This window comes from Aurantimonas aggregata, from assembly GCF_010500835.1.
GTDB classification, from domain to species: domain Bacteria; phylum Pseudomonadota; class Alphaproteobacteria; order Rhizobiales; family Rhizobiaceae; genus Aurantimonas; species Aurantimonas aggregata.
In genome coordinates this window covers 109,454-167,124 of the sequence record NZ_JAAAMJ010000004.1, presented here as the reverse complement: position 1 = coordinate 167,124, position 57,671 = coordinate 109,454, and the positions used below count along the sequence as shown (strand labels likewise).

Here is a 57,671-nt window from a genome sequence, read left to right as displayed (position 1 = left end):
GAGGTGCAGGACGCGCGGCTCGTAGACCACCGGCGTGCCGATCTCGATGCCGAGCTCTCTGGCGGCGGCAGCGGAATCGACGCCAATATCGATGAACAGGTCGGCATAGGGCGTGACCTTGTATTTCTCCTCGGGGGGCGTCGCGTGGTGGCTCTTGTTGGCGATGATGCCGCGCACGTCCCGCCCCTCCCCGACGCAGAACAGCACGCATTGCGCGGCCAGCGCCTTCTCCGGAACACCGCCCAGCCGCTCGATCCGGATTAGGCCATTCGGCTCGATCTTGCGGGTCACGAAGCCGAGCTGGTCGGTATGGGCGAACAGCATGACGCTGGGGGCGCCGACATCGCCAGGCAGCGTCGCGATCAGATTGCCGAGCCGGTCGGTGCGGGAGGCAAGGCCCATCTCGGTCAACTCACCGGCGATGCGCCGGCGCACCCGATCCTCATGGCCCGAGAGGCCGGGGATCATCATCAGATCGGCGACGAGGTCGCGCAGTCTGTCTTTCATCAACTGGATGCCTTTCGAAAACGTGGTCTCAGCCATCCCACCCCGCCCTCCATCAGGGCGCGCACCGACATGACGATGATCAGCAGGCCGCCAAAGAAGAGGTCGCGGGCGAAGGCCGAGAAGGCGAGGAAGTTCAGGCCCGAGGAGATCAGCTGCAGGGTGATCACCGCGAGGACGACGCCGATGGTCGAGCCGAAGCCGCCGAACGGGCTGACGCCGGCCAGGATGTTGATCAGGATGACCAGCAGGAGATAGGACCCGCCGTAATCGGCATTGGCTGAATTGACCCGGGCCAGGATGACCAGTCCGGCGATCGACGCGATCACCCCGGCGATCGCGTAAACGCGAATGATCAAAGACGTCTCGCCGATGCCGGCGAAGCGGGCCGCGGTCGCGTTGGCACCGTAGAGCCGGGCACGCATGCCCGATGCCGTGAAGCGCAATAGGATACCGAGCGCCAGGGCCACGACGGTGAAGATGACCAGAGGCATCGGGATCATGCCGCCGATCGACCAGTTGCCCCAGGCACCGTACCAGGCGGGAACACCGGTGATCGCCGGGCCTCTTGTGATGACGATGCCGATGCCGCTGAACAGCTGCATCGTCCCCAGCGTCGCCAGGATCGGCGGCAGCCTGAGATAGGCGATGAGGCAACCGTTGAGCACGCCGCAGGCAAGGCCAACCAGCAACGCCGCGGGGATCGCCAGCCAGGCATATTCCGGCCCGGCGCGCAGCAGCAGCGCTGCGATGATCGAGGCGAGGTTGGCGATGGCCACAACCGACAGGTCGATGCCGCCGCTGATCATCGTCGGCAGCACCGCGAGCGCGAGCAGGCCGAATTCCGGGAACTGCGATCCCATCGAATTCAGGTTCGCAACGGTGAGGAAGTTCGGCGTCGTGACGCTCAGCACGACGAGGATCGTCAGCGTCAGCACGCCGAGGCCGACAATATAGGAACCAGTGGAGTCGTGCCGTGTGCTCATCGCTTACCTCAATCGCCGCGCGCCGCCTTGGCGAGCCGCATGAATTCGGCGGCCCGCTCGGCGTCGACCGGTTTCCAGGTGTCCCCGTCGATCTTCAGCGACGAGCCGACGATACAACCGTCGGCGACCTTCAGCACGTCCGCCACGGTGGTGTGCTTGACCCCCGTATTGGCGAGGACCGGCGTGGTCGGCAGGACCTTCTTGACGGCGATCAGATCAGTCATCTCGGCCGCCTCGCCGGTGATCGCACCGGAGACGAGGATCGCGTCCGGGATCGAGGAGAACACCGCCGAACGCGCCCGGTCCGCTAGATCGCGCCGGTCGAGCGAATAGGCGAACTCGGCCGACACGTTGGCCAGCATCGCGACGTCCGGCCGGTGCAGCCGGTCGCGATAGCGCATCGCTGCGCCGGCATTCGGGGTCCAGGGACCCATGTCCGAGGCATAAGTGCCGGTCAGGATCTCGCGCAGGAACGAGGCGCCGGTCGCCGCCGCCAGCGCCACCGAGGCCATCGGGTCCCACAGGACGTTGACGCCAAAGGGCTTTTCGATCTCGGCCCGGAGCTGGCCGATGACATAGGCCATGGTGGCCGTCGAGGCCGTGTCGACCTTCAGCTCGTAGGGGCGATCGTTCTCGTTGCCGAACATCACCGCGTCGACGTCGGCGGCCTGCAGCGCCTTGAGATCGCGCCGCGCCGCCTCGACGATCGCCGCGACGCCGCCTTCGCTGTCGTAGAGCGGCGAGCCTGGCAGCGGCGCCAGATGGACCATCGCGATGACCGGCTTCTTGTCGCCGAAGATCGTCTTGAATTTCGTCATGGGTACGTCGGATCCCGTTGTCTGTTCGCCGCGGCCGCGGACAAAGTCAGTGAAGTTCGCAGCGCTTGAAAAGCGTACGATAAGGTTCAAGCCGGACGGCCGCGGTCCGGTCGGTGATGAAGAGGTCGATCGCCTCGAGGCCGCAGACGGGCACCGGGGCGCGTCGGCCGAGCTTGGAGTGATCGGCAAGGAGAAAGGTGGAGGCGGCGCAGACGATGCCGCCATGCTTGACCTCGGCCTCCTCGGCCGTGGAATTGGAGATGCCGTCATGGTCCACGGCATCGGCGGCCATCAGGAAGACGTCGCAGGACAGCTCCGACAGCGCCCGCAACGTCCAGTCGCCGACGAGGCTGTAATAGCCGTTGCGGACCTCGCCACCGAGAAGCGAGACGCGGGTCTCGCCGGCAGCCGCGGCTTCGGCGATCTTGAGGTCCATCGCGAACACATGGATCGGCCGGCCCGCAAGGGCTCGGGCCGCTGCCAGCGTCGTCGTGCCGGAATCGACGAGGACGCGCTGGCCGTCCTTCAGCTGCCGGGCCGCGGCCCTTCCGATGCGAGTCTTCGCCGCCTGGTGGACACGCAGCTTTTCCATGAACAGAGGTTCGGACGGCCCGCCTTTACCCGGCGCGAAGACGCCGCCGTGGGTCCGTGCCGCCAGCCCGGCGCGCGAGAGCACCTCCAGATCGCGCCGTGCCGTAGGACCGGAAATGCCGAAATGCTCGATCAGCTCGCCGACAGTCACCTGGCCACGCGCCGCAATGAGCTCGGCCATGCGGCGATGGCGCTCCTGGGGAAACCGAACCTGCTGCCGATCTGCGACTGCCATGACATGATCATTAATGATCATTCGAGGCGCGTCAACAGGGGGCCGACCACCTGTGCCGCCAGTCCCTGATTTTACGCGGCCGGCCTTCGGCGAAGAGACCGGCATGATGCAGGAGAGCGATCAGGCGATTGCATCGAGAAGATTGGCAAGCAGTGCCGTGCGGGGCGCGACGCTGTCGACGAGGATGTACTCCTCGCTCGTATGCGCCCCGGCGCCGTCAGCGCCGAGCCCGTCGAGCGTCGGGACCCCCAGCGCGGCGGTGAAATTCCCGTCCGAGCCGCCGCCCGTCGCCATGCCGACGAGGTCGATCCCGAGATCGGCGGCCAGCGCGTGCGCGGTCTCGAACAGGGCCTTCGCCGCGTCCGACTGGACATAGGCCGGCCGGTTGATCCCGCCCTCGACCGTGACCGAGATTTCCGGGTCGCCGGTCTCGATCGTGCGGATCTTTTCGAGGATATCGGCTTCGGAGGCCGCGTCGGGCAGGCGCGCGTCGACGCTCAGGCGACAAAGTGCCGGGATGACGTTGCGGCCGGTCCCGCCCTCGATCATGCCGACCGTCACGGTGACGCCGCGCTCGGGATCGTTCAGCGCCTCGAGCGCGAGGACGATCCGGGCGGCGGCTCGAATGGCGCTGCGGCCATCCTGCGGCCGGGTACCGGCGTGCGAGGCGCGGCCGCGGACGGTGATGTCGAACATCGCGACGCCCTTGCGCGCGACGACGATCTTGCCGCCCTCGCGCGCCGGCTCGACCACCAGCGCCGCATCGGCGCCGCGGGCCGCCGACTCGATCGCACCGCGCGACGTCGGGCTGCCCATCTCCTCGTCCGGCACGAACATCAGGGTGATGTCGGGCGGGCTGTCGCCGGCCCGCGACGTGACGAGTTCGAGCGCGTGCAGCGCCATCAGCGCGCCGGCCTTCATGTCGTAGATGCCCGGCCCGTAGATGCGCCCGTCTTCCTCGCGCCAGGGTAGCGGGCCGGCCAGCGTGCCGACCGGATGGACCGTATCGAGATGGGCGAGGACGAGGACGGAGCGGCGGTTGGAGGCCGGGGTCTTCGCCATCGAGCGTACGGTCAGGATGTCACCGAACCCGCCCTGCCCGGCCGTCCGCTCTACGTGCAGGCCCGAGGCAAGCGCCCGCGCCTCGACCAGCCGGGCGAGGTCGTTGACGCGCGCGCCGTCCGGCGTCGGGGTCTCGATCTCCACCCATTGGCGCAAGGTCGCGAGCAGGGCCGGAAGGTCGATGTCGGTGGCGCGTAATTTGCTCAAGGCTTATTTCCTCATGATGGTCATTGCCGGCAGCAGGTCGGCCACGTCGAAGCGCTCTGTCCGGTCGCCTCTCCCGACGACGCAACGCGATCACTCAGGGGTTCGGCTTTCGCCGCTCCACCCACCGGAAGATCGGCGCGGCTGCGGCCATGACGAGGACGACACGGACGATGTGATGGGTGGCGACGAAGGCGACCTCGATCTGCAGGGCGAGCGCGATGACGCTCGTCTCCACCAGTCCCCCCGGGGCGTAGGCGAGCGCCACGGAAACCACGTCGAGCGGCGTCACGGCAGCCAGGGCAAACGCGAAGCAGACCGCGCTGGCGATCAGGATGAGGAACGAGCCGAACGATAGGATCAGCGTCCGCAACATTTCGCTCGGTGCGGTCCCGACGAAGCGACAGCCCAGCGTGACGCCGAGCACCAGCTGGGCGATCCAGACGATCTCGCGTGGCGGCGCCGTGTGCGTCCAGCCGGCCAGGTGCACGACGCCGCTGGCGATCATCGGGCCGAGCAGATAGGGCGCGGGCAGCTTGAGCCTGCGGCCGAGGACGGCGCCGACGACGCCGGTGCCGATCAGCCAGAGGATCGATTCCAGGCTCGCCCCGCCGATCGGGGCGCCGGTGGCCGCACCCGTGCCGATGTCGCCGCCGCCTAGGGCGGGGATCAGGAATGGCAGGCACGACACCGTCAGCAGGATGCGGATCGAATGGACGAGGGCGATGCGGCGGGCATCCCCGCCGCGGGCCTGGCCGAGCAGCACCATCTCGATGAGCCCGCCCGGCATGCCGGCGAAATAGGCTGTCGGCAGATCGTAGCCGCCGATCTTGCGGAAATAGACGACGCAGGCCACGCCGGACACGAGGAGGAACAGCATCAATCCGGCGAGCGTCGGGATCCACGCCCCCATGCGGCTGACCATGTCGGCCGAGAAGCTGGCGCCGAGCAGGACCCCGAGCACCACCGACATCGGCGGGCGAACGATCATCGGCGCCCGCACGGGCAGCTTGATCAGGGCGGCCAGCGTGCAGGCGAGCATCGCACCCAGCATCCAGGGCAGCGGCCATCCCATATAGAGAAAGACCGCCGTGCCGAGCCCGCCGATCCCGAGCGCCAGCGCGAAGCGGGGATAGTCGAACCGGGCCGGATAGAACGCGCTGAGCATGGTCATGCCGACACTTCCGAGGTCTGCATGGCGCTAGCGGGCCGAGGCCGCGATCTGCGCGATGATCGCCGCGCCGGTGCGGATGCCCTTGTGGAAGAATTCGAGCCCGATGTTCTCGTCGGGCGCGTGGTTGCGCTCGTCGGCATTGGCGTAGGGCACGAAGAAGGCCGGTATGCCGAGAATGCGGGTGAAGGCGGAGTCGGGCCCGCTGGCGCCGATCATCGGATAGAGCAGCGGCGGTTGCTCGTGGCCGAGCGTCACCGCACGGATAAGCGCCTCGGCGAACGGGTGATCCATGTCCGTCTTGGACGGATGCTTGCCGCCGCCCTGCCGCACGACCGCAACGCCCGGCGCGTGCCGGCGCACGTGGTCCTCGACGAGCGACAGGACCTTCTCCGGCGCCATTCCGTCGACCAGGCGCATGTCGCATTTGGCCTGCGCCTCGCAGGGGATCACCGTCTTGATCCCCTTGCCGGTATAGCCGCCGACGATGCCGTTGATGGTGAGGGTCGGCTGGAACATGATCCGGTCGAAGAGCGGCCGGTCACGCGGCGCGTCGAGTTCGCGGATACCGATTTCCCGCTTCAGCGCGTCGAGGTCGACGGGCAGCGCGTCGGCGGCAGCGCGCTCGCGTTCGCCGGGCGGGATGATGTCGTCGTAGATCCCGTCGATGGTGATCGTCCCGTCCGGGCTCTTCATGGTCGCCAGCAGTTGCACCAGCGTCCAGGCCGCGTTCGGTGCGATGCCGCCGAAATTGCCGGAATGCAGGTCCCGGCTGGCTTCGCGCGCGACGAGGTCGAAGCGGACGGCGCCGCGGGTGCCGAACATGATCACCGGCTTGCCGGAGGCGTCGAGCGGCCCGTCGGCGGTCACGACGAGATCGGCTTTCAGCAGCTCCCGGTTGGCTTCGACGAACGCCTCGATATGCGGGCTGCCCACCTCCTCCTCGCCTTCGAGCAGGATCTTCACGTTGCAGGGCAGGTCGCCATGCACCTTCAGCCAGGATTCGATGGCCAGGATCTGCGCGAAGTGCTGGCCCTTGTTATCGCCGGCACCCCTGGCGTAGACGCGCCCGTCGCGGATCGTCGGCTCGAAGGGTGGGCTGGTCCAGGCCTCCAGCGGCTCGGGCGGCTGCACGTCGTAGTGGCCATAGAACAGCATCGTGGGCAGGCCCGGCTTGAACGGCAACGAGCCGACGACCATCGGATGGCCGTCGGTCTCGATGACCTGGACGTCCATCCCCATGTCGCCCAGCATCGTCTCGAGAAGCGCGGCGACCTCGCGGATGCCGATATCCTGCGCGCTGATCGAGGGCTGGCGCAGATACTCGATCAGCCGTTCAACGAAGACGTTCTCGTTGGCGGTGATATGCCGGAAGATCGGCGCCAGCATCGGCTCGTTCGCGTTGTCCAAGCTGTCCGTCCCTCCGCCTCGGGTGCCCTTGCCGTCAGGCACTGGCCGGCTCGATCTGCGGCACGTCCCAGTTCATGCCCGGCATCGAGGCGAGCAGCGACTTCGTGTAGTCGTTGGTCGAGTGCTCGAAGATGGCGCGGGCCGTGCCGATCTCGACGATCTCGCCGTTCTTCATCACCGCGATCCGGTCGGAGATTTGCGCCGCCACCCGCAGGTCGTGGGTGATGAACAGCATGGTGAGGCCCATGCGGTCGCGGACGTCCTTGAGCAGCTGGAGCACTTCCTTCTGCACCGAGACGTCGAGCGCCGAGACCGCCTCGTCGGCGATCAGGATCTTCGGCTCCATCATCAGCGCGCGGGCGATGCAGATGCGCTGGCGCTGTCCGCCGGAGAACTGCGAGGGGTAGCGGGCAAGAACCTCCGGATCGAGGCGCACGATGCGCATCAGCTCGTGTGCCCGCTTCCACGCTTCGTCCTTGGCCATGCCGAAATTGATCGGCGCGCTCACCAGCTGGTCGCCGATCGTGCGGCGCGGATTGAGCGAGCCGTAGGGATCCTGGAAGACGATCTGGATCTGGCTCCGGAAGCGCCGCAGCTTCTCCTTCGGCAAGGCGGCAAAGTCGGTGCCGCCGATCAGCGTCTCGCCGCCGCCGTCGGGTTCGATCAGCCGGATCAGCGTCCGCACCAGGGTGGTCTTGCCGGAGCCGGACTCGCCGACGATGCCGAGCGTCTCGCCGCGCTTCAGGCTGAAGGTCGCAGGCCGCACGGCGTGAACCGTGCGCTCCGGCGACAGGAAGGTGCGCGCGACGTGGAAGGTCTTGGCCAGACCCCTCACCTCTAGCACGGTCTCGGCGTCGGCGGGCAGCGGCACCGGCTCGGCCGAGCGACGCGGCGGCACCGCGGCGATCAACTGGCGGGTGTAGGGATGCTGCGGGTTCGACAGGACCTGCTCGGCGAGGCCTTCCTCGACGATCCGCCCCTTTTCCATCACCACGACCCGGTCGGCGATTTCGGCGACGACGTCGAAATCATGGGTGACGAAGAGGATGCCGGCGTCGTGCGTGTCCTTCAGCCGCTTCATCAGCAGCAGAATCTGCGCCTGCGTGGTCACGTCCAGCGCGGTCGTCGGCTCGTCGGCGATCAGCAGCGAGGGGTTCATCGCCAGCGCCAGCGCGATGACGATGCGCTGGCGCTGCCCGCCGGAAAGCTGGTGCGGATAGGAGCGGTAGATTCGATCGACGTCCGGGAGATGCACCTCTTCCATCAGCGCCAGCGTCTTCGCCTTGCGCTCGGCCTTGCCGATGCTGCTATGCGCCTTGAAGACTTCCTCGATCTGGTCGCCCACCGTGAAGCACGGGTTGAGCGAGGTCATCGGCTCCTGGAAGATCATCGCCATGCGGTTGCCGCGCAGCCGGGCATGCTCGCGCGGCCGCATGGTGAGGATGTCGCATCCCTCGAACACGACGCGGCCGGCCGAAGGCTTCAGTGCCTTCGGCAGCAGCCCCATCGTGGTGAAGGCCGTGACGGATTTGCCCGAGCCCGATTCCCCCACGATGCAGACGATCTCGCCGGCGTTCACGCGGAAGGAAAGTTCTTCCACCGCGTGAGGCCGATCGCCGCTCTTCGGCAGCTCGACGGTCAGTCCGTCGACCACCAGGACGGGTTCGCGCTCGGTCTGGCTCATGCCGTCCGCTCGCCGATGTCGTGGAAGATCCCGGCCATCATCATGGCGGCCTCTTCTGCGACCGAGAGGAGCATGTGCTCATCCGGCGCGTGCTGGCCGCAGGCGCGGTGCGAATGCGGCACCCAGACCGTCGGCATGCCGAGCGTCTCGACGAAGATCTCGTTCGGCAGCGAGCCGCCGAGATTGGGCAGGATGGCCGGCACCTTGCCGGTCGTCTGCTCGATCGAGGCGGCGACGAGGCGCACCCACTCATTGTCCGGGTCGGTGCGCGTCGCGGTGAAGAAGCCGCGCTTCATCGGCTCGATCGCGATGTCCTGGAACCCGTGCGCGTCGAGATGCTCGCGCAGTGCCGGCAGGATGCGATCGGTCTCGACACCGACGACATAGCGCAGCTGGCACGTCGCGCGGGCATTGCCGGGCACGGCGTTGACCGGCGCCTCGGGACGCCCGCAGGTGTAGGCGAGAATCTCGAAACTGGACCAGCCGAAGACCTGGTCGGGACCGACCAGGCCGGGCTCGCCCCACTCGGGGTCAGTCTCGGGGTCGCTGGCGTCCGGCTCGAGCGAGATGGTCGAGAGCGCCTTGCGGACGTTCTCGGGAATCTCGCCCGGCGTCCATTCGCGGATGGCGAGACGGCCCTTGGCGTCGGTGATGGTCGCCAGCGCGTGGGCGAGCCGAATCCCCGGGTTGACGAGCAGGCCGCCCCAGTTGCCGGAATGGTAGGCGCCCGGGCGCTCGTCGGCGATGAGGTGGAAGCCCATGCCGCCCCGCGCGCCGAGGAACATGGTCGGCGTGCCCGGCGCGGTGCGCGGCCCGTCCGAGGCGATGAGGACATCGGCCGCAAACAGGTCGCGATGGGCCGCCGCGATCTCGACGAGACCCGGCGAGCCACTCTCCTCGCCCATCTCGATCATCACCTTGACGTTGAAGCCGAGCTTGCCCTTGGCCTCGAGGACGCAGCGAAGCGCGGCGATGTTGATCGTATGCTGGCCCTTGTTGTCGACCGTGCCGCGACCGAACAGGCGGCCGTCCGCCTCGTCGAGCCGGAAGGGATCGCGCCCTTCCTTCCAGTCGCCGCCCATGCCCCAGAGCACGTCGCCGTGGCCATAGGTCAGGATCGTCGGCAGCGCGGCATCCTCGATCCGCTCCGCGAAGAGCACCGGCAGGCGCTCGGCGGCGGGGTTTTCCAGGATGCGGGTGGTGAAGCCCATGGCCTCGAGATCCGGCGCGATCTCCTGCGTCAGATAACGCCGGTGATCGGGGCCCGAATCCTCGCGCGGGCTTTCCGAAGGGACAGCGACGCGCCGGGCGAGTTCGGCCTTGAACGTGCCATTCGTCACATAGTCCCGGGCGGCGGAGACGCCGCTTTCGCGCGTGCCAATTCCATTGGACATGGCTGTCACTCCCGTATCGATTTGCATGTCAGTTGCGGTTTTCCGGCGCCATGGCGTCGCGCAGGCCATCCCCGGCCAGGTTGATCGCCATCACCAGCACGAAGATCGCGGCGCCGGGGATCATGATCAGCCAGGGATCGAAGAGCAGGAACTGCCGCCCTTCGGCGACCATCAGACCCCAGGAGGGCGTCGGCGGCTGGACGCCCAGCCCGAGGAAGGAGAGCGCTGCTTCCAGCAGGATCGCCTGCGCCATCTCGAAGGTCGCGATGACCGCCAGGCGATCGAAGATGTTCGGCAGGACGTCGCGGAAGATGATCTGGCGCGTGGTGAAGCCGAGCGAGCGGGACGCCTGGATGTATTCCTGGTTGCGCAGCTGCTGCGTCGCCGATCGCGTCACCACGGCGAAGCGGTCCCACAGCAGGAAGCCCAGCACCAGCACGACGACGGTCAGCGACCCGCCGAACAGGGCGACCACGGCGAGCGCCACCATCACCACCGGCAGCGTCAGCCGCGTCATGATGAAGAAGTTGATCAGAAGGTCGATCTTGCCGCCGAAATAGCCGGCGAGGACGCCGAGCGTCGTGCCGATCAGGCCGGAGGTGATCACCGTGAACACGGCGATCAGCAGCGAGATCCGCGCGCCGTAGATGATGCGGCTGAGATAGTCGCGGCCGAGCCCGTCGGTGCCGAGGACATGCTCCCAGGAGCCGCGATCCATCCAGACCGGCGGGACGACGCGGTTGCTCATGCTCTGCGAGTACGGGTCGTAGGGCGCGAGCAGCGGCGCGAAGATGGCGATCAGCAGGATCAGGATGAAGACGGCTGCGCCGAGGACGAATGTCGGGTTGCGGCGCAGGCGCCGCCACGCATCGCTCTTGGGCGCACCCTGCCCGGCCGGGGGTGCGACGATGACAGGATCGACGGCGCTCATTGGATACGAATCCTCGGGTCGAGCCAGGAATTGACCATGTCGGACAGGAGAACCAGGGCGATGTAGAAGACCGCGACGATCAGGAGGATCGCCTGGACGACCGGCAGGTCCATGCGGGAGATCGATTCCCAGGCGAGGTAACCCAGCCCCTGGATGCCGAAGACGGTCTCGATGACCACCGACCCGCCCAGCATGTTGCCGAACTGGACGGCGAGCAGCGAGATCACCGGGATGACGGCATTACGCAAGGCGTGCTTGAAGATCACCTTGCCGGTGCCGATGCCCTTGGCTCTGGCGGTCCGGATGTAGTCGGAGGACAGCGCCTCGATCATGCCGGCGCGGATCAGGCGCATCATCGGCGGCGTCGAGTAGTAGCCGAGCGCGATGGCCGGCAGGATGAAGTGCGCGAGGGTCGTCGAGCCAGAGGCCGGCGCCCAGCCGAGCATCAGCGAGAACACGACGATCAGGATGAGGCCGAACCAGAAGTTCGGCATGGCCTGGCCCATCACCGCGATGGCGAGTGCCGTCCGGTCGACGATGGAGCCGGGCCAGAGCGCCGCCAGCACGCCCAGCGGCACGGCCAGCGCGAGCATCACGAGCGCCGCGAGCGCCGCGAGCGTCAGCGTGTTGGGCAGGCGGTAGACGATCAGGTCGGCGACCGGCTGCTGGAAGAACAGCGAATTGCCGAAGTCGCCCCTCAGCGCATTGCCGAGCCATTCGACGTAACGGATCACCCAGGACCGGTCGAGGCCGAGCTCCGTGCGGATCGCCGCCATCTGCGCCGGCGTCGCCTCCTCCCCGGCGATGGCGGACGCAACGTCGCCGGACGCATTGAGGAGGAGGAAGGCCAGCAGCGAGACGGCCAGGCAGACGCAAACCGCCAGGCCGATCCTTTGTGCCATGTAGAGAAGCATGGGGTTTCCCGTCGTCGATTAACGACCTGCGAGGCGAGCTGGTTACTCGGTGATCCAGCGCGACTGGAAGAAGCGGGGCGTCTCGTCCGGAACCGGCGTGAACTCGAGCTTGGCGTTGTAAGCGTAGTTCAGCGCATAGGTGAACAACGGCACCTGGTAGGCCTGCTCGGTAATGATCTTGATCATTTCCTCGTAGGCCTTCAGCCGCTGCTCGTTGTCGCTGGTGTTGCCTTCCTCGAGCAACTCGATGACGCGCTCGTCCTTGGCGTAATCGACCGCGGATCCGGAGAACCAGTAGCCCGCCGAGCCGCTGATATCGCGGATCGAGTTCGAGCCCCAGGCCTGGAACCACATCGGCAGCTTGCCTTCGTCGCGGGCGGTCGCGATGGCGGATGCCTGGACGAAGTTCAGCCTGCCGTTGATGCCGACCTCGGCGAGGCTTCCAAGCACCGCCTCGATCAGCGGCCGGTCGCGATAGCCCCAGAACTCCAGCGAGAACCCGTCCGGATAGCCGGCTTCGGCGAGCAGCGCGCGGGCCTTTTCCGGATCGTAGTCGTAGGTGACTGCGGCATCGACGACGCAACCGAACTGAGCCGGCGAACAGGGCGTGTTGATGACCTGCGATCCCGGTCCCATCAGCGCTTCGCGGATCGCCTCACGGTCGATCGCGTGATTGATCGCCTGGCGGACCTTCAGGTCCTGCATCGGGCTGTCGCCGGAGCGGCCGAGCGCGTCCATGCCGAGAAAGGCGATGCGCAGCGTCTCACCGGCATCTACCTTGATCGCATCGCTGGTCGCCAGCCGGTCCACGGCATCCGGCGGCACCCGCCAAATCCAGTCCAGGCCGCCGCTCATCAGCTCGATGGCCTGCGTGTTGAACTCGCCGATGCGCCGGAAGACCAGGGTCTCGATCGACGGCTGGCCCTTCATGCCGCCGAAATAGTCGGGGAAGGCTTCCATCGTGATGCGCTCGCCGGCGACATGCTCGGTGACGCGGTAGGGGCCCGTGCCGATTGGGGCGCGCGACATGCCCTCAGGGCCGACCTCGGCGTAGTACTGCGCCGGATAGATCGGCAGGAGGTTGGCGATGTATTCGAGGATCGGCGGGAACACGCCGGCGGTCTTCAGCCGGACGGTGTAGTCGTCGACCTTCTCGGCGCCTTCCAGGAAGAAGATCGGCTGCGGCGTTGCGTTCGACGTGACGTATTCGACCGTCGCGACCACGTCATCTGCCGTCAGTTCCTCGCCATTGTGGAACTTGACGCCCTTGCGCAGGACGAACTCGATCGTCGTGTCGTCGACGAAGCGGAAGGATTCCGCGAGATGCGGCTCGAATTCACCCGTCTCGTCATTGCGATAGAGCAGGCCGTCCCAGATGTGGTTGGCCAGGACGATGCCTTCGCGGATCGTGTGCTGGTAGAAGTCGATGTTCGACGGCATCGAGTCCGACGCCCAGTTGAGCGAATTGTCCTCGGGTCCCGCCACGGCGGGCGTGGCCAGGAGGGCGGCGCCCAGAGCGAGCATTGAGATACGGTTCAGACGGATTTTCATCAGGACCCTCATTAAGAGCTGGCGGGACATTCGATCGGAAAGATCGGCGATACGCCCTGCATGGAGGCAGGCGGTCTGATCTGCTGCATTTTGTGCCCTGCAAACATGCTAGGCAGATGCCGTCGCAACAAGTACAATTTGTTGAGCGCTGCCATGCCGTTTTGGCAACGCAAGGCTTGGGAGGGCCGATGCAAACCACGAGCCTGCGTTATTTCCTCACCGTCGCCCGCTGTGGGTCGATCGCTGCCGCCTCCGCCCGGCTGAACGTTGCGGCATCGGCGATCAGCCGGCAGATCGCCAATCTCGAAAACGAGCTCGGATGCGTGCTGTTCGAACGGCGGCCACGCGGCATGGTCACCAGCCCTGCCGGCGATCTCCTGGTGGACCACGCCAACCGGATCCTGATGCGGGCCGATCTGGCGGTCTCGGAGATCTCGCAGCTCCAGGGAACCGCCCGGGGCCTCATTCGCATCGCCACCAGCGAGGGTTTCGCGCTGGACGTTCTGCCCGACGCCATCGCGGCCTTTCATGCAAGGTTCCCGGGCATCCGTTTCGAGCTCGCCGTCATGCCGCCCCTCAAGGTGACGCAAAGCGTCGCGTCCGGCGAAGCCGATATCGGGATGACCTTCACCATGGGACGCGATCCCGGCGTGACGGTCGTCCACGAAACCACCGTCGCGATGGTCGGCCTCTGCGCCAAGGCACATCCCCTCGCCGGCACCACGCCGGTGGCCCTGCGCACCTTGCAGGACTATCCGGTCGTCCTGATGCCCGAGGACACCACGTCCCGCCAGGTGTTCGATGCGGCCTGCCGGGACGAAGGACTGACGATCGAGCCGGTGATGACCACCAACGCGCTCTCGTCGATCCTGTCCTTCGTGAAGCTCACCAAGGCCATCGTGCCGCTGGCATCGCTGTCGATCCTCGGCCCCGTCCTTCGCGGCGAGTTCTCGGCATTTCCGCTCGAAGGCCTGGCGCGGACGTCGAGAGGCGTCCAGGTCAATGTCATGCGCGATCGCCGGCTGCCGCACGCGGTGCAGATCTTCCTGGACGAGTTCATCGCGACCCTTCCGGCAAGCCCGCTGTCCGCGGCAGATCTTCACGCGGCGTGTGGATGAGCAGCTCCACCATCAGCGTCGCCGCGCCTTCCTCGCGGTCGAGGAGGCTGTTCGGAAAAGCGTTGCGGGAATCTCCGACTTTCGCGAAGCCAGGTCGGGTCGACAGCGTCTTCCTGGCTCATGTTGCTCTCCGGTGCGCCCCCGCGTCTGCGAGCAATGCTTGCCGAACTTGCTGTCATCCGCAATGATTGTCCGCCTGCGTCCGCAGCGGGTTCTATCGGGACGCCACGCCGCAGATTGCGATAATGCCCGGTGAGTTGGAAGTTCCGGCCTCGGCCCGGGACGACGGATGAGCATCGGCGTTGACGCTGTGACGCAAGACGACAAGACAACGTGCGGGCCGGACATCAGTCGTCGCGGCGCGCTACATCTGACATGGCGGAATGGGGTAGAGACGATGGCGGAAAACGATGCGGCTTACGTCGAGGTCGAGGAACGCATCAGGGCGGTCCGGGACAATATAAGGGACCTCGTCGAGCAGGCCTCCGCGGCGTCCGGAGAGGCCGCGGAGCAGCGCATCGCCGATCGGTTGAGCGAACAGGAAGCCTTGCTGGAGCGGCTGATCCAGGAGCGCGACGGCCTGGCCGGCCCCGCCGCACAGCCCTGACGATCAGCTAACCCCACGGAGCGCGGCGTTTTCGGCTTCGAGTTGCGCCAGGCGGTCGCGAAGCGGTTGCACGGCGGCCGCGATCTCCTCCTCGGTGAAGCGCGGGGTGATGTGCTGCGGGCAGTTCCAGTCGAACGCATCGAGCGTCAGCCGGAAGATCCGTTCGATCTTCGCCCTGTAGCCCGGCATCGCCACAAGCTCGGCGAGCGCCGCGTCGGCGTCGGGCTCGACGATCTCGGCATGGGCATAGATCTTGAGCCGGGCGCGGTGCGGATAGTCCATCAGGAACAGGCAGGTCCGGCTGTCGGCGACGAGATTGCCGGTGCTGATGTACTGGCGGTTGCCGCGGTAGTCGGCAAAGGCGAGCGTGCGCTCGTCGATCGTCTTCAGGAAGCCCTTCGGGCCGCCGCGATGCTGGACGTAGGGCCAGCCGGTTTCTGAAACCGAGGCCATATAGAAGCTGTCGCGGGTGGCGATGAAGGCCTGCTCGCGCTCGCCGAAGCGATCGAAGCTGTGCCGGCTGTTGAAGTCGTCCCACAGATGGTCCGCCCCCATCTTCGCCTGTACTTCGCGGACGCTGGGCGTGACGGCGATATCCAGAAAGCCATGTGGCACGAGCAAACTCCCGATGCTGGGGACGGTGGTCGGCTCGTCCCGTCGAACGCGCCATCGACCTGATGACGCAGGGGCACCCGGGTACGTGCGTGGCAAAAGATGCCGAAGCCGCCCGGTCCTCCTCCATGAAGCAAATTGCGGCCTGCATCTATTGCGAAGAGAGGAATGATCCCTTCCACATTACTCAGATTATCGGCGCCTGCCGAACCCGGTTGCCTGTCGCTGAACCCAGCCCTGCAGCCGTTCGAAGGAAACCGACCCTGAAGCAGTCAGTGATTTCGTTGTTGCTCGCCGGCGCCCTCGGTGTCGGGGTGGTCGACGTGGCCCCGGCAGCCTCGCCCGCCGCTGCCATTGCCGCCCCAGCCACCGTCCATTACCGCGATGCGACGGTCGACGGCGTCAGGATCTTTCCCGAGGAAGGCGCCCACCCCTATCTGCGCGACCTGCCGCGAGCGGAACTGCACATCATCGATACCGGCCATTTCGCCCTCGAGGAGAGGCTCGACGAGATGGCGCCGCTCATCCGCTCATTCCTCGATCGCAAGGTCGCCATCCCTGATCTTGCGGCCGCCCGCGAAGCGCCGGATGGTGCTGTCGTTCGACAAAGCCCGGACGGGCATTCGCCGCCCTGCCCGTCCGCAACACCGATCCGAGAGAGACCGCCAATGTCCCGCCCGCCGCTTCCGCCCTTCACCGAGCAGACCGCCATCGAGAAGGTGCGGCTTGCCGAGGACGGCTGGAACAGCCGCGATCCCGCCAGGGTGACCCTCGCCTATACCGAGGACACGCGCTGGCGGAACCGCGTCGAGTTCGCCCATGGCCGGGCGGAAGTCGAGGCGTTCCTGACCCGCAAGTGGAACAGGGAACTCGACTACCGGCTGATCAAGGAACTCTGGGCGTTCGCGGGAAACCGCATCGCCGTGCGCTATGCCTACGAATATCACGACGACAGCTTCCAGTGGTTTCGCGCCTACGGCAACGAGAACTGGGAGTTCGCCGAGGACGGGCTCATGCGCTTTCGTCATGCCAGCATCAACGAACGCCCGATCGCCGAAGCCGAACGGGCGTTTCACTGGCCGCTCGGTCGCCGCCCGGACGATCATCCCGGCCTCAGCCATTTCGGTTTCTAGCCGAGACCGGTTCGCGGGTCAGACGACGACCGCAGCAGGCGCGGCCGCGATGGCGGCGTGAAGCGGGATCCGGCGCGGTCCCGATCGCCGGATGCTTGCCACGACCCGGCAATTCCTCCACGACTACCGATGATTTCGCGGAGCGCGTGAGGTGCCGGGTGGATCGCTGGCAGGCCATGCGGATCTTCGTCAAGGTGGCGGAGACCGAGAGTTTTGCCGAGTCAGCGCGCCAGCTGCACATGAGCGCGCCGGCGGTGACGCGCGCCGTCGCCGGCCTCGAAGACCTCATCGGCGCGCGCCTGTTCGTCCGCACGACGCGGTCGGTGAAGCTGACGGAACCCGGCAGCCGCTATCTCGGCGATTGCCGCCGGATCCTGTCGGACATCGTCGAGGCGGAAGCGGCCGCCGCGGGCTCCTATGCGACGCCCTCCGGGACCCTCTCCATCACCAGTTCGGCGCTGTTCGGGCCGATGTACGTCCTGCCGATCGTGCATGAATATCTTCAGGCCTACCCCGCCGTCTCCGGCAGGATGCTGTTCGTCGACCGTCCGGTGAACATCGTCGACGAGGGTATCGACGTCGCCATTCGCCTGGGGCAACTGCCGGACTCAGGCTTTTCGGCGATCAAGGTCGGCTCGGTGCGCCGCGTCGTCTGCGGGGCGCCCGCCTATTTCGCGGCGCATGGCACGCCGACCGTCCCGGCCGATCTCAAGGATCACCGCATCGTCGCCTCGACCAGCGCCTGGGCCTCGCCCGAATGGCGCTTCGCGCGCGATCATCGCGTGACGGTCAATGCCTGGCTGCAGTGCAACACCAACGACGCCGCCATCGCGACGGCGGTGGCCGGTCTCGGCATCACGCGGGTGCTGCAATATCAGATCGGCCCGGCCCTGCTCGACGGCCGGCTGCAGATCGTGCTCGCCGACTACGAGGAGCCGCCGCTGCCGATCCACGTGCTGCATCCGGAGGGACGCAACGCGCCGGCAAAGGTGCGGGCCTTCGTCGACCTGGCGGTTGCCCGCCTGCGGGAGAACCGGCTTCTCGATCGACACGAATCGTAGGGTCTCGGCACGGCACGGCTTGCCGTCCTGCCTGCGGCTCTGCCTCGCCGCGCGCGAAGACCAGTGCCGTCAGTGCCGGCCTAATCGATCACCGTGGCTCTTGAGGCGCGCTCGTCAGGCGCTTCAAGAACGGGACGAGCGAGCGGTCACTCCAGGAGTCCATCGACGAAGATGTCGACCAGCCGGCTCACCTTTTCTTCCGAGCCGGTCTCCTTGCCCATGAGCGATATGCCGATCAGCACGTGAAGGAGATCGTCGGCCGTGACGTCGTCGCGGATCCGCTTTGCCGCCATCGCTCGCTGGAGAAGCAGGCCAGCGGCCCGGGTGAGATTGGCCTGGGAAAAGGCATAGACGTCGGACGAGCTGTCGACGGCGAGCGCGAGGGCCTTTAATGCACCGCGCTTCGTCGCCACCAGCCTGATACCCGCACGCAGCCATTCGCGCAGGGCGACCACCGGATCGTCCGCCAGGGCCAGTGCCTCCGCGAGTTCGCTCAGCTGCTCGACCTCCCGCCTGTAGACCGCCTCGAACAGCGCGTCCCTGGTCGGGAAGTGGCGGTAGAGCGTGCCGATCCCGACCCCGGCGCGCCGGGCGACCGCTTCCAGGCTCGCTTCCGCCCCGCCCGTGCGGAACACGTCCGCTGCGGCCGCCAGCAGGCGTTCCCGGTTCCGCACGGAATCCGCCCGCGGTTTGCGCATTGCCTTATGCGGCTTCACTGCCATGTGAAAATTTAGAACCCCTCGCACTTGTAAACGGAGGGTGCCTCCGTATCTTTCGGTCAGCGCCGGTGGATCGCGATCGAACCCGATCGCGCAGTTCGTCGCCGCACAGAAGCTCGAACCGGCAGCGGCATTGGCCATCCGGTTCGGGATACCACTGATCGGGTGACAAGATGAACCATTCCATACGCCTGACAATCAACGGGACGGCGCGGGAAGTCGACATCGACGATCCACGCGTCACGCTCCTCGACCTCCTGCGCGAGCGGCTGGATCTCACCGGCACCAAGAAGGGCTGCGACCGCGGGCAATGCGGCGCCTGCACCATCCTCGTCGACGGCCGGCGCATCAATTCCTGCCTCGCTTTGGCGATCAGCTTCGATGGCGCGGACGTCACGACCATCGAGGGTCTTGCCACGAATGGCGAACTGCACCCGGTACAGGCCGCGTTCATCGAGCATGACGGCTTCCAGTGCGGCTACTGCACGCCCGGGCAGATCATGAGCGCCGTCGGCCTGATCGCCGAAGGCCAGGCCGGCGCCGATCCGGAGCGCGTTCGCGAGGGCATGAGCGGCAATCTCTGCCGCTGCGGCGCCTATGCCGGCATCACTGAAGCGGTGATCGACGCGCATGGCCGGCTCGTTGAAAAGAACCAGGAGAATGCGGCATGAACCGGTTCGACTATGTTCGCCCGACGACGGTTGCCGAGGCCATCGCCGCCGCCGCGCAGCCGGGCGCGGCCTTCCTCGCCGCCGGCACCAACCTCCTGGACCTGATGAAGGGCGGCATCGCCCGCCCCGAACGGCTCGTGGACATCACCCATATCGCCGGTCTCGACGCGATCGAGCGGCTGCCCGACGGCAGCACCCGGATCGGAGCGATGGTGCGCAATGCCGAATTGGCGCACGATCCGGACTTCGCCGCACGCTATCCATCCGTCGCTGAGGCGCTGCTGTCGGGCGCGTCCGCGCAATTGCGCAATGCCGCGACGGTCGGCGGCAACCTCATGCAGGAGACGCGCTGCCGCTATTTCTACGACACCGCCAGCGCCTGCAACCGACGTGTTCCCGGCAGCGGCTGCGATGCGCTGGAAGGGGAGAACCGCGCGCATGCGGTGCTCGGCTGGAGCGAAAGCTGCATTGCCACGCATCCGTCGGATCTTTGCGTGCCGCTGGTCGCGCTGGACACGATCGTCGAACTCGAGGGGCCGGACGGGCGGCGCGAGGTCCCCCTCGCCGAGTTTCATCGCCTGCCCGGCACGACGCCGGAACAAAGGACGGTCCGGCGGCCGGGCGAGATCATCCTCGCCGTCCGCCTGCCCGCCGAAGCTGCCGCCTTCTCGGGCCACTCGCGCTACCTCAAGGTCCGCGAGCGCACGTCCTATGCATTTGCCGTCGTCTCGGCGGCCGCGGGTCTCGCCATGGATGGCGAGCGCATCCGCGCGGCGCGGATAGCCCTCGGCGGCGTTGCCGCCAAGCCGTGGCGCTGCGAGGCGGCGGAAGCCGAGCTGGTTGGCCAGGTGCCCGGTCGCGAGGCGTTCGAACGTGCCGCGAAGGCGGCTCTCGCGGGTGCGACGCCCTCCGGCGACAATGCCTACAAGATCGAGCTGGCCCGGCGCATCGTGATCCGCGCCCTGCAGCTCGCGTCCGCCGGCACGCCCGACCGCCTGCCGGCCCTGCCCGCCTCCCCCTTTGCTCCGGTTCCCGCAGGTGCGCACCATGTCTGAGATCAGCCTCACCGAAAATGCCCAGCACCAGCGGCACGGCTCGAATAGCGGCCAGCCCCTGACCCGTCGCGAGGGCGTACGCAAGGTCACCGGCACGGCGACCTATGCGGCGGACAACCACCCGTCCGGGATGCTCTACGCGGTCTGTGCCACCAGCACGATCGCTCGCGGCCGCGTGGTCGGCCTCGACGAAGCCGCGGCTCGCGGCCATCCGGGTGTCGTCGACGTGATGACGACGGCCAACCGGCCCCCGCTCGCCACAGACCCGGACGAAAAGTCCCACCCCTTCATGTTCCGCATGGACCTCCTGCAGAACGATCGGGTGCGCTATGCCGGCCAGCCGATCGCGGTGGTGATCGCCGAAACGTTGGAGGCGGCGAGCGAAGGCGCCGCCCTGCTGGCGCCGCGTTACGAGGTAGAAGACGCCCGTGTCGGCCTCGACGGCGCCGAGAGCTTCAGCCCGCAATCTGTCGGCGCCGGCAGTCCGCCGCTAGCCGAAACGGGCGATGTCGAGGCTGGGCTTCGCGGCGCCCATCGCCGCGTCGAGGTGACCTACGAAACCGCTCCGCAGTATCACAACGCGATGGAGCCCCATTGCGTCGTCGCGGCCTGGGACGGTGACCGGCTCTCGCTCGACATGCCGACGCAGGCGCTCGCCATGTCACAGCAGCGCCTTGGCGGGCTGTTCGGGATCGCCCCCGAGAATGTCGCGATCCGCAGCCCCTATCTCGGCGGCGGCTTCGGGTCGAAGGGTTTTCCGGCCGGCCCGCAGGTGCTCGGCATCCTGGCGGCGAGGCTCACCGGCCGACCGGTGAAGCTAGTCTTGCGCCGCGAGCAGATGTTTGGGCCGGTCGGCCATCGCGCCGCCACGCGCCAGACGCTGCGCATCGGCGTCGCCGAGGATGGCGGGCTGACGGCGATCGCGAACCACACCCGGACGTCTTCGAGCACTTTCGACGATTTCTTCGAGCCGGCGGCCGATGTCGCGCATACGCTCTATGCGAGCCCCGCCATCCGCACGAGCTACGAAGTCGTGCGGCTCGACACCGGCACCCCGCTCTTCATGCGGGCACCCGGCGAGGCCAGCGGCTCGATCACGCTGGAAAGCGCCATCGACGAAGCGGCCTATGGGGCCGGGATGGACCCGCTCGCCTTCCGGCTGAAGAACCACGCCGATGTCGAGCCGATCTCCGGCAAGCCGTTCTCGTCGAAACGCCTCAAGGACTGCTACGCGCAGGGCGCCGAGCGCTTCGGCTGGTCGACGCGACCGCTCGAGCCGCGGCAGATGCGCGACGCGGACGGGCTGCTGGTCGGCTGGGGTGTCGGGACGGCGACCTTCCCGGCGCTGATGTTCCAGGCGAACGCGCGCGCCGTGATCCGCCGCGACGGTACCGCACGCATCGAGACTGGTGCCCATGACATGGGCCAGGGCGCATGGACGGCGCTGGCGCAGATCGGCGCCGACGCTCTGGGCCTGCCCATCGACGACGTCGAGTTCGCGGCCGGCACTTCGGACCTGCCCGACGCGGGCATCGCCGGTGGCTCGGCCCATACGGCAACGGCCGGGATGGCGCTCCATACCGCCGGCCTCAACGTTCTTGCCAAGCTGGCGGACATCGCCACGGCCGACGAACGCTCGCCGCTCTTCGGCGCCGGCAATGTCGGCACGGTGGCGCGCGATGGGCGTCTCGTGCGCCGCGACGACGAAAGCCGGGGCGAGCCCTTCGTCGACATCCTCGAGCGCGCCGGCCTCGCCGAGATCGAGGCGACCGGCCAGGCGGCTGGGGATGCCGCCGCGCAGGAGGCCTATGCCATGCATGCGCATGGGGCGGTGTTCGCCGAGGTGAAGATCGATCCCGATCTCGGGCAGATCCGCGTCAGCCGACTGGTCGGGGCGTTCGCCGCCGGGCGGATCATCAACCCGAGAATGGTCGAGAGTCAGCTCTTCGGCGGGATGATCTGGGGCATCTCCTTCGCCCTCCACGAGCACGCGGTCGTCGACCGTCGCTCGGGCCGGGTGATGAATGCCGACCTTGCCGAGTACCACATCCCGGTCAACGCCGACGTGCCGTCGATGGAGGCGATCCTCGTCCACGAGGACGATCCGCACGTGAACGCGCTGGGCATCAAGGGCGTCGGCGAGATCGGCGTTACCGGCACGGGCGGCGCGATCGCCAACGCCGTCTGGCACGCCACGGGTCGGCGCATCCGGCGATTTCCGATGTCGTTGGCCGATCTGATCGACCAGGATAGAAGGTGAGCACGCTCACGAGCCTTCGATGGCCATCAGGGTTCTGCCCCTGGTAGAACCTGCCAACGACCACAGCCGGATCATTGACATGGCCAGACGCAACTCTTCCCTTGGCCTGTTCGGCCGCTTTGGACGGTCGGAGGACTTGCGGCGACTGGATGGAGCCTTGCGCTCCGTCGATCTCCATCCGAGCATGGTTCCCGAGGCGGTAAAGCTGACCGTCGTCAATCTACTGAAGGACCATGCCATCGGCGATGAGCCGGCGCCCCAGGCGTATCGGTCTGCGGCCGAGATCCTGGGCTACTGCATGATCGGCGCCGAGGGCTTCGCTGGGGTCAACGGCGTTCCGCTCGCTTTGCAGGTGGAGGAGCGGATCGAACGGGCGCTGGAGCACGGCGACAGGCTGGATGCCCAACTCGTGCTGGTCACCATGGCCGCCAAGGTGATCCAGCCGAGCGTAGTCGCGCATTTCGCGCTCACCAGCGAAGCAGACTAGGGCAGGCCGCGCGTTCACCATTCTGCGCTGCGCTCCTGATCACCGGGTCCCCAGCCTCCACAGAGCTCGGCCGCGGTTCTGGCCTGCCGCAGGGGCTCGTTTTTCCTGATCGGGTCGTCTCAGCGGTTCATCCCGGCGGACCGTCGAGCGTTTCCCCTTACGGTCAGGGGAAGCGGCGACTGTCACAGGAAGCCCAGCCTGCGCTCGCCTCTGCCCGCCGAATCGTGCACAGCAGGGTCTACTGCAATGTGAGCGGGGAACGGACTTGCGGCAGGCAGGTTTCGAAGTCACAGGCTGGATCGGAGCAGACGCGTGAAAAATTTGGCGAGCCGGCTGGGTCTGCGTGTCGACCCGACGATCTTCTTCACCTCCGCCGGCCTCAGTCTGGTCTTCGTCCTGCTGCTGGTGATCGCGCCCGGGCCGATCGGCGACGCCTTTGCCAACGGCCGTGCCTGGATCGTCACGAATCTCGGCTGGTTCTTCATTCTCGGCGTGAATGTCTGGCTGGGCTTCCTGATCTACGCCGCGATGTCGCGCCATGGCCATATCCGCCTCGGCCCCAAGGACTCGCGCCCGGAATACACCAACCTGTCCTGGTTCACGATGCTGTTCGCCGGCGGCATCGGCACGGTGCTGATGTTCTGGGGCGTGGCCGAACCGATCAGTCACTACCAGTCCCCGCCGCTGCCCGGCGTCGAGCCGTTCTCCTTCGAGGCCGCACAGGATGCGATCTCGATCTCGCTCTACCATCTGGCGCTGCATACCTGGACGATCTTCGCACTGCCGGGCCTGGCGCTCGGCTATTTCATCAATCGCTACGACCTGCCGGTGCGGGTCAGCTCGGTGTTCTATCCGCTGCTGCGCGAAGGCATCTATGGCCCCGTCGGCAAGGCGATCGACATCGTCGCCATCCTCGGCACCCTGTTCGGCGTCGCCGTGTCGCTCGGGCTCGGCTCGTCGCAGGTGGCAGCGGGATTGTCGGCGCTGTTCGGCTGGAACGACGACACGCTTCTGCGTCTTGCGATCCTGGGCGCCCTCACTGTGGTCGCGACTCTGTCGATCGTCGCAGGCCTCGACAAGGGCGTGAAAATCCTCTCGAACATCAATATCGGCATGGCGGTCGGCCTGTTGCTGTTCGTGCTGTTCACCGGGTCGACGCTGTTCCTGCTGCGCGGCATCGTCGAGACATTCGGTCTCTATCTGTCCAACCTGCCCCGGCTGGCCTTCTGGAACGACATGCTGCACGGCGGCGGCATGGGCACCGGGCCCTGGGGATGGCAAGGCGACTGGACGGTCTTCTACTGGGCCTGGACCGTCACCTGGTCGCCCTTCATCGGCCTCTTCGTCGCCCGTATCTCGCGCGGGCGGACGATCCGCGAATTCGTCTTCGGCGTGCTTCTCGCGCCGTCGCTGTTCACGGTGATCTGGTTCGCCGTCTTCGGTTGGCAGGCGATGGCCCTCGACGGGCTGGGCGTCGACGCGCGCGCCGCCATGGGGCCGGCAGCCGGATCCATCAGCGACGCCGTCACCGAATCCGTGCCGCTGGCGATGTTCGCGTTCTTCGCGGAACTTCCCTGGGCGCCGCTGATGCAGGGTATCGCCGTGCTGGTCGTGGCGATCTTCTTTGCGACCTCCTCGGATTCGGCATCACTCGTCGTGGACATGCTGTGTTCCGGCACCGCGGAACCCGGTCCGGTCCGACAGCGGGTGTTCTGGGGGCTCGCCGAGGGCCTGATCGCCGCAACCCTGATCCTCCTCGCCGGCGAGGCCGGCCTGACCGCCCTGCAGCAGGTGATCACGGTGGTCGGCCTGCCGATCTTCGTGTTGGTCTGCATGATGATCCCGGCCTTGATCCGCGGCTTTGCCAACGAGGACATCGACCACGTCACGATCGGCAAACGTCCCGCGCTGAGCGAGTTCGATGCCAAGGTGCCGGACGAGCCGGACGCGACGGACCAGTCTCCCGCCGATCTGCCGCAGACACGGTGATCACCAGGGCTGAGACGCCTGATAACGTGACAATCCACCGACAGGCGCAGCCATGCTTCAAGCGACCGATACGCTCCCCTTCGCCGATCTCTGCCTCGACTGCTCGGCGCTGCTGTCGGGCGCCGACCTATCCGGACAGGCCTGGACCAAGGAGGCGATCGCGCTGCTCACCGGCGACGGGCGGCGCTCGGCCGACACCCATCTGGTCAAGCCGAACTTTCCCGGCCTGCCCGGCATCGACATCTACTTCAAGGACGAGTCGACGCATCCGACCGGCAGCCTGAAGCACCGGCTCGCCCGCTCGCTGTTCCTCTATGGCATCTGCAACGGCGCCATCCGCCAGGGCACGACGCTGGTCGAGGCGTCGTCGGGCTCGACGGCGGTCAGCGAGGCCTATTTCGCGCAGTTCCTGAAGCTGCCGTTCATCGCCGTGATGCCGCGCTCGACCAGTCCGGAGAAGATCGCCGCGATCAAGCGCTTCGGCGGACGCTGCGCCTTCGTCGATCGCGCCGCCGACATCTACGACGAGGCGATCCGCATCGCCGCCGAGACCGGCGGCTACTATCTCGACCAGTTCACCTTCGCCGAGCGGGCGACCGACTGGCGCGGCAACAACAACATCGCCGAGAGCATCTTCGACCAGATGCAGGGCGAGGTTCACCCCGTGCCGGCCTGGGTGGTGATGAGCGCCGGCACCGGCGGCACCTCGGCGACGATCGGCCGCTACATCCGCTACCGCGGCCTCGACACGCGGCTCTGCGTCGTCGACGTCGAGCACTCGGCCTTCTACGACGCCTACCGGACCGGCAATCGCGACGTCACCTGCCCGACGGGCTCGCGGATCGAGGGGATCGGCCGCCCCCGGGTCGAGCCGTCCTTCCTGCCGGCCGTCATCGACCACATGATCAAGGTGCCGGACGCCGCCTCGATCGCGGCGATGCACGTGCTCTCCGAGCGCCTGTTCCGCCGCGTCGGCGGCTCGACCGGCACCAATTTCTTCGGCCTCTGCTGGATCGCCGCCTGCATGATGCGCGCCGGCGAGACGGGCTCGCTGGTCACCCTGATCTGCGACAGCGGCGACCGCTATGCCTCGACCTATTACGATCCGGGCTGGCTGAAGGCGAACGGCATCGACCTCGATCCCTACCGCCAGCGCATCGAGGCCTTCATCGACCGCGGCGTCGACGGGCTGTAGCGGGCCGCGCCCCCCTCTCCGCCGGTCCACACGGATCGGCACCTTCGCCGATTCAATGGGTTGACGCTCGCGCGGCTGGTCCGGTAGATCGGCGCAGTGCCTGCGGGCGGCTGCCGGTCGAATGGCTGCAGCGAGGGGGAAGCACGCCTTCCACGCCTCCGGGAGAGGTCGGGCGTGTACCAGTTCAATTTTGCCCCTGTTTTCGATAATTTCGACCAGCTCCTCTGGGGGGCCTGGGTCACGATCCAGCTGTCCTTCGGGGCGATGGTGATCGGGCTGGTGGTCGCCGTGATCTGTGCCGTCGGCAAGACGGCCGGGCCGAAGCCGGTGCGCTTCCTGATCGACGTCTATATCGAGCTCATCCGCAACACGCCGTTCCTGATCCAGATCTTCTTCATCTATTTCGCCCTGCCGGCCTTCGGCCTGCGGCTCACGCCGGGTTCGGCCGCGCTCCTGGCGCTCGTCGTCAATGTCGGTGCCTATGCGACCGAGATCGTGCGCGCCGGCATCGAGTCCATCCCCACCGGCCAGGTCGAGGCAGGCACCGCGCTCGGGCTGAAGCGCGGCCAGATCTTCCGCTACATCGTCATGAAGCCGGCGCTGCGCACCGTCTATCCGGCGCTGACCAGCCAGTTCATCTTCCTGATGCTGACCTCGAGCGTCGTCTCGGTGATCTCGGCGAACGATCTCGCGGCCGCCGGCAACGATTTGCAGGCGCAGACCTTCGCCTCGTTCGAAGTCTATCTGGTCATCACGGTGATGTACCTGATCCTCTCGCTCGGCTTTTCGGGCTTCTTCAGCCTGATCCAGCGGGCCGCCTTCCACTACCCGATGAGCCGATAGGAGGGCACCGACATGATCCGCGCCTTCGGCCCCAATGAAGTCTGGTTCATCCTCTCCGCCGTGCAGTGGACGCTGGCGCTCTCGGCGATCGCGTTTGCCGGTGGTGCCGTCGGCGGCCTGATCACGGCGCTTGCCCGCGTCTCGCACAACCGCATCGTCTCCGGCTTCGCGCTGGGCTTCATCCGGCTGTTCCAGGGCACGCCGCTGCTGATGCAGCTGTTCCTGGTGTTCTTCGGCCTCAGCATTCTCGGCTACGGCGTCAATCCGTGGTTCGCCGCGGCGCTTGCCTTGACGCTGCACGCCTCCGCCTTTCTCGGCGAGATCTGGCGGGGCTGCATCCAGGCGGTGCCGGCCGGACAGGGCGAGGCCAGCTGGGCGCTCGGCATCTCCTATTTCGACCGGATGAAGTCGATCATCCTGCCGCAGGCCGCGCGCATCGCCGTGGCGCCGACGGTCGGCTTCCTGGTGCAGCTGATCAAGGGCACCTCGCTCGCCTCGATCATCGGCTTCGTCGAGCTGACGCGGGCCGGCCAGATCGTCAACAACGCCACCTTCGACCCATTCAAGGTCTTCGGCCTCGTCGCGCTGATCTACTTCGTCATCTGCTGGCCGCTGTCGCTGGTGGCCCGGCACATGGAACGCCGCTTCGCCGCCATCGCGCAGCGCTGACCCTATCTACCGTCGCGCCGCATCGGCACGACGCCATCCAACGGGAGGAAGACCATGAACTATTTCACCAAGGCACTCGGCTTCGCCGCCGCGACCGCGCTGCTCGCCGGCGCCACGATCGCTCCGGCTTCGGCCCAGACCGTCGAGGAAATCAAGGCGCGCGGCACCGTCAACATCGGCATGCTCGTCGACTTCCCGCCCTTCGGCATTCTCGACCTGCAGGGCCAGCCGGACGGCTATGACGCCGACGTCGCCAAGCTGCTCGCCGAGGACATGGGCGTCGAGGTCAACATCGTGCCGGTCACCGGCCCGAACCGCATTCCGTACCTGCTCTCGGGCCAGGTCGACCTTCTCGTCGCCTCGCTCGGCATCACCCCGGAGCGCGCCGAGCAGGTCGACTTCTCGCAGCCTTATGCGGGCATCGAGATCTTCGTCTATGGCGACCAGAGCCTCGACGTCACCGACGCGTCCGGCCTGTCCGGCCAGAATGTCGGCGTCGCCCGCGCCTCGACGCAGGACACCGCGATCACCGAGATCGCGCCGGCCGACGCCAACATCCAGCGCTTCGACGACGACGCGACCGCCGTGCAGGCGCTGCTGTCGGGCCAGGTGCCGCTGATCGGCGCGTCCAACGTCGTCATCGCGCAGATCAACCAGGCGGCGCCCGACCGCTTCGACGCCAAGTTCCCGCTGCGCCAGCAGAGCCAGGGCATCGCGGTCCGCAAGGGCTCGGACGAGCTGCTGACCTACGTCAACGGCTTCCTCGACCGCGTCAAGGAAGGCGGCGAGCTGAATGCCGTCCACGAGGAGTGGCTGCAGTCGCCCCTGCCGGAATTCCTCGCCAAGACGCAGCAGTAAGAAGTACCTGAGAGGGAGACGCCGATCATGAGCCAGACAGTTGAGACCACGGCTGAAGCGGCGGACTCCCTCGCGGTGACGATGGAGGGCGTCGACAAGTATTACGGCGACTTCCACGCGCTGAAATCGGTCGACCTGACGGTTCGCCGGGGCGAGAAGATCGTCCTCTGCGGCCCGTCGGGATCCGGCAAGTCGACGCTGATCCGCTGCATCAACCAGCTCGAGGCCGTGCAGAAGGGCAAGATCGTGGTCGACGGCATCGAGCTGACGGCCGGACCGAAGAATGTCGAGCTGGTGCGCCGCGACGTCGGCATGGTGTTCCAGCAGTTCAATCTTTTCCCGCACATGACGGTGCTGGAGAACTGCACGCTGGCGCCGATCAAGGTGCGCGGCGTCTCCAAGGCGGAAGCGCAGGAGACGGCGCGCAAATATCTCGCCCGCGTCCGCATTCCCGAGCAGGCCGACAAATACCCGGCGCAGCTTTCCGGCGGCCAGCAGCAGCGCGTCGCCATCGCGCGGGCGCTGTGCATGAACCCCAAGATCATGCTGTTCGACGAGCCGACCTCGGCGCTCGACCCGGAAATGGTCAAGGAAGTGCTCGACACGATGATCGACCTGGCCGAAGAGGGCATGACGATGCTCGTCGTCACCCACGAGATGGGTTTTGCGCGCCGCGTCGCCGACCGGGTGATCTTCATGGACAAGGGCGAGATCGTCGAGATCGCCGAGCCGGCGACCTTCTTCGATCACCCGCGCGAGCAGCGCACCAAGGACTTCCTCGGCCAGATCAGCCACTGATCGGATTCGGCGTTTGGCGGGCACGCTCGTTGAGCGATCCCGGCGGCCGCGCATTGTCTGGACGGGACGCAATGCCCGCCATGGCCCGGCCGATCAGTCGATGAACTTGACCTCGACCCCCGGGTCGACGAGCTTGGCCAACTCCAGCGCGTCCCAGTTGGTCAGCCGCACGCAGCCATGCGAGGCGGTCTTGTCGATTTCAGACGGCTCGGCCGTGCCGTGGATCCCGTAGGTCGGCTCCGACAGATCGATCCAGACATTGCCGACCGGATTGTTCGGCCCGGCGGCGAGCACCAGCTTCTCGTCGTTGTCGCCCTGCTGGAAGTTCTCGCTCGGCTGGTAGGTGTAGGTCGGGTCGACAGCGACGGCCTCGACCTCATGCGTGCCCTCGGGCGACGGGTTTTCCTCGCTGCCGATGGTTGCCGGATAGGCCACGATCAGTTTGTCGTCACTATCATAGGCGCGGATCTGGGCCCCGCTCTTGTCGGCCTCGATGCGCGCCACCGCACCGTCGGTGCGCGGCTCGCCGATGTCGGCGACGAGGATCGTGGTACCCTCGCTCATGTCCTTGCCGTCGTTCAGCGCCTTGAACAGCTCGATATCCATGTGATGGCGCTCCGCCAGCATCTCCTCGATGCTGGTGTAACCCAGCGAATCGAGCTCCGCCCGCTTGACGTAGTCGTCGGGAATCTCGTCGATGAAGTCCTGGCCCACATCGTCGGCGGTGATCGTGTAGTCGACCAGCAGATCGGCCTCTTCCTCGCCGCCGAGCATCTTCCAGAGCTCTTCGTCTAGCTCGCCGTCGACGGTCAGGTCGTTCATCTCCTCGAAGGCCGAGAGCGCCTTGGTGACGTTCTCCCCCTCGTAGCCGTCGATGACGCCGGGTGAGGCATCGGCCCGGTCGAGCAGGATCTGCGTCTTCAGCATCAGCGCGCTGGGGCCGTCGCTCGCCTCGGACCGGTCGGCCAGTTCGGCCTTGTTGACGTCGTCCTTGGAAATCTCGGCTGCCATGATGGCGGTGGGCCATGCGCAGGAGATGGCCATGAGGCCTGTCATCAACGTCTTCGGGAACGGACCCATGGCGATCTCCTGTGATAGGGGCGACCCATGCAAAGCGAGGAGACACAATGCCTCCCCGCTGCACGTCGTCGAATGCAGAAGGGCCGGTCGCCATGACCGGCCCTTCGTCGTTTGGTCTTAGAGGGTGTTGAGTTCGACCTGCTCGTCGGCCTCGTAGGCCGGCGCCGTCGTCGTATCGAACTCCGGCAGCGCCTCAATGTCTTCCTCGGTCATGCCGCGGAGGAGCAACTCGTCGCCCCGCATGGACATGGCGTCGAGCGGCAGAGCAACCTCACGCTCGCCGAGACCCAGGAAACCACCTTCGGCCAGAACGGCGTAGATGCGCTCGTTGACGAACACCAGACGCTCGACCTCACCGAGGTCCTCGTCGGCACCGTTGATCACGTCACGACCGATGATGTCGGCTGCGGTGACGGTCGTCATCGTTCCGGCGGCCATCTCTTCTTCACCGGCACGCAGGCTGGCGAACTGGTCGTCGTTCTGGATCGACGCGGTGGTGTCGTCCGTCTCTTCGAACTGGACATCCGGCTCGCCCGACTGGCTGTACTGGATGTTCGGCTCGCCGGTCTCGGAGAACTCGATGTTCGGCTCGGCCTGCTCGTAGCTGACGCGCGGCTGGCTCTCTTCGATGTTCACCTGGGCTTCGCTCGCGCCGCCCTCACGGGTGACGACCGCCTGGCCTTGCTCGATGTTGACGTTCGCCTCGTCCCGCTCTTCGACGTCGACCGTCGGCTCGTTGACGGCGATCTGCGGCTGGCCCTGCTCGACGTTGACCGTCGGCTGTGCCTGGCTCACCGAAACCTGCGGCTCCGGCGTCGTCACGTTCACGTCCGGATCGGGCATGCGGACGATGATCTGCGGCTGCGGCTGATCGATCGTGATCGTCGGGCGGGGCATCTCGACGCGGATCGTCGGCTGCTGCTGACGAACGATGATTTCCGGACGCGCCTGCTGGACCGACACAGTCGGGTCTTCCTGGCTGACGGAAACGCGCGGATCAGCCTGGTCGACGGTGACCGTCGGCTCCGGCTGCGTCACGACGATGCGGCCGCCGGTGGCGGTCAGATCGGCGCCTTCGTTCTCTTCCAGCGCGCTCTCGGCTTCTGCAAGCCACGGGCCACAGACGACAGGATCGTTCTGCTCGATCACGCTGCGGGCACCAACGACAAATTCTTCGTTGAAGAGTTCGGCGTTCTCCTCGTTCAGCACGCGAAGGTCTTCACAGGCCTCGATGTTGGCCGCGGTGTCGGTCGCGGTCTGGGCGGAAGCAGACGCCACAAGAGCGGTCGTCCCGAGCAGCGACGCGGCGATCATGGATGTAAAGCGATAGTTCATTTTCATATATCCCTGTGATTTCGGTGATGGTCGATAAAGGGATAGTGAGGGGAACGGTTCCGAAAAAGCCGCAATCAAATTGGCGTAACGGCACGGATACCCCGTTAAGTATTTGTTTTAGCTCATTATTTTTTTATTATCGAGATTCCGGCATCATGGCGGACTGATGGCGCGCCCGGCGCTATGTGCGACTATCTCAAATGAAACCATATCGCTAAGGCGTATTTATATTCTACTGAGCTAACGGTCTTTCGCCAACTAACTATTTTAATATATTTTTTATTACACTAGACAGCGGAACCTGTGCGTCGCGAGTTTCTTCTGGGAACTATACTTGCTAATCAACACCGGCGGGATCGCACGGGTATTGGTTCGACTCGACCGCCGCACCGAACCGCACGCCCGGAACGGGTCCGGACGACGCAATTTTGGGTGCGCGATGTCGCGCGTCGGCGAGGCGTCAGGACTTCTTGTGGCGCCAGCGCCGGAAGAGCCCGCGCCGCGACAACGGCTCGAACATCTCGGTCGGACCCTCCGGGTCGAGAACCTCGTTCTCCGCGAGCCAGGCTTCGCCGTCCGAGATTTCGGGCATGCGATACGGCTGGAGCGTGCGCCCCTCGCCTCTCAACCCCTCGATGGTCTGGATCAGCGAGCCGGTGCTGGCGATCGCCTCGGCGACCGTTGCCGCCTCGCAGTCCAGATGCTCGGCGAGGAAATCGTCCCGGATCGCCGCGATGGTCCTCGGCACGTCGGGATCGTCCACCAGCGCGGCGTCGATCGTCACGTCGCATTCGGTATCGAGGCGCATCGAGCGGTTGTTCATGTTGGACGAGCCGATCCGCAGCACCTGATCGTCCACAACCAGCAGTTTGGCATGGACGTAGATCGCCTCGCCGCCCTCGTTGTAGGGATGATACATCTCGAAGCGACCGTGCCGATCCCGACGCTGCAGCGCTTCGACGAAGCGGGCCCTTGCCGTGTTCATGGCGACCGGCTCGAGCCAACCTTCGGCGGATTGCGGATTGACGATCACGATCTCGGGGCCGTCCGGCTCGTCGAGCCGTGCGGCGATGGCCTCGGCGATGCGACGCGAGGCGAAATACTGGCTCTCGGCGTAGATGAAGCGCTTGGCCCGTGCGATCTGGTCAACATAGAGCTGCTCGATCTCGTGCACCGCCGGCCGGCCGTCCTGTTCCGGGGCGGAGCGAGAGATCGCCATTGGGACGTTGCGGAACTGGGTCCACAGGCCTTCCGGCCAGCTGGCCGTCAGACCCTTGATTGGTGGCATTTCCGGCGTCCCGCCCGCTGCCTCCCAACGCTGCCGGCAGACCTCGGCGAGCGAGGTGGTGATCGGTCCGGTAAAGGCCGACGTCGCGTCATGCCAGGGCTTGTAGCGGCGGTTCGTCGTGGGCCGGCGCCGCCGCTCGTCCTTGTATCCATGCTCGCGCGTGTCCCAGCGATCGCCGGTCATGTCGATGCCGCCGCAGAAAGCGAAGCAATCGTCGATGACGACGATCTTCTGGTGGTGCGAGGATGCCGTGGGGTGGGCGCCATCGAGCTTGGTGTGGATGCGCGGATGGCGAATCCAGCTGATCAGACGCAGGATCGTCGTGCCGCGGACGAAGGTCGCTGTGGCACCGACGTCCCAGCGCAGCAGGAAGACCTCGAGCTCGGGCCGGCGCTCGACCAGCCAGAGAATGAACTTTCCGAGCTTGGGCGGCCCGTCGTCCGCCACATTGCGGCCGAAGCCGATCCTCGCGTCGAAGTCCCAGCCGACAAGGGTAATGCGCTGCTTGGCCTCCAGCATCGCGGCCCGGGCGAAGTGGAAATAGTCGTCGGCATCGACGATCACCGAGGCCCGATCCGCCGTGTCGATCCGGAAGCAGTTTCGGCCCGGCTCAAGACCATGGTCCGGCGGTTTCTGCATGCTGACAATGTCCAGGACTGATGGTGGGAGAGGTTCAGGGTCGCTCGCGCGAACGTAGAGAAGACCGCACCGAGTCCGCAACCCGCCTCGCCCGGCAGCCGCTTGGAAAGCCTCGGCCGTCGCCGTGTCGCGCCAACAAGGCTCATTGCGCCAGCGCGGTAATCGACGGATCGGGCCTTGATCAGCCGAAGATCACCGCTCGCCGGACAGGTCTCGCCGCACCTTCTCCAGCTCTTCGGCGTAGCGGCGGAGCAGGTAGCCTTCGGTCAGGAGTCCGACCACCTGGTTTTCCCGGTCGAGCACTGCCAGTTCCTCGGCCTTGGCCCGCTGGAATGAACCCGCTGCCGTCCGGGCATTCATCGCCGGCGACAACCATTCGTCGTCGAACTTCAGGAGCGGGGCAATATCGGTGCGGCTGTCGGCCTCCGGCTCCTCGCGTTCTCCGTAGGCGTCGGCAAGAAGGAGGATGCCGGCATATTTGCCCTCCCCGTCGACCGCCACGACGCGCGATGTCGAGCCAAGCGGAAACGCTGCCTTCAGTTCGGCGATCGTCGTGGTGACCGGTACGGTCTTCACGTCCGTGCGCATCATCGACCCGACCGTCAGCGAGCGGATCCAGCCGACATCCTGGGCGCTGCGAATGGTCTCGCCGCGCAGATGCAGCCGCCAGGTCGAGAACGAGTAGCCGAAGGTCTCGCGCACCAGCAGCGACGCGACGATGGCGGCTGCCAGCACGCCGCCGGCCAGTGCCAGGTCGCCGCTGACCTCGAGGGCGAGGAAGGTCATGGTCAGCGGCCCGCCGACGACGCCGGTCGCCACCGCCGTCATGCCGACCAGCGCCGTCTCGATCGGCCCGGCCGCCACCGACGGCGCGACCACGGCGACGAGTGCCGCGAAGAGGGTCCCCAGCAGCCCGCCGACGAAGAGCGAGGCGAAGAACAGGCCACCGCGGAAGCCGCTGCCGAGCGAGATGGCGGCAGAGATGATCTTCAGGACGAGAACGCCGAAGATGATCGCGAGCGCCGGCTCCTCGGTCAGGTCGAGATACAGCGCGCCATTGCCGCTCGACAGGATCTGCGGCGTGATCAGCGCCAGCCCGCCGACGACGAGGCCGCCGAGCACCGGGCGGAACTCGGTGCGGATTCCGATCTTGCCGAACAGCGAGTCAACCAGCGTTACCAGCCGCATCAGGAGGATCGCTACGCCGCCGCCGACGAGGCCGAGCAGCAGGAACGGTACGTAGTCCGCCGCCTGCAGCGCCTCGACTTCGCCGATCGTGATGGAAAACTGCACGGCCCCGAGCCAGTTCGCCGTCAGCGTGGCAGCGAGCGCTGCCGCCATCATCGGCGCCACGGCGGCAATCGTGTAGGTGCCGAGGATCAATTCGAAGGCATAGAATGCACCGGTCAGCGGCGCATCGAAGGCGGCCGCGACGGCACCGGCCGCGCCGCACGCCACCAGGATGCGCACGTCGCCCCGCCGCAGTTCCAGCACCCGCCCCGCCCAGGAGGCGACGGCGGCGGATATCTGGGTGTAGCCGGCCTCGAGCCCCACAGATGCGCCAAAACCGTTCGACACCATCGTCTGGGCGGCGAGGATGACGCTCTCGCGAAACGACATGCGGCCGCCATGCAGGGCGTTCGCCTCGATCGGATCGACAGGGGGGCGCGAGCGGAAACGGCGAACGAAGAATATCGACAGGCCGACCAGTACGCCGCCCAGCGCCGGCACCAGCGCCATGCGCGGATCGAGCAGCGCTACCTGCGCCGACAGGCGTTCGCCCTCCGGCACGGCGAACAGCAGCCGATGCAGGACCCGGATCGTGAAGGTCATGCCGGCGACCACCGCGCCGGCGACGATGCCGATCAGCGCCGCGGTCGGGACGAGGAAAACCGCCCGGCGCTGGATCGACGCCTTCAAGTAGCGCCAGGCTCTGCCCGCACGCGACGCGTCCCACGACATTTCAGGGCATTCTCCGGCTGCACGTCCCGGCTCCCTATGCCCACCAAAGCCGCACGCGTCCACCGGTCAGTTCACCGCCGGCCGAGATCGCGCCCGGCAGGACGTATGTTGAGGCCCTCAAGGTTCCCGGCGGCCGGCGGATGGCAGCATGCCGGCCTTCGGACGAACAGCGGCCAAGTCGTCCGGAGGTTTCGCCGTTCCCGGTCGGACGGCGTGGCAGAGGCGAATATGGAAAGCCGCATCGCCTCCTGCTGGCTCATGGCTGGATGCCCGTTCAATCCCTCCGATTGCAGGCGAAGAGCTCTATGAGCGCTCATGTGACGCCAAAGCGTGCGGATTCCTTGTTGCCAAACAGCCACATGGATTTCCGTGTTTGGCTATGGGTGCAACCTTGGCGAAGCTTTTGCTCGCTCGGCCGGATGGACATGGTTATGGTCGGCCGACTCGTCCGATGCACCGAAACGGCACGACGAGGTCCGTCCTGCGCCGCGGCGGCGAGCAGGATCGCACAAGGGATGCGTGCCATCGTTAAGTCTGCTCTGCGGCGACACGTTCGCCAGCCTCGTGTCGGCTGGATGGCGGTGAGCGTTGCACGGCGAGCCCGCGCCCTGGCCGTGATCGCCTCGGCAGCGTTGGCGTCCGGCTGCGGCGCGGTCGGCCAGCCGATCACCGCTTCCAGCCCGACGATCGTCTCCGCCGAGCAGGCATTCGCCCTGCCGCCGGTGGGCGGCCCTGCCGTTATCGCGGTCGTCGAGCAGCGTTTTCCGAATGCGACCGAGCACAAGATCCTGCTGCGCAGCAACGGCCGCAGCCCTGGCGAAAACTATCTCCTTGCGCAGTTCTTCGGCCCGGTCGGGACGACCGGACTTGGCCGGGAAAACCTGCGCAACCGCCCGCTCGCCATCACCAACATCTCGACCGAAATGCGCGAGGCCTTTCCCGGCGTGGCGATGGCCCGCTCGGCGATCTTCGTGCAGAACGATTACGGGCCGTTCGGTTACGCGATCGGGCGGGCGCTGTCCGGCGACACCTGCGTCTACGCCTGGCAGCGGATCGCCGGCACGCCGCGGCCGCCGCTGATCTTCCGCTCCAACGGCGCCATCGAGCTTCGGCTCCGCCTGTGCGATGCCGGCGCCAGCGAGGCGACGTTGCTGTCGGTGATGTACGGCGTGCGGATCCGTGCCTTCTTCGCCGGCGTGGCTTGGAACCCCTATGGCGCCCCGCCGTCGCCGGATGCCGCGATCGGCCAGCCCGGTGCGCCAATCTACCCGACCGGCATTGGCGGCTACGAGCCGGTGCTCGCGGATGCGCCCGTCCGCCCGACGCAGCCGACACGGACGCGGCCGGCTCGCCGCGCGGCGAGCCCGGCGCCGACGCCGGCGCCCGTTGCCGTGCCGGCCGTCGAACCCCTTCCGGCACCAGTCGGCCCGCCCATCCCGCTACCGCCCTCGGCGCAAGGCGCGGCACCCGTTACGCCGGCTGAAACGCCGGCGGCGACCGCCGTTCCGGGCCCGCCGACGGTCACCGGCACCTCCGGTGCCGCTGCGACGGCAGCGCCCGCCGCCACACCGGCGCCTGCCTCGGGTCCGGCGCCGCTGATGCCGTCGCGCTCATCCTGCACACCGGCGCAGAAGGCGGCAGGCGCATGCTGAAAATCCTCTTCGCGATCGCCTGGCTGCTGGCCGCTGCGCTGGCGCTGCTGGTGATCACCCTGCCGATCAGCCTGCAGGCGCAACTCGTCGCGGTGGCGCTGGTGCTGGGCGTCATGATGCTGCTGAAGGTGCTGAAACTCGGCGGGACGTGGCGGCTGATCGCGCTGGCGCTCGGCACCACGATCGTCCTGCGCTACGTCTACTGGCGCACGACCAGCACCCTGCCGCCGGTGAACCAGCTCGAGAACTTCATCCCGGGTTTCCTGCTCTATCTCGCGGAAATGTACAGCGTCTTCATGCTGGCGCTCAGCCTCTTCGTCGTCGCGGCGCCGCTGCCGCCGCGCAGCGGCCGCGACACGCCGCACTCGGACCGGTTGCCGTCGGTCGACGTCTTCGTGCCCAGCTACAACGAAGACTACACGCTGCTCGCCAACACGCTCGCCGCCGCGCTGAAGATGAACTATCCGTCCGACCGCATGAAGGTCTGGTTGCTGGATGACGGCGCAACCAGCCAGAAGCGCTCCGCCGAGCACGCCGGAACGGCGCAGGCGGCGGAAAAGCGGCACGTCATCCTGAAGCAGCTCTGCCTCGACCTTGGCGCGACGTATCTGACCCGCGAGCGCAACGAGCACGCCAAGGCCGGCAATCTCAACAATGGGATGCTGCATTCCGATGCCGAACTGATTGCGGTGTTCGACGCCGACCATGCGCCGGCCCGCGACTTCCTGCTGCAGACGGTCAGCTATTTCGAGCAGGATCCGCGGCTGTTCCTGGTGCAGACGCCGCATTTCTTCATCAACCCGGACCCTGTCGAGCGCAATCTGAGCACCTTTGAGAAGATGCCGTCGGAGAACGAGATGTTCTACGGCATCATCCAGCGCGGTCTCGACAAGTGGAATGCGGCATTCTTCTGCGGCTCGGCGGCCGTCCTGCGGCGCGAGGCGCTCGACGAAGCCGGCGGCTTCAGCGGCGTCTCGATCACCGAGGATTGCGAGACCGCGCTCGACCTGCACTCGCGCGGCTGGAACAGCCTCTATGTCGACATCCCGCTGATCGCCGGACTGCAGCCGGCGACCTTCGCCAGTTTCATCCAGCAGCGCAGCCGCTGGGCGCAGGGCATGATGCAGATCATGCTGTTCCGCTTTCCGCTGTTCAAGCGTGGCCTGTCGTTCCCGCAGCGCCTTTGCTACATGTCGTCGACGCTGTTCTGGCTGTTCCCGTTTCCGCGCACGATGTTCCTCGTGGCGCCGTTGTTCTATCTGTTCTTCGGTCTCGAGATCTTCAATGCCTCGGGCGGCGAGTTCCTCGCCTATACGTCGACCTACATCATCGTGAACCTGATGATGCAGAACTATCTCTATGGCTCGTTTCGCTGGCCGTGGATCTCCGAACTCTACGAATATGTCCAGACGGTGCATCTCCTGCCGGCCGTGGTTTCCGTCCTCATCAACCCGCGCAGGCCGACCTTCAACGTCACCGCCAAAGACGAATCGATACTGACGAGCCGACTGTCGGAGATCAGCCTGCCGTTCTTCGTCATCTTCTTCGTGCTGCTGCTCGGCGTCGCCGCGACCGTCTGGCGGGTCATCAACGAGCCGGCCCAGGCCGACCTGACGCTCGTCGTCGGCGGCTGGAACGTCCTCAACCTTTTGATCGCCGGCTGTGCGCTGGGTGTGGTCTCCGAGCGCGGCGCCCGCAGTTCCTCGCGCCGGATCGGCGTCGCTCGGCGTTGTGAGCTTCTGGTCGGGGACCAGGCCTTTCCGGCCACCATCAACGATGTCTCGGTCGGCGGCGCGCGCGTCCAGGTGTTCGGGGACTCGCCGCTGCAGACCTTCAAGAACGGACCGGCCACACTGCGATTCCAGCCGCATTCGTCGGAAGAGACCGCAACGCTCAGCTTGCAGATCCGCAATTGCCAGAAGGAGAGCGACGGCGCCTCCATCGGCTGCAGCTACATCGTCCACGCTGCCACCGACCACTTCCTGATCGCCGACCTGATTTTTGCCAATTCCGAACAGTGGCGCTCGTTCCAGCTGAGCCGCCGCCGGAACCCGGGCCTGATACGCGGGACGGGATGGTTCATCGGGCTCTGCTTCTATCAGACCTCGCGTGGGCTGAGCTACCTGGCGCGCCGCGCGATGGGCCCGAAGAAGTCGGCCAGCCCGGCGCAGAAGCGGGCGGTGACGCAGTGAAGTGCTTCCTCGGCGCCGCGGCGCTCCTGATGCTCGCAACCATCCCCCTGCAGGCGCAGCCGGCACCCTTCGACATGAGCCCGGAGCGGCCCGCCGACACCGTCGCTCCGATTCCGCCGCAGGCGACCACCCCCGCTGCGCCGCCGCCGGTCGCTCGCCCTGCCCGGCCGTCGCAGCCGACTTCGCCGCCAGCAACACCGGCGCCCGAGAGCGCGAATGCCCCTCGACCGCCCTCGCAAACGGTGGACGACGAGGCGGGGACGGCGACGACGGCCGAGACGCCCGCGGCCAGCCCGTTCCGCCGGCATATCCTGCCGATGGAAAGCCTCGTCCTGGCGGGCGAGATCGCGACGCGCAGCTGGTCGATCTTCCTGACCGCCGAACAGGCAGCCTCGCCGGCCGAGCTGGCCATCGCTTACCAGAGTGCGATCTTCGTGGCGCCCGAGCCGTCGCGGCTCGTCGTCACGATCAACGGCACGAAGGTCATCGAGGAAGCCGTCGCCTCGCCCGAGGGCGTGAAGCAGTTGAAGGCCACCATCCCGGCAGGTCTGCTTCTGCCCGGCGCCAACGACGTCCGCTTCGCCACCTCGCTCCGTCACCGCACCGACTGCACGATCTCCTCGACCTACGAGATCTGGGCCGACATCGACCCGGCGCAGACCTACATCGAATTTGCCGCCGCGGACGCCAGCCAGCTCCGCCGGACGGAGGATATCGGCGCCGTCGGCGCGGATGCGCTGGGCAGGACCCGCTTCCATATCTACGTCCCCCCCGGCGACATCAGCCCGGTTGCCGACACGATCATCCGGCTGTCGGAGGGTCTGGCCCTGCTGGCGAGCATGCCGAACCAGACGATCGATGTGGTACGGGACGTGGTGCCGGTACCGGGCGACGGCGAACTGACCGTGCTGCTCGGCCCGGCAGCGGATCTGGCGAGCCGCGTCACCGCCATGCCCGGTGCCGCGACGACACAGCCGACCTTCGGCTTCGCGTCGTTGCAACAGGATCCGACGGTCACCGTCCTCGTCGTCACCGGTCCCGACTGGAACGCCGTCGACACCGCGATCCAACGCATGCTCGCGCCGATCGATCGCCCTTTATCCGTCAGCCGAAGCGCCCTGACGGAGCGATCGTGGCGCACGCCCGACAGCCCGCTGTTTCTGCAGGGGCGGAACGTGACGTTCCAGGAACTCGGCGTCGACACGCAGGAATTTGGCGGGCGGCGTTTTCGTACCGACTTCACGATCGGCATGCCCTCCGACTTCTATGCAACAGCCTACGGCAGGGGGACGATCCTGCTCGATGCGGCCTATGCCGGAAACGTCGGGACCGGCAGTCATTTCGACATCTACGTCAACGGCAACATCGCGACGACGGTGCCGCTCGGATCGTCGGGGGGTGCCGTCCTCGAAAACTTCCCCGTCGAGTTCACGATGCGGCACCTGCGGCCAGGGAGCAACGAGATCGTCATCGAGGCGATCCTGATGACCGAGGACGACACGGTCTGCAGCCCTGTCGGAAACGGCGAGGAGAAGAGCCGCTTCGCCATCTTCGAGACGTCGGAACTGCAGATTCCGGACTTCGCCCGCATCCACAGCATCCCGGACCTGGCGCCGACGCGCGGCGTGGGCTCGCCCTATAATCGCCAGGCCGAGCCCTTTCCCCTCCTGATCGAGCGCGGCGGCAGAAACGGCGAGGCGGTCATCTCGGCCGCCGCGACGCTGCTCGGTCGGCTCTCGGTCCTCGCCGGGCGCCCGGTCCCCTTCATCATCCAGTCGTCACCCGCGGCGGCCGCGGCCCGCGATGCGCTGTTCATCGGGACGGCCGATCAGATGCCGGCCGGCGTCTTGCCGCGGCTGAGCGTTTCGGAGGCCGTCAAGACCGACTGGGGCAACCAGGGAGCCGATCCGGAATCGGCGGAGGAAAGCGTGATCGCCGCCCGCTGGCAGGGCGAGGTCGGCGCGGGACGCTGGCAGCAGCGGCTGGGCGAATTCCAGGACTGGATGACCGCCAAGTTCGACATCATTCCGGAACAGATCAGGCTGCGGCCGGTCGGCGAAGCGGAGTTCATGCCGCCGCCTTCGGCAACGCTGATGATCGCCCAGGGCATGAGCCCGTCGGGGGACAAGGTGTGGACCGCGTTCAACGCCCCAACAGCCGCCGACCTGACGGCCGGCATGGAGGCCGTGACCGCCCATGAAGGCTGGAGGCAGCTCGGCGACAGCATCACGACTTACGATGCGGCGACGCAGACTTTCACCCAGATCCACGGAGCGGCCCCTATCCTGGTCCAGTCCCAGCCTGTTTCCTTCTCGAATTTGCGTCTGGTCGCGGCGAACTGGTTGTCGGAGAATGTCCTCTCCTACGCCGGCCTGCTGGCGATCGTCGCGCTTCTGCTGGGGCTCGTGACGACAGCCTTCGTGGCGCAACTGGGGAGACGGAAGTGATCCATGCCGCATACCGGGGCGCGGCGCTCGCCGCCGCCTTCGCGGCGTTGACCGCGACGACGACGATGGCCGACGCCCAAGCCTCGATCCGGACCGCCGACTGGACCGCCTACCAGCAGAGCTTCATCGCGCCGGACGGTCGGGTCATCGACGACGGCAACGGCAACATCTCGCACAGCGAGAGCCAGGGCTACGGGCTGCTGCTCGCCACTCTGGCGGACGACATGGCGGCGTTCGACCTGATCTGGTCGTTCACGCGGACCGAATTGCTGCTGCGCGACGACGGCCTGTCGGTGTGGAAATGGGATCCAGCGGCGACGCCCCATGTCACCGATCCGAACAATGCCACCGACGGCGACATCCTGATCGCCTACGCCCTGGCGCTGGCCGGCCGGCAATGGCAGCGGCCCGAATTGTTGGCCTCGAGCCGCACCATGGCCGAAGCCATAGCCGGACTCATCGGCACCCGGCAGGGCCGGACGGTGATCATGCCCGGCTCCGTCGGCTATGGCGCCGACGAGCGGCCGGACGGGCCGGTGATCAATCTGTCCTACTGGATCTTCGAGGCCTTTCCGGTGTTTGCCGAGATCGCTCCCGACACCGACTGGCAGGCCGTGTCGGACGACGGGGTCGCGCTGCTCCAGCAGTCCCTCTTGGGCCCCCGGCGACTGCCGCCGGAATGGCTGTCGCTGCAGGCCCGCCCGCGGTCGGCCGACGGCTTTCCGGCAGAGTTCGGCTACAATGCCGTGCGCATCCCGCTCTATCTGATGCGGGCCGGCGTGACCGACGACGCGCTGCTGCGGACCCTGGCGGACGGAATGAGCACCGAGACGGGCGAGGTCGCGATCGTCGATATCGCGACGGGCAACGTCAAGACCGCGCTCGCCGATCCCGGCTACGCGATCATCCCGGCGCTCGTCGGCTGCGTCCTCGACGACACGCCGATCCCACAGGCGCTGCAGCGCTTCGAGCCGACCCTCTATTATCCCTCGACGCTGCATCTCCTGTCCTTGTCCTATGCGACGCAGGCGCATCCGGAATGCCTCGAATGATGCCGACGTCCGCCTTTCGGCGCAGCCTGTCGCTGCTGGTGGCGGGTCTCGTCGCCGGGGTAGCGCTGAGCCAGTGGATCGACACGAGCGAGGACCGCTCGCGCCTGCCCTTGAACGCCGATGCCGCATCCCGCGACGTGTCTGACGGCGACGACCGGCGGACGACAGCCGTCGGCGACCAATGGTCGATGGTCTCCGAAGCCAGCGCGCAGGCCGGCGAGATGGTGCCGGATGCTGCGCCAGCCGCGGCGGCTTCAGGCAACGAGCCCGTTCAACCGCGCGGCGGGACCGCTAGGACCCCGTTCGTTGCCGATGCGCCGCTGGCACAGGCAGAGCCGGGTGCCGACGCCCCGGCAACGCCGCCGCAGGTCGACGAGACGGCGCTGCGTTATTTCGCCCGCTCGGGCGATTCCCGCCGTCTCGAAGCCGAGATCGCCCGCCTGCAGGCGCTCTATCCCGACTGGACGCCGCCCGAGGATCCGCTTTCCGTGCCGGACATCGGCGACCCGTCGCTCGACGCCATGTGGGAGCTTTACGCGCAGGACAAATACGCCGAAGTCCGCGCGGCGATCGCGGCGCGGCAGGAGAGCGAGCCGGGTTGGGAGCCGCCGGCCGACCTCCTCGACCGGCTGACGGTCGCGGAATCGCGGGTCAGGCTGGTCAACGCCTCGAACCTGCAGCAATACGATACGGTCGTTCGCGTCGCCGGGGACACGCCCAGCCTCCTGACCTGCAGCGAGGTCGACGTGCTCTGGCGGCTGGCAGAGGCCTTCGCGGAGACCGAGCGGCCGGAACGGGCGCTCGACGCCTATCGCTACGTCCTGACCAATTGCGACAATCCCGGCGAGCGCCTCGCGACGATGCAGATGGCGATCCAGCGGCTCGACCGGCCGGCGATGGACAGCCTGCTCGCGTTGCAGCGGCCGAGCGAGGACGGGATCGACGAGTTCGCCGGCGTCCGCAACGAATTGAGCCGCCAGGCCGTCGATGCCGGCAATGCCGACCCGAGCGCGACCGCCAGCCAGGCCGATCTCGAGACCGTGCGCCAGCTTGCCGAGGCCGATGGCGGCGCAAGCGACCGCCTGCTGCTCGGCTGGTATTACCTGCGGCGGGACCAGCCGACCGCGGCCGAGGCATGGTTCCGCCTGGCCCGGGAGGCCGCGGATACGTCCGAGGCATCGCAGGGGCTGGCGCTGGCCTTGCTGGCGCTCTCGCAACCGGTCGAGGCCGAGGCGATCATCCGCCCCTTCGCCGACGAATCTGATGCCGCCCGTACCGTCTATGTGGCGGCGGCGGCAAACCTCCTGGCCGTCGAGCCGCCGATCGTCCAGTCGCCGGAGATCCTGCGGACCATCGTCGATGCGGTCGCCAAGGCGGAAGATGCCAACGGCGCGCAGCAGCTCGGCTGGTATGCCTACGGGCTCAACCAGCTGCCGACGGCGGCGCAATGGTTCGCCCAGTCGCTCGACTGGCAGCCCGACAGCGAGCCGGCGGCCTTCGGCCTGGCGCTGGCCAGCCAGCGTCTCGGCGACGCCGCGGAGCTCTCCCGCCTCCAGGCGGCATGGCAGGGCCGCTCGCCGCGGATTGCCGAGATCGGCCAGGCCGGCGCGACGCTGCCGCAGACCGCGTCGGGCGCGCTCGCGGCGACCGCGGCGACGATGCAGGCCGCCTCGCCCACCACCGCACCGGCACCCTTGGCCTATGTGCAGCCGGCGGCGCCGACCGCTTCGCAGGCGCCGGTAGCGGCTGCGGCAGCGCCTGTTGCCCCCGCCGCCGCACCTGTCACTGCGGCTCCAACGATGCAGCAACCCGTTGCCCAGGCAGCGCCGCAATACGCGGCACCCCAGCAGCGCAGTGCGCCGCGCGGCTGCAGCGCGTCCATCGATCCGCGCACCCTATCTGCACAAGCGGCGCTCGACCGCGGCTGGTGCCTGATGGAACTGAATCGGCCGATCGAGGCGGCACCGTCCTTCGGCATTGCCCTACTCGCCGGTTCCGCGCAGACGCGGCGCGATGCCGCCTATGGCCAGGCCCTGGCCTATCTCCGGGTCGGGCTTGCCGACAAGGCGGCCGTCGCGGCAGCGCGCGAGCCGCAGCCGCGCGAGCGGCGCACCGAGCTCGAAACGGCGATCCTCAGCGCGCAGGCACTCGATTCATTCGGGGCGAAGCGGCCGGTCGAAGCCCTGATCGCGCTGGACCAGCGGTCGCAGATCGCCCCGGACCGGCTCGATCTCATGGTGCTGCAGGGCTATGCCTATCTGGAGCTGGGCCGCTTCGGCGACGCCCAGCAGGTGTTCACCGCCGCCGCCAATGCCGGCAACCGCGATGCGGCCCGCGGCCTGAACGCCGTGCGCGAAGCAACGGGTTTCATCATCTCGTCCGACTGAACGCGTGACCGGAGGCAGCTGCCTCGTGGACGCAGCCTCTCAGCCCTGCGCGGCGCGCGGGGCGGTATCGTCGTCCCACTGCTCGGGGTTCGGCAGCGCCAGCATGTAGGCAACGTCCTCCCGCGAGAAGCCGGCGTCCAGGGCTCGCTGGACATCGCTCCGCGTGACGAATTCGGAAACGGCGACGTGTTCGTCGGCCCCGTTCCTGCTCCCTCTTTCCGTCGCCATCATTGCCCGTCCCTTCGGTCCGTTCGCATGCCCTGCGCCCTGTCGCTCCATCCGGTGGAACGCTGATTCGCCGGGCTCTCTCGGTTGGCTATTGGTAGGATTTGGCAACTGAACACCCGATGAACGGCAGGCCGCTGGCTCTCCGGCCAGTTCATGACGGAGATCGCGTCCCGCCGGCTCGTCCCGGCCTTCGCCGAAACTGTTGCAGCGCCGCATCCCAGCCACCGTCGCCGCCGCCGCGTGCCGATCCGGTGGGCGCCAACCGAGCTTTTTTGATTGCCGCCTTCGCCGCCAACGCGTTATGCGGGGGAGCCGATACGGTGGGCGCCGTAGAAGGAGCAGGAATGGCGTTGCAGGACCGGCGGCCCCGCGATCGCGGGCCCAAGGGGCGTGACCTCGACGAAACCGCTCTGGCGGAGGTTCGAGAACTTCTGGGTCTCGCCGAGCGGCGACGGGACCTCCTCATAGAGTTCCTCCATCTGATCCAGGACCGCTATGGCTGCCTGTCGGCGGCGCATCTGCGCGCGCTGGCCGAAGAGATGCGCCTGTCGCAGGCCGAGGTCTACGAGGTCGCTTCCTTCTACGACCATTTCGACGTCGTTCGGGAGGGCGAGCCGAAACCGGCGCCGCTGACGATCCGCGTTTGCGATTCGATCAGCTGCATGCTGGCCGGCGCCGAGACCCTGCTTGGCGAGCTTTCGGCCACAGTCGACCCGTCTGCCGTCCGCGTCGTGCGCGCGCCCTGCATGGGCCGCTGCGCCGCGGCACCCGCCGCCCGCATCGGCGACCGTGAGGTCGACCACGCGACCAGCGACGGCCTCGTCGGGATGGCCGCCGCCGGCGAGACCGCCGTCAGCGTGCCGGCCTACAACGATCTTCTCACCTATTTATCGGGCGGCGGCTACAAACTGCTCCAGACGGTCCGCGACGGCACCATCGGCATCGAGGCGCTGATGGAGATCATGCAGAACGCCGGCCTTCGCGGGCTCGGCGGCGCCGGCTTTCCGGCCGGCAAGAAATGGAGCTTCGTGCGCTCCTATCCGGGGCCCCGCCTGATGTCGATCAACGGCGACGAGGGCGAACCGGGCACGTTCAAGGACCGCTATTATCTCGAGAGCGACCCGCACCGGACGCTGGAAGGGGCGCTGATCGCCGCCTTCGCCGTCGAGGCCGAGCGCATCTATTTCTACATGCGCGACGAATACCCGGCGGTGCTGCAGATCCTGCGGACCGAGATCGCCGCCCTGGAAGCCGCGGGGATCGCCCCGCCCGGCTTCATCGAGCTGCGGCGCGGCGCCGGCGCCTATATCTGCGGCGAGGAAAGTGCGATGCTGGAAAGCATCGAGGGCAAGCGCGGCCTGCCACGCCACCGCCCACCCTACATCGCCCAGATCGGCCTGTTCGGCCGTCCGACGCTCAACCACAATGTCGAGACGCTCTGGTGGCTGCGCGACATCGTCGAGAAGGGTGCCGACTGGTTCGCCGGGCTCGGCAGCCCGGGCCATCCCGGCATCCGCTCCTGGTCGGTCTCCGGCCGGGTGCGCGATCCGGGCGTCAAGCTGGCGCCGGCCGGCGTGACGGTGCGCCAGCTGATCGAAGATTATTGCGGCGGCATGACCGAGGGCGATACGTTCAAGGGCTACCTGCCGGGCGGTGCCTCGGGCGGCATCCTGCCCGCGTCGATGGGCGACATCCCGCTCGATTTCGGCGGCGAGCTGGCGCTGCAGGGGGCCTTCGTCGGCTCGCATGCGGTCGTGGTGTTCTCCGACAAGGACAACATCAAGGACGCGGCGCTCAACCTGCTCCGGTTCTTCGAGCACGAGAGCTGCGGCCAGTGCACGCCCTGCCGCGAGGGCACCGGCAAGCTGGTGACGCTGCTGGATACCGACGGGCCGCTGGACGAGCCCGCCATCAGGGACCTCGAGACCGTGCTGCGCGATGCCTCGATCTGCGGTCTCGGCCAGGCGGCGCCCAATCCCGTCAACCATCTTCTGACGCATTTCCGTGAGGAGCTGTCGCGATGACCAGCACGATCAACTTCACCCTCGACGGCAAGTCCGTCGCGGCCGGCGAGACCGAAACGATCTGGGACGTCGCCAAGCGCGAGGGAACGCGGATCCCGCATCTCTGCCATGTCGACATGCCGGGCTACCGGCCGGACGGCAACTGCCGCGCCTGCATGGTGGAGGTCGACGGCGAACGCGTGCTCGCCGCCTCCTGCATCCGCAAGCCGGCCGAGGGCATGGTGGTGCGCACCGACACCGAGCGCGCGGTAAAGTCGCGCGAGATGGTCGTCGAGCTCCTCGCCAGCAACATGCGGGCGCGTGAGGACGGCCCTGACAACCAGTCGATGTTCTGGCAGTGGGCGTCTTCGATGGGCGTCTCGGGCAGCCGCTACCCGTCGAAATTCGTCACGGAGCACGTCGAGGCCGAGTTCGACGTCTCCAACCCGGCGATCGCCGTCAACATGGATGCCTGCATCGCCTGCGGCGCCTGCGTGCGCGCCTGCCGCGAGGTGCAGGTCAACGACGTCATCGGCATGGCGCAGCGCGGCAACCGCACGGTGCCGGTGTTCGACATCCACGACCCGATGGGCCTGTCGACCTGCGTCACCTGCGGCGAATGCGTCCAGGCCTGCCCGACCGGCGCGCTCTACGAGAAGTCGCTGATGGACGAGACGCGCACGCAGCGCGCCGTCCAGGAATTCGACAAGGTCGTCGACAGCGTCTGCCCGTTCTGCGGCGTCGGCTGCCAGACCAAGGTCGCCGTCAAGGACAACCGCATCGTTCAGGTCGACGGCCGCGACGGCTACGCCAACGAGAACCGGCTTTGCGTCAAGGGCCGCTTCGGCTTCGACTACGCGATGTCTCCGGAACGGCTGACCAAGCCGCTGATCCGGCGCGACGATGCGCCGAGGCGCGGCGACCTCGACATGCGTGGCGTCGATCCGCTGACGATCTTCCGCGAGGCGACCTGGGAAGAGGCGATGGCGCGCGCCGCCGGCGGGCTGAAGTCGATCCTCGAGCGCGACGGCGGCAAGGCGCTGGCCGGCTTCGGTTCGGCCAAGGGCTCCAACGAGGAGGCCTATCTGTTCCAGAAGCTGGTTCGCCAGGGCTTCGACACCAACAATGTCGACCATTGCACGCGGCTCTGCCACGCCTCCTCGGTCGCAGCACTGATGGAGGGCGTCGGCTCCGGCGCTGTCTCGGCGCCGTTCAACGACGCGATGAAGGCCGATTGCATCGTCGTCATCGGCGCCCGCCCGACGACCAACCACCCGGTCGCCGCGACCTATTTCAAGCAGGCGGCCAAGCTGGGCAAGAAGCTGATCGTCATCGATCCGCGCGGCCAGGACCTGATGCGCCACGCGACGCACTCGCTGCGCTTCCGGGCCGGCAGCGACGTTGCCATGCTGAACGCGATGATCAACGTGATCATCGACGAGAAGCTCTACGACGAGCAGTACATCCAGGCCAACGTCGCCGGCTTCGAGGCGCTGCGGGAGAAGGTCAAGGACTTCACGCCCGAAGCGATGGCCGAGGTCTGCGGCATCCCGGCCGACATGCTGCGCGACGTCGCCCGCACCTATGCGACGGCGGAACGCTCGATCATCTTCTGGGGCATGGGCATCTCGCAGCACACGCACGGCACCGACAATTCCCGCTGCCTGATCGCGCTCGCTTTGATCACCGGCCATATCGGCCGGCCGGGCACGGGCCTCCACCCGCTGCGCGGCCAGAACAACGTCCAGGGCGCCTCCGACGCCGGGATGATCCCGATGTACTATCCCGACTACAAATCGGTCGAGAATGCCGACATCCGGGCGAGCTACGAGAACTTCTGGGGCCAGACCCTCGATCCCAAGCGCGGCCTGACGGTGGTCGAGATCATCGACGCCATCCATGACGGCGAGATCAAGGGCATGTACGTCATGGGCGAGAACCCGGCGATGTCGGATCCCGACCAGACCCATGCCCGCGGCGCGCTGGCGATGCTCGAGCATCTCGTCGTGCAGGACATCTTCCTCACTGAGACCGCCTGGCATGCCGACGTCGTTCTGCCGGCCTCCGCCCATGCCGAGAAGCTCGGCACCTTCACCAACACCAACCGGCAGGTGCAGATCGGCCGGCCGGCGCTGGAGCTGCCGGGCGAGGCGCGACAGGACTGGGAGCTGATCGTCGATCTGGCGCAGCGGCTCGGGCTCGGCTGGGACTACGGCCATGTGTCGGAAGTCTATACCGAGATGGCCTCGGTGATGCCGTCGCTGAAGCACATCACCTGGGAGCGGGTCGAACGGGAGGAGTCCGTCATCTATCCTGCCGACGGGCCGGACGTGCCGGGCAACGAGATCATCTTCACGACCAGCTTCCCGACCGAGGACGGGCGCGGCCGCATCGTCCCGTCAGACCTCCTGCCGCCGGACGAGATTCCGGACGCCGAATATCCGCTGGTGCTCACCACCGGCCGCCTGCTCGAGCACTGGCATACAGGGGCGATGACCCGCCGGGCCGGCGTCCTCGACGCCATCGAGCCGCAGGGCATCGCGGCGATGAACCCGCGCGAGATCGGCCGGAGGGGCCTTCGCCAGGGCGACATGATCGCGGTGGAAACCCGCCGCGGCACGGTCGAGGCGATTCTCCGGGCCGACCGCGAGGTCGCAGACGGCATGGTGTTCATGCCGTTCTGCTTCAACGAGAGCCCGGCCAACATGCTGACCAACCCGATGCTCGACCCCTACGGCAAGATCCCGGAGTTCAAGTACTGCGCCGCCCGCATCGCCGCCCTGCCGCAGGTCGAGGCGGCCGAGTAGCCATCGCCGCCGGGTCGGGGCGTTTGCCCTGCCCCGGCGTCCGGTGTGCCCGCAACTACCCTCGGGACAATAGTCGAAACGCCCGGCCGGCTTGCCCCGGCCGTCCGTGGCTTGTACCCGAGGGCCGACACAACGCGGGCGGCGCCAGCGCCGCCGCGGCGACACGAAACTGGAAAGGCTCCGCCATGGATCTCGATCTCACCGGCAAGCGCGCCCTCGTCCTTGCCTCCTCCCGCGGCCTCGGTCTCGGCATCGCCGAGGCGCTGGCGGCGGAAGGCGCGAGCGTCCTCCTCTGCGGGCGCAGCGGCGACAAGCTCGCCGCCAATTGCGAGGCGATCAACGCCAAAGGCGCCGGCAAGGCCGACTACGTCACCGCCGACCTGGCGGCGCCGGACTTCGCGGCGACGCTGCATCAGGCGGCGCTCGACAAGCTCGGCGGCATCGACATCCTGGTCAACAACACCGGCGGGCCGCCTCCCGGTGGTGCCATCGGCATGGATGTCGGCGTGCTCGACGCGCAGTTCCAGATGATGGTGCACCAGGTCATCGACCTCACCAACCGCGTCCTGCCGGGCATGCGCGAGAGCGGCTGGGGCCGCATCCTCACCGTCGCCTCGTCCGGCGTCGTCCAGCCGATCCCCAATCTCGCGCTGTCGAACACGCTGCGCTCGGCGCTGGTCGGCTGGTCGAAATCGCTGGCCAACGAGGTCGCGGCCGACGGCGTCTGCGTCAACATGCTGTTGCCGGGGCGCATCCACACCGAGCGCACCGACGAGCTCGACGCCGCCAATTCCAAGAAGACCGGCAAGTCGGTGGCCGAGGTCCGCGACGCCGCGCTCGCGGCGATCCCGGCGAGGCGCTACGGCGACGTCAGGGAATTCGCCGCCGTCGCCGCCTTCCTGGTCTCGGGCCCGGCGAGCTACGTCACCGGCTCGGTGGTCCGCTGCGACGGCGGCGCCATCCGCTCCGTCTGATCCGCATCCCGGGTCGGCGGCCCGCCGATCCGGGCCGCTGGCCTGCCCGCCCCGACCGCCTCGCAAGGAGCCGCCATGGCCTCGAAGGAAGCCCAGCACCCGTTCTACCGGCCGCTCTGGGTCCGGATCGCGATCGTCGCCGTGGTGATCGGCTGGTCGGTGCTGGAATGGGTCAACGACGAGCCGATCTGGGGCGTGCTCACCGCCGGCATCGCCGCGTGGGGGATCTGGATGTTCTTCATCACCTACGACCCGGATGCACCGCGGGCGGCGGATGACGCGACGCTGCCGGCGGACACGGGCGACGAGGAGCCGGGGTCGCCGAACCGCGATTGAGGCGACGCTTCGCCGCCGCCCGGCCGACGGCTCCTCGTCGACGGATCGGATGCAGAAGGCTGGATCCTCGGGACGGGGCCCGAGTATGACGACCGTGACAGAGACCGACGCGTTCTCGCCGAGAGTGGCTGCTGGCAGTCCTGCCGTGTTTAGGCAGCGCCGGACACCGCTGCCGCGCACCGCTCCATCAACGCCAGCGACTTCCCGATCCCTTCCTTCCGGCGTCATCCTCGGGCACCGTCCCGAGGATCCAGTTGCACCGCGCCAGCCGCCGACCATCACGTCACCGTCGGCGGGAGCCACTACCCCCGCGGCGCACCCGTGCTGTCGCCGACCCGCAGATGCCCCTGCATCACCAGCTTGCCGCCGCCCTGCAGTGCGGCTGGCGTCTTGCCGGCGAGGATGTCGATGAGCAGGCGGGCGCCGGCGGCGCCGAGGGCGAAGCGTGGCTGGGCAATGGTGGTGAGCGTCGGCTCGCAATAGTCGGCGAACTCGATGCCGTCGAAGCCCACCACGGACAGGTCGCGCGGCACTGCCAGGCCTGCCGCGGTGACGGATTTCATGAAGGCGACGGCGCATTCGTCGTTGCCGCAGATCACGCCGGTCGGCCGGTCCGCCATCTCCAGATAGGCGCGCGCGCCGGCGACGCCGCCGGTGAACTGGTAGTTGCCGGCATATTGCGTCAGCGCCTCGGGGCCGAGGCCGGCCGCCTCGATGCCGGCGACGATGCCGCGGTGGCGGACCGTCTCGTTGTAGTTGCCCGTTGGTCCGGTCACGTAGAAGATGCGGCGATGGCCGAGACCGATGAGGTGGTCGACCTGCGCCCGCGCCGCTGCCTCGTCGTCGAGCAGCACCGCCGGCAGGCCGGGCACCAGCGGATCGGCGCAGATCGCCACCGCCGGCAGGCCGGCATCGAGGATCGAGCGCCCGCTGACTTCCGGCAGCATGCCGGAAGTGGTCAGCAGCCCGGCGAGGTTGCCGGAAGCGGCCAGCTCGATCAGCCGCAGGTCGCGGTCCACACCCTCCATGTAGCCGGTGATCAGCACGTAGCCGGCATCCGCCAGCGTCACGTCGATGCCGTGCAGCACTTCGGAGAAGAACGGTGGGTTGCTGCGCCGGGGGACCACGACGAGCACCAATTGCGACGAGCCGCCCCGCAGCTGCCGGGCGACGCTGTTCGGCGTGTAGCCGAGCGCCTCGACCGCCGCGAGGACCTTGCGCCGTGTCTCGTCGCGCAATTTCTCCGGCGCCGACAGCGCGCGGCTGACCGTGGCGACCGAAACGCCTGCCTGCAGCGCCACGTCCCCGATGCGGGGCGGCCGACTCGCCTGTTCCACCTGCCTGCTCCGAATGCGAAATTCAGCCGCTTGTAATCGATTACTTTTCAGATTACCATCTTTGTAATCGATTACAGAGACCGACAACGGTCCATAAGGGAGGAAGGCATGAAAGCATTCATCGCACTCGCTCTGGCAGGCTCCGCCCTGTCGCTGGCGTCGGCTCCGGCAAAGGCCCAGGAGCCCCCGAAAACCGAAGTCATGCATTGGTGGACCTCCGGCGGTGAAGCCGCCGCGATCAAGGTCTTCGCCGATGCCTACACGCAGGCCGGCGGCGTCTGGGTCGATAACGCCACCGCGATGGGCGAAAACGCCCGCGCCGCCGCGATCAACCGCATGGTCGGCGGCAATCCGCCCACGGCGGCGCAGTTCAACACCGGCAAGCAGTTCGACGACCTCGTCGATCAGGGCCTGGTGCGGCCGATCGACGATCTCGCCGAGGAAGAGGGCTGGAAGGACGTCATGTCGCCCTTCCTCGTCGAGGCAGCGTCCCGTGACGGCCAGCTCTACGCCCTGCCGATCAACGTCCATGGCCAGAACTGGCTGTTCTATTCCAAGCCGGTGTTCGAGGCGGCAGGCCTGACCGAGCCGCCGACGTCCTGGGCGGAGTTCGTCCCGGCGCTGGAGAAGATCAAGGAAGCCGGCTTCATCCCGCTGTCGCTCGGCGGCCAGCCCTGGCAGGAGCGCATCCTGTTCAACGTCATGCTGCTCGCCGATGGTGGGAAAGACCTCTACCTCAAGGTCTACCAGGACCGCGATCTCGAGGCGATCCAGTCGGACGAATTCCGCGCCGTCGTCGAGATCTACGGAAAGCTTCGCGGCCTGGTCGACCCGGGCTCGCCCGGCCGCAACTGGAACGACGCCACCAATCTCGTGCTCACCGGCAAGGCCGGGGCGCAGGTGATGGGCGACTGGGCCAAGGGCGAGTTCATCAATGCCGGCCAGGAGCCGGGAACCGACTATGGCTGCACAATCGGCCTCGACGACGAGACCCTGATGGTCGGCGGCGACGTCTTCGTCTTCCCGGCGGTCGACGACGAGGCGCAGCTCGGCGCGCAGGATCTTCTCGCCAGGACCATGGTAGCGCCGGAAACGCAGGTGGCGTTCAACCTCGAGAAGGGGTCGATGCCGATCCGCACCGACGTCGACACCTCGGCCTTCGATGCCTGCGCCCAGAAGGGCATCGAACTGCTGCAGGACCCCGACAGCCAGGTTCCCGTCTTCGACATCCTCTTGAGCGCCGGCCTGATCGGCTCGCTGGACGACGTCGTCACGCAGTTCTGGAACAACCCAGCGGCGACGCCCGACGAGTTCGTCGAGGGTTTCGTCTCCGCCTTCGAACAGGACAGTTGACGGGCGGTCACCTCCCCCGCTTCCGTTGACAGCCGGGCGTGGCACGCTGCCCGCCCGGCATTCCTCCCGCGCTGAGGTTGCCCCATGACGACGCGCCGCTCGCGTCCCCGCATGGCCACGCTGGTGCTCGTCCCCGTCTGGGGCGTGGTGCTCGCGGCCTATGTCGGCACGATGCTCTGGACCGCCCAGATCTCGTTCACCGCCTCGCGGCTGCTGCCGGTGAACGAATATGTCGGCTTCGACCAGTATCGCCGGCTGTTCGCCAGCGCCCGCTGGCTGGTGTCGATCCAGAACATCGCGATCTTCGGCTTCCTGTTCATCGTCGGCTGCCTGGTCATCGGCTTCGTGCTCGCCGTCGCGCTGGACCAGAAGATCCGCTTCGAGAACACGCTGCGGACGGTGTTCCTCTATCCTTACGCGATGTCGTTCATCGTCACCGGGCTGATCTGGCAGTGGCTGATGAACCCCGGCCTCGGCATCCAGAAGGCGGTGCAGGACTGGGGCTTCGAGAGCTTCCGCTTCGACTGGGAGGTCGACCGCGAGATGGCGCTCTACGCCGTGGTGCTGGCCGGCCTCTGGCAGGCCTCCGGCCTCGTCATGGCGCTGATGCTGGCCGGGCTGCGCGGCATCGACCAGGAACTATGGAAGGCAACGCGCATCGACGGCATCCCCGCATGGCGGGTCTACCTGTCGATCGTCCTGCCGATCCTGCGGCCGATCATCATCACCGCCGTCGTGCTGCTGGCGATCTCGGTGGTCAAATCCTACGACCTCGTCGTCGCGCTGACCAATGGCGGCCCCGGCATCGCCACCGAGGTGCCGGCGAAGTTCATCATGGATCACCTCTTCACCCGGCAGAACATCGGCCTCGCCACCGCCGCCGCCACGGTGATGATGATCACCGTCGCCGCCGTCCTCGCGCCCTGGCTGTACCTGGAATATTTCCGCCGCCAGCGGGTCGGGGGTGCGGCATGAGCCGGTCGATCGTTCCCGCCGCGACCGCGCCCGCGCTGCCGCTTTCCGATACGCCGGACGCCAACGCCCGCGGCCCGCGCCCCAAGACCGTCGGCATCGGCCGGGTGGGGCTCTACGCCTTCCTGGTCATCGCTGCTTCGTTCTTCCTGCTGCCGGCGGTGGTGATGGTGCTGACGTCGCTGAAAACGATGGACGAGATCCGTCTCGGCTCGATCTTCGCGCTGCCGCTGTCGCTCGACTTCAGCGCCTGGGTATCGGCATGGTCGAGCGCCTGCACGGGCCTCAACTGCGACGGCATAAGGGTCGGGTTCTGGAACTCGGTGAAGATCCTGGTGCCGAGCGTGTTCTTCTCGATCGCCGCCGGCGCCATCGTCGGCTACGCCCTCTCCTTCTGGCGGGTCAAAGGGGCAAACGTGCTTTTCGCGGTGCTCCTGATCGGCGCCTTCATGCCCTACCAGGTGTTCATCTATCCGATGGTGCGCACCTTCTCGGCGGTCGGCATCTACAATTCGCTGGCCTGCATCGTCATCATCCACGTCATCTTCGGCCTGCCGATCATGACGCTCCTGTTCCGCAACTTCTACGCGGGCCTGCCGCAGGAGCTGTTCAACGCCGCCCGCGTCGACGGCGCCGGCTTCTGGCGGATCTTCGCCCATGTGATGCTGCCGATGTCGACGCCGATCCTCATCGTCGCGGCGATCCTGCAGATCACCCACATCTGGAACGACTTCATCCTCGGCCTGGTCTTCGCCGGCCGGGAGAACCTGCCGATGACGGTGCAGCTCAACAACGTGGTGAACTCCACCTACGGCGAGCGCGCCTACAACCTCAACATGGCCGCGACCATCCTGACGGCGGCGGTGCCGCTGGTGGTCTATTTCGTGTCGGGCCGCTGGTTCGTCCGCGGCATCGCGGCGGGAGCCGTCAAGGGATGAACAACATGACCCCGACCACCGGCTTCGCCACCGAGCCCTCGGTGTCCGTCAAGGACCTGCGGATCGCCTTCGGCGCCCATCCGGTCATCGACCAGCTCGACCTCGACATCGGCCGGGGCGAGTTCCTCGTCCTGCTCGGTCCGTCCGGCTGCGGCAAGTCCACCCTCCTCAACGCCATCGCCGGGCTGCTCGACGTCGCCGACGGCGAGATCTGGATCTCCGGCCGCAACGTCACCTGGGCCGAGCCGAAGGACCGCGGCATCGGCATGGTGTTCCAGTCCTACGCGCTCTACCCGCGCATGTCGGTGCGCCAGAACCTCTCCTTCGGCCTTCGCGTCGCCGGCCTGCCGAAATCCGAGATCGCCGCGCGGGTGGCGAAGGCGGCGGCGATGCTGCAGCTGGAACCGCTGCTGGAGCGCAAGCCCGCCGAACTCTCCGGCGGCCAGCGCCAGCGCGTCGCGATCGGTCGGGCGCTGGTACGCCAGGTCGAGGTCTTCCTGTTCGACGAGCCGCTGTCGAACCTCGACGCCAAGCTGCGCAACGAGCTGCGGATCGAAATCAAGAAGCTGCACCAGCAGCTCGGCAACACCATGGTCTACGTCACCCACGACCAGGTCGAAGCGATGACATTGGCCGACCGGATCGCGGTGATGAAGGGGGGCGTGGTGCAGCAGATCGGCCCGCCGCAGGAAATCTACCGCCGCCCCGCCAACCGCTTCGTCGCCGGCTTCATCGGCTCGCCCGGCATGAACTTCTTCGACGGCGAGATCGCCACCGCTTCGGGCGGCGGCGCGCTGTCCCTCAAGCTGGAGGGCGAGACGCTGGACGCCTCGCGCTACGACTTCACCGTGCCACCGACGGCCGGCCAGCGCGTCGTTCTCGGCGTCCGGCCAGAGCATGTCGCCCTGGGGACGCCTCCGCCCGGTCACGTCCCGGCCCGCGGCACCGTCGAGATCGTCGAGCCGATGGGCGCCGACACGATCCTCTGGACGCGCTTTACCGGTCGGACCTTCACCATAAGGGCAGGCGGCGACCAGGCCGTGCGCGTCGGCGAGGAGATCGCGTTCAGTTTCGACCTCGCCCGCGCGTCGCTGTTCGACGCCACGACCCAAGACCGTCTCTAGCCGTCACCCTCCGAGGAACCCCGCGATGACGCCCA

48 protein-coding genes (2 of these 48 running past the window's edge) are annotated in these 57,671 nt (G+C 67.3%); 28 read left to right on the top strand and 20 right to left on the bottom strand.

The window, feature by feature from the left end:
• From GTW51_RS08630 to GTW51_RS08575, 12 genes are all read right to left on the bottom strand, one after another.
• Nucleotides 1-507, bottom strand: the 5' end (the start) of a protein-coding gene (locus GTW51_RS08630) for a M42 family metallopeptidase (protein WP_163043506.1). 594 nt of this gene lie to the left of the window's left edge; 507 of the gene's 1,101 nt are visible here — the first part of the coding sequence; the start codon lies at nucleotides 505-507; its stop codon lies beyond the left edge, outside the window.
• Nucleotides 507-1,490, bottom strand: coding sequence for an ABC transporter permease (locus GTW51_RS08625; protein WP_163043505.1), 984 nt, complete (start codon nucleotides 1,488-1,490; stop codon nucleotides 507-509). Before GTW51_RS08625 ends, GTW51_RS08630 begins: the two co-directional genes overlap by 1 nt.
• 8 nt (nucleotides 1,491-1,498) lie before the next feature.
• Nucleotides 1,499-2,308, bottom strand: coding sequence for a BtpA/SgcQ family protein (locus GTW51_RS08620; RefSeq protein WP_163043504.1), 810 nt, complete (start codon nucleotides 2,306-2,308; stop codon nucleotides 1,499-1,501).
• A gap of 46 nt (nucleotides 2,309-2,354) precedes the next feature.
• Nucleotides 2,355-3,080: a DeoR/GlpR family DNA-binding transcription regulator gene (locus GTW51_RS08615; RefSeq protein WP_203565971.1), complete on the bottom strand. Its 726-nt coding sequence runs from the start codon at nucleotides 3,078-3,080 to the stop codon at nucleotides 2,355-2,357.
• 174 nt (nucleotides 3,081-3,254) lie between these two features.
• Entirely contained in the window at nucleotides 3,255-4,403 is a 1,149-nt protein-coding gene (locus GTW51_RS08610; protein WP_163043502.1) for a M20 family metallopeptidase, read from the bottom strand.
• A gap of 94 nt (nucleotides 4,404-4,497) precedes the next feature.
• Nucleotides 4,498-5,574, bottom strand: coding sequence for an AbrB family transcriptional regulator (locus GTW51_RS08605; RefSeq protein WP_163043501.1), 1,077 nt, complete (start codon nucleotides 5,572-5,574; stop codon nucleotides 4,498-4,500).
• Between the two features lie 27 nt (nucleotides 5,575-5,601).
• Nucleotides 5,602-6,981 (bottom strand): M20/M25/M40 family metallo-hydrolase, encoded by a 1,380-nt coding sequence (locus GTW51_RS08600; protein WP_246232803.1) that lies wholly within the window; start codon nucleotides 6,979-6,981, stop codon nucleotides 5,602-5,604.
• A 34-nt stretch (nucleotides 6,982-7,015) separates the two neighbouring features.
• Nucleotides 7,016-8,665, bottom strand: a complete 1,650-nt coding sequence (locus GTW51_RS08595; protein WP_163043500.1) for a dipeptide ABC transporter ATP-binding protein — start codon at nucleotides 8,663-8,665, stop codon at nucleotides 7,016-7,018.
• Complete coding sequence (locus GTW51_RS08590; RefSeq protein ID WP_163043499.1) at nucleotides 8,662-10,059, bottom strand: M20 family metallopeptidase; 1,398 nt, start codon at nucleotides 10,057-10,059, stop codon at nucleotides 8,662-8,664. The genes GTW51_RS08595 and GTW51_RS08590 overlap by 4 nt, the downstream gene beginning before the upstream one ends.
• Nucleotides 10,060-10,087: 28 nt before the next feature.
• Nucleotides 10,088-10,990 (bottom strand): ABC transporter permease, encoded by a 903-nt coding sequence (locus GTW51_RS08585; RefSeq protein ID WP_163043498.1) that lies wholly within the window; start codon nucleotides 10,988-10,990, stop codon nucleotides 10,088-10,090.
• A complete protein-coding gene (locus GTW51_RS08580; protein WP_163043497.1) occupies nucleotides 10,987-11,904 on the bottom strand; it encodes an ABC transporter permease in 918 nt (305 codons plus the stop codon). The genes GTW51_RS08585 and GTW51_RS08580 overlap by 4 nt, the downstream gene beginning before the upstream one ends.
• A 42-nt stretch (nucleotides 11,905-11,946) precedes the next feature.
• Nucleotides 11,947-13,455 carry an ABC transporter substrate-binding protein gene (locus tag GTW51_RS08575; RefSeq protein ID WP_163043496.1) on the bottom strand — a complete coding sequence of 503 codons (1,509 nt, stop codon included), beginning with the start codon at nucleotides 13,453-13,455 and terminating at the stop codon, nucleotides 11,947-11,949.
• Between the two features lie 188 nt (nucleotides 13,456-13,643).
• On the opposite strand from GTW51_RS08575, the gene GTW51_RS08570 reads away from it, so the two are divergent.
• Together GTW51_RS08570 and GTW51_RS08565 are read left to right on the top strand one after the other, a co-directional pair.
• Nucleotides 13,644-14,573 (top strand): LysR family transcriptional regulator, encoded by a 930-nt coding sequence (locus GTW51_RS08570; protein ID WP_163043495.1) that lies wholly within the window; start codon nucleotides 13,644-13,646, stop codon nucleotides 14,571-14,573.
• A gap of 289 nt (nucleotides 14,574-14,862) precedes the next feature.
• Nucleotides 14,863-15,180: a hypothetical protein gene (locus GTW51_RS08565; RefSeq protein ID WP_343033968.1), complete on the top strand. Its 318-nt coding sequence runs from the start codon at nucleotides 14,863-14,865 to the stop codon at nucleotides 15,178-15,180.
• Between the two features lie 3 nt (nucleotides 15,181-15,183).
• Here the strand turns inward: GTW51_RS08565 and GTW51_RS08560 are convergent, their stop codons facing one another.
• A complete protein-coding gene (locus tag GTW51_RS08560) occupies nucleotides 15,184-15,795 on the bottom strand; it encodes a pyridoxamine 5'-phosphate oxidase family protein (RefSeq protein WP_163043494.1) in 612 nt (203 codons plus the stop codon).
• Nucleotides 15,796-16,460: 665 nt separating this feature from the next.
• On the opposite strand from GTW51_RS08560, the gene GTW51_RS08555 reads away from it, so the two are divergent.
• Nucleotides 16,461-16,925 (top strand): nuclear transport factor 2 family protein, encoded by a 465-nt coding sequence (locus GTW51_RS08555; protein WP_163043575.1) that lies wholly within the window; start codon nucleotides 16,461-16,463, stop codon nucleotides 16,923-16,925.
• A gap of 158 nt (nucleotides 16,926-17,083) precedes the next feature.
• Complete coding sequence (locus tag GTW51_RS08550) at nucleotides 17,084-17,986, top strand: LysR substrate-binding domain-containing protein (protein WP_163043493.1); 903 nt, start codon at nucleotides 17,084-17,086, stop codon at nucleotides 17,984-17,986.
• A 146-nt stretch (nucleotides 17,987-18,132) separates the two neighbouring features.
• Here GTW51_RS08550 and GTW51_RS08545 read toward each other — a convergent pair whose 3' ends face one another.
• Nucleotides 18,133-18,708 carry a TetR/AcrR family transcriptional regulator gene (locus GTW51_RS08545; RefSeq protein ID WP_163043574.1) on the bottom strand — a complete coding sequence of 192 codons (576 nt, stop codon included), beginning with the start codon at nucleotides 18,706-18,708 and terminating at the stop codon, nucleotides 18,133-18,135.
• Between the two features lie 170 nt (nucleotides 18,709-18,878).
• Between GTW51_RS08545 and GTW51_RS08540 the strand changes: the two genes are divergently transcribed.
• The 10 genes from GTW51_RS08540 to GTW51_RS08495 all read left to right on the top strand — a co-directional run bounded on the left by GTW51_RS08540 (nucleotide 18,879) and on the right by GTW51_RS08495 (nucleotide 29,530).
• Nucleotides 18,879-19,376 (top strand): (2Fe-2S)-binding protein, encoded by a 498-nt coding sequence (locus tag GTW51_RS08540; RefSeq protein WP_163043492.1) that lies wholly within the window; start codon nucleotides 18,879-18,881, stop codon nucleotides 19,374-19,376.
• On the top strand, nucleotides 19,373-20,431 hold the full coding sequence (locus tag GTW51_RS08535; protein WP_163043491.1) for an FAD binding domain-containing protein: 1,059 nt from the start codon (nucleotides 19,373-19,375) through the stop codon (nucleotides 20,429-20,431). The genes GTW51_RS08540 and GTW51_RS08535 overlap by 4 nt, the downstream gene beginning before the upstream one ends.
• A complete protein-coding gene (locus tag GTW51_RS08530; RefSeq protein ID WP_163043490.1) occupies nucleotides 20,424-22,691 on the top strand; it encodes a xanthine dehydrogenase family protein molybdopterin-binding subunit in 2,268 nt (755 codons plus the stop codon). Before GTW51_RS08535 ends, GTW51_RS08530 begins: the two co-directional genes overlap by 8 nt.
• 19 nt (nucleotides 22,692-22,710) lie before the next feature.
• Nucleotides 22,711-23,178, top strand: a complete 468-nt coding sequence (locus GTW51_RS08525; RefSeq protein ID WP_246232800.1) for a hypothetical protein — start codon at nucleotides 22,711-22,713, stop codon at nucleotides 23,176-23,178.
• Nucleotides 23,179-23,490: 312 nt separating this feature from the next.
• On the top strand, nucleotides 23,491-25,167 hold the full coding sequence (locus GTW51_RS08520) for a BCCT family transporter (RefSeq protein ID WP_163043489.1): 1,677 nt from the start codon (nucleotides 23,491-23,493) through the stop codon (nucleotides 25,165-25,167).
• A gap of 52 nt (nucleotides 25,168-25,219) precedes the next feature.
• Nucleotides 25,220-26,362 carry a PLP-dependent cysteine synthase family protein gene (locus GTW51_RS08515; protein WP_163043488.1) on the top strand — a complete coding sequence of 381 codons (1,143 nt, stop codon included), beginning with the start codon at nucleotides 25,220-25,222 and terminating at the stop codon, nucleotides 26,360-26,362.
• A 174-nt stretch (nucleotides 26,363-26,536) separates the two neighbouring features.
• On the top strand, nucleotides 26,537-27,205 hold the full coding sequence (locus tag GTW51_RS08510; protein WP_163043487.1) for an ABC transporter permease subunit: 669 nt from the start codon (nucleotides 26,537-26,539) through the stop codon (nucleotides 27,203-27,205).
• A 12-nt stretch (nucleotides 27,206-27,217) separates the two neighbouring features.
• A complete protein-coding gene (locus tag GTW51_RS08505; RefSeq protein ID WP_163043486.1) occupies nucleotides 27,218-27,874 on the top strand; it encodes an amino acid ABC transporter permease in 657 nt (218 codons plus the stop codon).
• A 54-nt stretch (nucleotides 27,875-27,928) separates the two neighbouring features.
• The gene (locus tag GTW51_RS08500) at nucleotides 27,929-28,732 is read left to right on the top strand and encodes a transporter substrate-binding domain-containing protein (RefSeq protein ID WP_163043485.1); all 804 of its coding nucleotides are present in this window, start codon (nucleotides 27,929-27,931) and stop codon (nucleotides 28,730-28,732) included.
• A gap of 27 nt (nucleotides 28,733-28,759) precedes the next feature.
• Entirely contained in the window at nucleotides 28,760-29,530 is a 771-nt protein-coding gene (locus GTW51_RS08495; protein ID WP_163043484.1) for an amino acid ABC transporter ATP-binding protein, read from the top strand.
• A 93-nt stretch (nucleotides 29,531-29,623) separates the two neighbouring features.
• Here GTW51_RS08495 and GTW51_RS08490 read toward each other — a convergent pair whose 3' ends face one another.
• The 4 genes from GTW51_RS08490 to GTW51_RS08475 all read right to left on the bottom strand — a co-directional run bounded on the left by GTW51_RS08490 (nucleotide 29,624) and on the right by GTW51_RS08475 (nucleotide 35,792).
• The gene (locus GTW51_RS08490; protein ID WP_163043572.1) at nucleotides 29,624-30,586 is read right to left on the bottom strand and encodes a L,D-transpeptidase family protein; all 963 of its coding nucleotides are present in this window, start codon (nucleotides 30,584-30,586) and stop codon (nucleotides 29,624-29,626) included.
• Nucleotides 30,587-30,727: 141 nt separating this feature from the next.
• Nucleotides 30,728-31,945, bottom strand: a complete 1,218-nt coding sequence (locus GTW51_RS08485; RefSeq protein WP_163043483.1) for a PRC-barrel domain-containing protein — start codon at nucleotides 31,943-31,945, stop codon at nucleotides 30,728-30,730.
• 460 nt (nucleotides 31,946-32,405) lie between these two features.
• The gene (locus tag GTW51_RS08480; protein WP_163043482.1) at nucleotides 32,406-33,872 is read right to left on the bottom strand and encodes a phospholipase D-like domain-containing protein; all 1,467 of its coding nucleotides are present in this window, start codon (nucleotides 33,870-33,872) and stop codon (nucleotides 32,406-32,408) included.
• Between the two features lie 192 nt (nucleotides 33,873-34,064).
• The gene (locus GTW51_RS08475) at nucleotides 34,065-35,792 is read right to left on the bottom strand and encodes a chloride channel protein (RefSeq protein ID WP_246232797.1); all 1,728 of its coding nucleotides are present in this window, start codon (nucleotides 35,790-35,792) and stop codon (nucleotides 34,065-34,067) included.
• A 557-nt stretch (nucleotides 35,793-36,349) separates the two neighbouring features.
• Here GTW51_RS08475 and bcsN point away from each other — a divergent pair.
• From bcsN to GTW51_RS08450, 5 genes are read left to right on the top strand one after another with little or no spacing between them, the layout of a single operon-like run.
• The gene (gene bcsN, locus GTW51_RS08470) at nucleotides 36,350-37,486 is read left to right on the top strand and encodes a cellulose biosynthesis protein BcsN (RefSeq protein ID WP_163043480.1); all 1,137 of its coding nucleotides are present in this window, start codon (nucleotides 36,350-36,352) and stop codon (nucleotides 37,484-37,486) included.
• Entirely contained in the window at nucleotides 37,480-39,678 is a 2,199-nt protein-coding gene (gene bcsA / locus GTW51_RS08465) for a UDP-forming cellulose synthase catalytic subunit (protein ID WP_163043479.1), read from the top strand. The genes bcsN and bcsA overlap by 7 nt, the downstream gene beginning before the upstream one ends.
• A complete protein-coding gene (locus GTW51_RS08460; RefSeq protein WP_163043478.1) occupies nucleotides 39,675-42,125 on the top strand; it encodes a cellulose biosynthesis cyclic di-GMP-binding regulatory protein BcsB in 2,451 nt (816 codons plus the stop codon). Before bcsA ends, GTW51_RS08460 begins: the two co-directional genes overlap by 4 nt.
• Nucleotides 42,122-43,177, top strand: coding sequence for a glycosyl hydrolase family 8 (locus GTW51_RS08455; RefSeq protein WP_163043477.1), 1,056 nt, complete (start codon nucleotides 42,122-42,124; stop codon nucleotides 43,175-43,177). Before GTW51_RS08460 ends, GTW51_RS08455 begins: the two co-directional genes overlap by 4 nt.
• Entirely contained in the window at nucleotides 43,174-45,564 is a 2,391-nt protein-coding gene (locus GTW51_RS08450) for a cellulose synthase (RefSeq protein ID WP_163043476.1), read from the top strand. Before GTW51_RS08455 ends, GTW51_RS08450 begins: the two co-directional genes overlap by 4 nt.
• A gap of 39 nt (nucleotides 45,565-45,603) precedes the next feature.
• Here GTW51_RS08450 and GTW51_RS08445 read toward each other — a convergent pair whose 3' ends face one another.
• Nucleotides 45,604-45,795, bottom strand: a complete 192-nt coding sequence (locus GTW51_RS08445) for a hypothetical protein (protein ID WP_163043475.1) — start codon at nucleotides 45,793-45,795, stop codon at nucleotides 45,604-45,606.
• 341 nt (nucleotides 45,796-46,136) lie between these two features.
• On the opposite strand from GTW51_RS08445, the gene GTW51_RS08440 reads away from it, so the two are divergent.
• The 4 genes from GTW51_RS08440 to GTW51_RS23510 all read left to right on the top strand — a co-directional run bounded on the left by GTW51_RS08440 (nucleotide 46,137) and on the right by GTW51_RS23510 (nucleotide 51,912).
• Nucleotides 46,137-47,816 carry an NAD(P)H-dependent oxidoreductase subunit E gene (locus GTW51_RS08440; RefSeq protein WP_163043474.1) on the top strand — a complete coding sequence of 560 codons (1,680 nt, stop codon included), beginning with the start codon at nucleotides 46,137-46,139 and terminating at the stop codon, nucleotides 47,814-47,816.
• Entirely contained in the window at nucleotides 47,813-50,602 is a 2,790-nt protein-coding gene (fdhF, locus tag GTW51_RS08435; protein ID WP_163043473.1) for a formate dehydrogenase subunit alpha, read from the top strand. Before GTW51_RS08440 ends, fdhF begins: the two co-directional genes overlap by 4 nt.
• Before the next feature lie 185 nt (nucleotides 50,603-50,787).
• The gene (locus GTW51_RS08430) at nucleotides 50,788-51,576 is read left to right on the top strand and encodes an SDR family oxidoreductase (protein ID WP_163043472.1); all 789 of its coding nucleotides are present in this window, start codon (nucleotides 50,788-50,790) and stop codon (nucleotides 51,574-51,576) included.
• A gap of 75 nt (nucleotides 51,577-51,651) precedes the next feature.
• A complete protein-coding gene (locus tag GTW51_RS23510; protein ID WP_203565969.1) occupies nucleotides 51,652-51,912 on the top strand; it encodes a DUF3329 domain-containing protein in 261 nt (86 codons plus the stop codon).
• 302 nt (nucleotides 51,913-52,214) lie between these two features.
• Here GTW51_RS23510 and GTW51_RS08420 read toward each other — a convergent pair whose 3' ends face one another.
• The gene (locus GTW51_RS08420) at nucleotides 52,215-53,249 is read right to left on the bottom strand and encodes a substrate-binding domain-containing protein (protein ID WP_163043471.1); all 1,035 of its coding nucleotides are present in this window, start codon (nucleotides 53,247-53,249) and stop codon (nucleotides 52,215-52,217) included.
• A gap of 108 nt (nucleotides 53,250-53,357) precedes the next feature.
• Between GTW51_RS08420 and GTW51_RS08415 the strand changes: the two genes are divergently transcribed.
• The 5 genes from GTW51_RS08415 to GTW51_RS08395 all read left to right on the top strand — a co-directional run.
• Complete coding sequence (locus tag GTW51_RS08415; protein ID WP_163043470.1) at nucleotides 53,358-54,602, top strand: ABC transporter substrate-binding protein; 1,245 nt, start codon at nucleotides 53,358-53,360, stop codon at nucleotides 54,600-54,602.
• An 84-nt stretch (nucleotides 54,603-54,686) separates the two neighbouring features.
• On the top strand, nucleotides 54,687-55,577 hold the full coding sequence (locus GTW51_RS08410; RefSeq protein ID WP_163043469.1) for a carbohydrate ABC transporter permease: 891 nt from the start codon (nucleotides 54,687-54,689) through the stop codon (nucleotides 55,575-55,577).
• Nucleotides 55,574-56,512, top strand: coding sequence for a carbohydrate ABC transporter permease (locus GTW51_RS08405; RefSeq protein ID WP_163043468.1), 939 nt, complete (start codon nucleotides 55,574-55,576; stop codon nucleotides 56,510-56,512). The genes GTW51_RS08410 and GTW51_RS08405 overlap by 4 nt, the downstream gene beginning before the upstream one ends.
• Entirely contained in the window at nucleotides 56,509-57,636 is a 1,128-nt protein-coding gene (locus GTW51_RS08400; protein ID WP_246232792.1) for an ABC transporter ATP-binding protein, read from the top strand. Before GTW51_RS08405 ends, GTW51_RS08400 begins: the two co-directional genes overlap by 4 nt.
• A 25-nt stretch (nucleotides 57,637-57,661) precedes the next feature.
• Nucleotides 57,662-57,671, top strand: the beginning of a protein-coding gene (locus tag GTW51_RS08395; RefSeq protein ID WP_163043466.1) for a sugar phosphate isomerase/epimerase family protein. It continues 755 nt past the right edge of the window; 10 of the gene's 765 nt are visible here — the first part of the coding sequence; its start codon is at nucleotides 57,662-57,664; the stop codon falls past the right edge of the window.

Bases quoted from the DNA above. Each gene is read 5' to 3' on its own strand.
- GTW51_RS08625 (WP_163043505.1), bottom strand. From the start codon at position 1,490: ATGAGCACACGGCACGACTCCACTGGTTCCTATATTGTCGGCCTCGGC.
- GTW51_RS08410 (WP_163043469.1), top strand. From the start codon at position 54,687: ATGACGACGCGCCGCTCGCGTCCCCGCATGGCCACGCTGGTGCTCGTC.
- GTW51_RS08590 (WP_163043499.1), bottom strand. From the start codon at position 10,059: ATGTCCAATGGAATTGGCACGCGCGAAAGCGGCGTCTCCGCCGCCCGG.
- GTW51_RS08515 (WP_163043488.1), top strand. From the start codon at position 25,220: ATGCTTCAAGCGACCGATACGCTCCCCTTCGCCGATCTCTGCCTCGAC.
- GTW51_RS08495 (WP_163043484.1), top strand. From the start codon at position 28,760: ATGAGCCAGACAGTTGAGACCACGGCTGAAGCGGCGGACTCCCTCGCG.
- GTW51_RS08450 (WP_163043476.1), top strand. From the start codon at position 43,174: ATGATGCCGACGTCCGCCTTTCGGCGCAGCCTGTCGCTGCTGGTGGCG.
- GTW51_RS08415 (WP_163043470.1), top strand. From the start codon at position 53,358: ATGAAAGCATTCATCGCACTCGCTCTGGCAGGCTCCGCCCTGTCGCTG.
- GTW51_RS08565 (WP_343033968.1), top strand. From the start codon at position 14,863: ATGAGCATCGGCGTTGACGCTGTGACGCAAGACGACAAGACAACGTGC.
- GTW51_RS08575 (WP_163043496.1), bottom strand. From the start codon at position 13,455: ATGAAAATCCGTCTGAACCGTATCTCAATGCTCGCTCTGGGCGCCGCC.
- GTW51_RS08485 (WP_163043483.1), bottom strand. From the start codon at position 31,945: ATGAACTATCGCTTTACATCCATGATCGCCGCGTCGCTGCTCGGGACG.
- GTW51_RS08585 (WP_163043498.1), bottom strand. From the start codon at position 10,990: ATGAGCGCCGTCGATCCTGTCATCGTCGCACCCCCGGCCGGGCAGGGT.
- GTW51_RS08555 (WP_163043575.1), top strand. From the start codon at position 16,461: ATGTCCCGCCCGCCGCTTCCGCCCTTCACCGAGCAGACCGCCATCGAG.
- GTW51_RS08595 (WP_163043500.1), bottom strand. From the start codon at position 8,665: ATGAGCCAGACCGAGCGCGAACCCGTCCTGGTGGTCGACGGACTGACC.
- GTW51_RS08480 (WP_163043482.1), bottom strand. From the start codon at position 33,872: ATGCAGAAACCGCCGGACCATGGTCTTGAGCCGGGCCGAAACTGCTTC.
- GTW51_RS08530 (WP_163043490.1), top strand. From the start codon at position 20,424: ATGTCTGAGATCAGCCTCACCGAAAATGCCCAGCACCAGCGGCACGGC.
- GTW51_RS08490 (WP_163043572.1), bottom strand. From the start codon at position 30,586: ATGACAGGCCTCATGGCCATCTCCTGCGCATGGCCCACCGCCATCATG.
- bcsA (WP_163043479.1), top strand. From the start codon at position 37,480: ATGCTGAAAATCCTCTTCGCGATCGCCTGGCTGCTGGCCGCTGCGCTG.
- GTW51_RS08500 (WP_163043485.1), top strand. From the start codon at position 27,929: ATGAACTATTTCACCAAGGCACTCGGCTTCGCCGCCGCGACCGCGCTG.
- GTW51_RS08570 (WP_163043495.1), top strand. From the start codon at position 13,644: ATGCAAACCACGAGCCTGCGTTATTTCCTCACCGTCGCCCGCTGTGGG.
- GTW51_RS08440 (WP_163043474.1), top strand. From the start codon at position 46,137: ATGGCGTTGCAGGACCGGCGGCCCCGCGATCGCGGGCCCAAGGGGCGT.
- GTW51_RS08620 (WP_163043504.1), bottom strand. From the start codon at position 2,308: ATGACGAAATTCAAGACGATCTTCGGCGACAAGAAGCCGGTCATCGCG.
- GTW51_RS08430 (WP_163043472.1), top strand. From the start codon at position 50,788: ATGGATCTCGATCTCACCGGCAAGCGCGCCCTCGTCCTTGCCTCCTCC.
- GTW51_RS23510 (WP_203565969.1), top strand. From the start codon at position 51,652: ATGGCCTCGAAGGAAGCCCAGCACCCGTTCTACCGGCCGCTCTGGGTC.
- GTW51_RS08405 (WP_163043468.1), top strand. From the start codon at position 55,574: ATGAGCCGGTCGATCGTTCCCGCCGCGACCGCGCCCGCGCTGCCGCTT.
- bcsN (WP_163043480.1), top strand. From the start codon at position 36,350: ATGCGTGCCATCGTTAAGTCTGCTCTGCGGCGACACGTTCGCCAGCCT.
- GTW51_RS08445 (WP_163043475.1), bottom strand. From the start codon at position 45,795: ATGATGGCGACGGAAAGAGGGAGCAGGAACGGGGCCGACGAACACGTC.
- GTW51_RS08535 (WP_163043491.1), top strand. From the start codon at position 19,373: ATGAACCGGTTCGACTATGTTCGCCCGACGACGGTTGCCGAGGCCATC.
- GTW51_RS08400 (WP_246232792.1), top strand. From the start codon at position 56,509: ATGAACAACATGACCCCGACCACCGGCTTCGCCACCGAGCCCTCGGTG.
- GTW51_RS08545 (WP_163043574.1), bottom strand. From the start codon at position 18,708: ATGGCAGTGAAGCCGCATAAGGCAATGCGCAAACCGCGGGCGGATTCC.
- fdhF (WP_163043473.1), top strand. From the start codon at position 47,813: ATGACCAGCACGATCAACTTCACCCTCGACGGCAAGTCCGTCGCGGCC.
- GTW51_RS08525 (WP_246232800.1), top strand. From the start codon at position 22,711: ATGGCCATCAGGGTTCTGCCCCTGGTAGAACCTGCCAACGACCACAGC.
- GTW51_RS08605 (WP_163043501.1), bottom strand. From the start codon at position 5,574: ATGACCATGCTCAGCGCGTTCTATCCGGCCCGGTTCGACTATCCCCGC.
- GTW51_RS08580 (WP_163043497.1), bottom strand. From the start codon at position 11,904: ATGCTTCTCTACATGGCACAAAGGATCGGCCTGGCGGTTTGCGTCTGC.
- GTW51_RS08615 (WP_203565971.1), bottom strand. From the start codon at position 3,080: ATGGCCGAGCTCATTGCGGCGCGTGGCCAGGTGACTGTCGGCGAGCTG.
- GTW51_RS08505 (WP_163043486.1), top strand. From the start codon at position 27,218: ATGATCCGCGCCTTCGGCCCCAATGAAGTCTGGTTCATCCTCTCCGCC.
- GTW51_RS08540 (WP_163043492.1), top strand. From the start codon at position 18,879: ATGAACCATTCCATACGCCTGACAATCAACGGGACGGCGCGGGAAGTC.